The organism is Egibacteraceae bacterium (assembly GCA_035540635.1).
Classification (GTDB): Bacteria; Actinomycetota; Nitriliruptoria; order Euzebyales; family Egibacteraceae; genus DATLGH01.
The window spans coordinates 1-43,557 of the sequence record DATLGH010000047.1 but is presented as its reverse complement, the minus strand read 5'-3'; the positions used below and the strand labels follow the sequence as shown (position 1 = coordinate 43,557).

Below are 43,557 nucleotides of genomic sequence, written 5' to 3'. Positions count from 1 at the left end.
AGGCCTTCTTCCCGCACGCGGCGTCGCTGCGTCAGGCTTTCGCCCATTGCGCAAGATTCCCCACTGCTGCCTCCCGTAGGAGTCTGGGCCGTGTCTCAGTCCCAGTGTGGCTGGTCGCGCTCTCACGCCAGCTACCCGTCGGAGCCTTGGTGGGCCGTTACCCCACCAACAAGCTGATAGGCCGCGAGGCCATCCCGTAGCGGCTGACCTTTGCTCCACAGTCCATGCGGTCCGTGGAGGTCATCCGGCATTAGCCACGGTTTCCCATGGTTATTCCGGACTACGGGGCAAGTTCCTCACGTGTTACTCACCCGTTCGCCGGTCTCCCCACACCCGAAGGTGTGGTTCTCCCTCGACTTGCATGTGTTAGGCGCGCCGCCAGCGTTCGTCCTGAGCCAGGATCAAACTCTCCATTGGAGATCTTCAAGCGTGATGCCGTCAGATCCGCGGATGAAGAGCTCACCGTGTGCAGGACCGCAAAGGACGGTAACCCTGCCTGGCCACGGTGAGAATCCGGTTCAAGAACAGCTGGTTTAAAGCTGCCCGGAACCAGTTCATACGTCCGTCTCATTTCCCGGCCCTACCGCTCCACAAGGGAACGGGGGCGGTCCCAAAGACGGGGTCATGTGCACTGGCTTTTGGCACACTGTGCAGTTTTCAAGGAGCGGCTGCGCTCCGTTCGAGGTCCGCCCGTTCCATACCGCTGTCGCGGTCGCTCGTGGGTCGGCTTTCGAACTACGGGTCGCGTGCGGGGCCTCTCGGCCCCCTCGGTCGGGTGCCTGCCGGCCGCAGACTGCGAGGACTCGTACGTCCGCCGCAGCGGGCCGCAAGGTATCTCCCGCCGGTGGGGGGTGTCAAACCCCCGCCGTGTTCCGAAGGAGAACTGTAGCCCTCGCGGTCGGGTCTTGCAACTCCGAGGCGGTGCCTTGTCCGACTGCCCCGGGACGGGAGATAGTACCCCATGCGGGTCGATCGGCAACCTCCTCGCGGCGAAATCTTCGGGCGGACCTGCCCCGTCCCCCGAACCGCCCCGACGGGGGGCCGGCGGCCCGGGGCTACGATGCGGCGATGACCGGGACCGATGCCGGCGTGCGCCCGTCGACCCCGCGCGACGTCCCCCACGCCGCCGCGCACCAACGTGTCCGGCCGACGGCTGCCCTGCTCGTCGCGCTGGCGCTCCTGGCCGTGCACCAGGCCTTCCGGTTCTCCGCCCTTGCCCCCGACGGCCTGCGCGCCGACCTCGGCATCCAGTACCACCTCGCCCAGCTCACCGCCGGCGGCGCCGTGCCGTTCATCGACTTCCAGCACGGCTGGAACGCGGGCAGCTTCTATCTCGGGGCAGCCCTCTACCTGCTCGTGGGGGGTAACGCCCCCGTCTGGATCTACCTGTTCGAGGTCGTCACGGCGACAGTCGTGGCGGGTGTGGCCCTGGCCGTCACCGCCTGGCGCCTGCGACTTCCCAGCAGCTGGCTGCTCGGACTCGTCGTGGCGTGGTTGTGGCTCACCCACGTGCCGAACGGCAAGTACGCGATCCCGATGCTCTGGCTCGCCTCCCTCGTGCCCACGGGAGGCGTGCGGCGCCGCCTCCCGGCCGTCGTCGTCCGGCTCGTGCTCGGCGCCGTGACGTTCTGGCTCCACGTCGAGCTCGCGGTGCTCCTGGCGGCCGGCGTCGCGCTCTACGACCTTTTCGGAGCGCGCGGGCTCGAGCCGCGCGACCGGCTTCTCCGCGCGGGCGCCGCCCCAGCCGCCATGGCCGTCGCCCTCGTGGTCCAGCTCGGCGTCTACCACCTGGCGGGGCTGCCGCCCGGCAAGCTCGTCGCGCTCATGATCGGTGAGCCGACCGCGGTCTTCGATGACGCGCACTTCGGCTATCCGCTGTTCAACCCCGGCAGCCTGCGCGCCCTCGTCTACCCCGTGAGCCTCGTCCTGCCGTTCGTCCCGGTCGTGTGGCGCCGCCTGTCAGCGCCGACCCGGCTCGCGGTGTGCCTGCACCTCAGCCAGGCGCTGACGGCCATCCGCCGCACCGACGAGGGCCACGTCGCAGCCGCGTCCACGCTGCTCGTCGTCGTCGTCGTGCTCGCGGCGCGGGACCTGCTCCTGGCCGCGCCGCCCCGGTTCGGCGACGTGCGGGGAGTCCGGCGCGCGCTGCTCGCGGCCGGCGGGGCGCTGTGGCTCGCGCTGGCCGTGGCGGCCGGCTTCCGCGTCCCGTCACTCGTCGCGATCGTCGGGCTGGCCGTCGTCTGCCTCCTCGGCGTCGCGGCGGCGGGGCGCGGGGATTTCCCCTGGGCCGGCGTCGGGGCCGTCGCTGCGGCGGGCCTCCTGCTCGTCGGCGGGCTCGCCGGGCGCACCCTCGTCGAGCTGCGCAGCGACCGCTCCGGTGAGCGTGCCGAGACCATCGCCGCCGCGGTCGGGGCCGCCGTGGAGCGGTGCGGCGACGGCTCCGGCCGCGCCTGGGTCGTCCCGGAGCCGCTCGGGCTGTACGGCGCGCTCGCGCTCACGAACCCCACCCCCCACTACGCCTTCTGGTACGACTTCGCCGCGAAGCACGACGAGGTGGTGGCCCAGATGGACGCCGGGGAGATACCCCTCATCATCCAGCCGTACGGCTGGCCGGACTCCATGTCCGGCATGGTCGACGACATCGAGGCGCGCTACGAGGTGTGTGATGAGATCTTCGTCGGGGAGGGCCGGCCGCTCGTCACCGTGTGGTCGTCGCGGGAGTAGCGGGCCTCAGGAGCGCACGAGGCGCACGAACCGGCGCCTGCCCGCCTGCAGGACGTGCCCGTCGAGGGCGGACGCCGGCAGCTCGGCGGTGGCGTCCCGGAGCGGCTCGCCGTCGAGGCGGACCGCTCCCTGGGACACGAGGCGGCGGGCCTCCGAGCCGCTGGCCGCCAGACCAGCCGCCTGCAGCAGGCTCGGCAGGAACCACGGGTCGGTGGGGCCGAGGGGGAACTCGGGGACCTCGTCGGGCACGGCACGGTCCCGGAACTGGCGGTCGAAGCGCGCCTCGGCCGCCGCGGCGGCGTCCCCCCCGTGGTAGAGCCGGACGATCTCCCGGGCCAGGCGGCGCTTCGTCTCCCCGGGGTGCAGCGTGCCGTCGGCCAACCCGCGGGCGATGCGGTCGGCCTCGTCGGGATGGACGTCGGTGACGAGGCGCAGGTACTTCTCCGTCAGCGCGTCGGGGATCGACATCACCTTGCCGAACATGTCGGCGGGGTCGTCGTCGAGGTCGATGGTGTTGCCGGCCGTCTTCGACATCTTCGCCCGCCCGTCGGTGCCCTCGAGGAGCGGCAGCGTGAGGACGGTCTGTGGGTCCTGGCCGGCGGTCGCCTGAAGGTCCCGGCCGACGAGCAGGTTGAACGTCTGGTCGGTGCCGCCGAGCTCCACGTCGGCGCGGATGGCGACCGAGTCGTGCCCCTGCAGCAGCGGGTAGAGGAACTCGCTTACCGCGATCGGGCGGCCTTGCCGGTAGCGCGCCGCGAAGTCGGCGCGCTCGAGCATGCGGGCGACGGTCATCTGCGCGGTCAGGCCGAGCACGTCGGCCATGCCCATGGCCTCCAGCCAGTCGCTGTTGTCGACGACCTCGAGGTTGTCGAGTAGCAGCACCTTGCGCGCCTGCTCCAGGTAGGTTTCGGCGTGCGCGGCCACCTCCTTCGCCGACAGCCGCGGGCGCGTCGCCGTGCGTCCCGACGGGTCGCCCACCCGGGCGGTGAACCCGCCGATGAGCAGCACGGCGGTGTGGCCGAGGCGCTGGAAGTCACGGAGCCGGCGGAGCACGACCGTGTGACCGATGTGGATGTCGGGGCTCGTCGGGTCCATGCCGAACTTCACGCGCAGGGGCGCACGCGTCCCCGCCACGACCCCGTCGAGCTTGCGCTCGAGCTCGCCGGCGGGCAGGGCCTGCTCGACGGCGTCGAGGAGGATCTTCGCTTGCTCGGCGGCGGGCACCATGCCCCGCAGCCTATGCGAGCCGGCAGGTCCGCAACGGGCTCACGCCAGCCGGTGGCGCTTGTAGGGCGACGCCCACGCCGAGCCGTTGACGACGAAGCGCCACGGCAGGTCCGCGGCGGTCGCGACACCCGTGCGGGGGGTGGTCGTGCGCGCGGGACGGGCGCCGTCGTCGGCGAGGTGGAGCGGCCCGCCGTCGCACAGGTCCGCTCCGCTCCAGGTGCCGTCCAGGCCGTACGCCTGTGCGAGGCGGGCCGGGCCGCGCAGGAGCTCCCGGTCGGGGCGGCCCCCTCGGCGGGCGCGCATGACGTCGAGGCCCTCGAGCGGCTCGCACGCCCGGAGCAGGCAGCCCTGACCCTGTCCCTCGGCGCCGGTGGTGACGTTGAGGCACCAGTGCATGCCGTAGGTGAAGTAGACGTAGGCGTGCCCCGGGGGCCCGAACAACGGGGCGTTGCGCTCCGTCGGGCCGCGGTGCGCGTGGCAGGCGGGGTCGGACTGCAGGTACGCCTCGGCCTCGACGATGCGGGCGACGAGGCCGTCGTCGCTGCGCACGAGGAGCTTGCCGAGCAGGTCCGGGGCGACCTCGGTGGCTTGCCGGGCGAAGAACCCCCGGGCCAGAGGCGTCGGCGTCATCCGCGCCCGCCCTGCCCCGAGCGCTTCGCCGCGACGAAGGCGAGCAGGCCGTGGAGATCCCGGCAGTTCAGCACGTCTCCTGGCGTCGCCCACCCCCGCTGGGCGGTCGCGACGCCGTAGCGCAGGCTCGTGAGGTCACCGACGGAGTGGGCGTCGCAGGAGATCGCGAGCTGCGCTCCTGCCTGCACCGCGCGGCGCACGAGGTCCCCCCCGAGGTCGAGCCGGCGGGGAGAGGCGTTGACCTCCAGCGCGGTGCCGGTCTCGACGGCGGCCCCGACGATCGCGTCGAAGTCGACCTCGTAGCCGGGCCGGACGCCGATCTTGCGGCCGGTCGGGTGGCCGATGACGTTGACCGCGGGGTTCTCCATGGCGGCCAGGATGCGGGCGGTCTGCTCGGCGGGTGGCCGGCGGAGCAGGCTGTGGACGCTCGCCACCGTGAAGTCGAACCCGAGCAGGAACTCCGGGTCGTAGTCGAGCCCGCCGTCGATGGCGATGTTCAGCTCGGCGCCGTGGAGGATGCGCATCGTCGGGTAGCGGTCGGCCAGCCGGGCGATCTCCGCGCGCTGGGCGAGCATGCGTTCCCGCGACAGCCCGTTGATGGACAGGTCCTCGGCGTGGTCGGTGACCGCCCAGTAGGCGTAGCCTCGGGCGGCCGCCGCGTCGAGCATCTCGACGAGGCTCGCCTTGCCGTCGCCCGACCAGTCACTGTGGCCGTGGAGGTCGCCACGGACGTCGGCGATGGTGACCACCCGCGGGAGCTCGCCGGCCACGGCGGCCTCCACCTCGCCGGTGTCCTCGCGCAGCGGCGGGGGCACCTCGACCATGCCGAGCGCCGCGTACACCTCCGCTTCGGACGACCCCGCGACCCGCTCCCCGGTCTCCCGGTCGAACACGCCGTACTCGTTCACCGTGAGGCCACGCCGCACGGCCCGCTCGCGGATGCGCACGTTGTGCGCCTTCGACCCGGTGAAGTACACGAGCGCCGCACCCCACGCCGCCGGCTCGACGACGCGCAGGTCCGCCTGCAGTCCCCGGACGGTGAGCACGCTTGTCTTCTTCTCGCCGGCGGCGAGGACCTTCACGACGAGCGGCGAGTCGCGCAGGGTCGCGTGGACGGCGCCCGGATCCTCGCTCGCGGCGAGCACGTCGATGTCGCCGACGGTCTCGCGCATCCGCCGGAGGCTGCCGGCGTAGGCGGCGTCGGTGACGCCCGGCACCTCGCGGAGCCGCGCGACGAGCTCCTCCGCGACGGCGATGGCGTCGGCCGCCGGGACACGGTCGCTGTCCTTCACGCCCATGCGGGCAAGCGACTCGCGGAGGTTCTCCTCGGTCTTCGCGCCGAGTCCCGGGAGGTCGCGCAGCGCCTGGGCGTCCAGCGCGGCGCGCAGGCGCTCGACGGAGTCGATCCCGAGCTCGTCATGGAGGAGCCGGGCGGTCTTCGGACCGAGGCCCGGGACCCGGATGAGCTCGAGCAGCCCGGCGGGGATGTCACCGCGCAGCTCCTCGAGCATCCCGATCGTCCCTGTCCGCAGGTACTCGGTGATCTTCTTCGCGGTCGACGTCCCGATGCCCTTGAGGCGCGCGATCTCCGCCGGCTCGAGGGTCGAAAGATCGACGGCCGCCGCGCCGATCGTCGCCGCGGCACGCTCGTAGGCGCGGACGCGGAAGGGGTCGTCGCCGCGCAGGCGCAGCAGGGTGGCGATCTCGGCGAACCGCGCGGCCACGTCCTCGTTCGTCCAGCTCACGCGCTCGATGCTACGTCGCCCTCTCCCGACGCGGCCGGGCCCGGACGACCACGTAGCGCGCGGATGGCCCCCCCACTAGCATGCACGGACCATGAGCAGTGCGGACAGCGGCGGGCGTGAGCCCCTCCTGGGGTCGTGGGCCCGCGCCTCGGACGTGACGGGCGTCGTCGCGGCGCTGGCGACCGACACCGTCACGCTCTTCGACCCGGGCAACCGCCGGATGGCGGAGGTTTCCCGCGCCGACCTCACGCCGCTCGAGGCCGGTGCGGTGACGGTCGCCGTCCACGTCGACCTGCCGGTGCCCCACGGGCTGTCGCAGGAGGCGCTCCTGCGCTGGGTGGCGAGCCTCGCCGACACCGTCGTCCGTCAGCGCGCGCGGGAAGCCCTGACCGACGCCGGGCTCGACGACGCGGTGACGCTGCCCGACGTGCGCCTCGACGTGCAGGCGTCGACGACGGGTGGGGCCCTGTGCCTCTGCGGTGCCCGAACCCCCACCCCTGACGGCACGAGCGCGGTGTGCGGCGCCTGCGGGCGCCAGGCGGTGGCTCCGCCCGCACGGTCGGACGCCGGGGACGTTCTCGGCCTCTAGACGCCCGGCGCTACCGCTTCGCCGCTTGCCCCCCTCTAGCCCTGCAGACCTGGAGGCCCGGAGCCGGGGTGGGCCGGCACGGAAGGGCCCCCCGACAGGCCCTCGAAGTTCGCGCCCGGCGGTTCCGGGGGTGCCTGCGCGACGTGCCTCGGCAGGCGGTTCTCCAGGGCGCGCGCCCCGGGCAGCGCCATGATGACGAGCAACGCGACCGTACCCGCGACGCCTGCCCCGATGAGCACCTGCTCCGCGCCGTAGACCCGCCCGAGCGGTCCGGCGGCGGCGAAGCTCGCGAGGGCCAGCCCCACGGACGCCATCCAGTCGAGGCTCGACACCCGCCCGAGCATCCCCCGGGGCACGTGGCGCTGCATCGTCGTGTGCCAGATGATCTCGCTCAGCGCGAACATCGTGAAGATGACCAGGCCGGCGAGCATCGCGTGGGTTCTCGTGGTCATGAGCCCGAGGCCGACGATGCCGAGCACCCCCACGGTCTCGGCGACGTACAGCACGGTCATGAACCGCCGCGGCAGGCCGCGCTGGCCGATGACCACGGAGACGAGGATCGAACCGGCCCCGCCGGCGGCGAGGATCAGGCTCATCGCCGTCGCCATCTGTCCGTCGTTCATCCCGAGGTCGTTCTTGAACCGGTACGGGACGAGCACGTCGAAGGGTCCGTGGAAGGCAAGCGTGCTGATCGCGGCGGCGAGCAGCCACAGCCCCGCCCACGACTCCCGGCGCACGAACCGCAGCCCCTCGCCGATGTCGCGCAGGGTCTGCCCGAAGCCACCCGGGGTGATCTCCCCCCGTATCCGGACGCTGATCGCGGCGAGCAGCGGCGCGGAGACGAGGAAGGTCACCGCGTCCAGAAGGAACGCCGCCCCCGGTTCGGTGGCGCTGACGACGAAGCCGCCGGCGAGCGGCCCGAGGATCCACAGCATCCCCGGCCGGGCGACGCCGAGGAAGGCGTTGGCCTGGGGCAGGTCGTCGTCGGGCAGGAGGTCGGGCACGAGGGAGGTCGCGGCCGGGTTGAAGAAGCCGTTGCCGGCGCCGAAGGCCGCGCCGAGCACGTACATGTGCCACAGCGCGAGGTCGCCCGTGACGCTGAGCACGCCGATCGCGCCCACGGCGGCGGCCCGCCACAGGTCGGCGCAGATCATCACCCGCCGGCGTTCGAAGCGGTCGCTCGCCCACCCGCCGGCGGGCAGGGCGAGCACCTGGGCCCCGGCCCAGGCGACGGCCACCATAGCCAGCGCCCGGGGGTCGTTCTCGATGGCGTACACCTGCACCGCGATGGCTACGCGGAACAAGCCGTCGCCGAGCAGGGACGTGAGCGAGGCGACGGCCAGCAGCCGGAAGTTCCGGCGGCGCAGTGGCGCGAGGACGCCGACGCGGGGCCAGCTCACGCGGGTCCCGGGGGTCGGCCCTGGCACAGCGTGTGCACGGCCAGTGGTTTCCTTTCAGCCTGTCGCCACGCGGCTGCCATCGGCAACGCTTCCGTAACCTACGAGCATACCGGGAGGCGGAACATCCCTACTGCCCCCGTCCGGGGGAACTTCCGTTCACGCCAGTCGCGCGCGCAAGAGCCTCGCCTGCTCACGGACCCGCTGCGGGGCGGGGCCGAGGCTCGCCGCGCGCCGAGCCACGGCCGCCCGGGGGTCGGTGAGGTCCGGCGGGGCGTCACCGAGCGCCGGGAGGGCGGCGGCGAGCTCCTCGTGGCCGAGGTCGGCCACGTCGACGCCACGCCGCTCGCACGCGGCGACGAGGCGCCCGACCTGCTCGTGCGCGGCGCGGAACGGGACGCCCCGGCGGACGAGCTCCTCGGCGAGGTCGGTGGCCAGGGCGAACCCGCCGGCCGCCGTGGCGGCCAGGCGGTCGCGGTCGAACACGAGCGAGGCCACGGTTCCGGCCATGGCCGGCAGGGCGACGTCGAGCGTGTCGACCGCGTCGAACAGAGGCTCCTTGTCCTCCTGGAGGTCGCGGTTGTAGGCGAGCGGCAGCCCCTTCAGGGTGACCAGGAGGCTGACGAGGTCACCGACGAGCCGGCCGGTCTTGCCGCGGACGAGCTCGGCGACATCGGGGTTGCGCTTCTGCGGCATGATCGAGCTGCCGGTCGAGAAGGCGTCACCGACGCGGGCCCAGCCGAACTCCGCGGAGCTCCACAGCACGACCTCCTCCCCCAGGCGCGACAGGTGGACGCCGAGCAGGGCGAACGCGGCGAGGAGCTCGACGACGAAGTCGCGGTCGGCCACGGCGTCCATCGAGTTGGCCGCCGACCGGGAGAAGCCGAGCGCCACCGCGTACCGCGCCGGGTCCAGCCCGAGCGTCACCCCGGCGAGGGCGCCCGCGCCCAGCGTCGACGCGTCGGCGCGGGCAAGGGCGTCGGCCACCCGTCCCGCGTCGCGGTCGAGCGCCCAGGCATGGGCGAGCAGGTGGTGCGCGAGCGTGACCGGCTGTGCGCGCTGCAGGTGCGTGAACCCCGGCGCGAGCCAGTCGAGCACCCCGTCCGCCCGGTCGACGAGGGTGGTCTGCAGCCCGCGGATGCCCGCGACCACGCCCGCCCCCGCGTCACGGCAGTACAGGCGAAGGTCGCTCGCGATCTGGTCGTTGCGGCTGCGACCGGCGCGCAGGCGGCCCCCGGCCTCGCCGGTCAGCTCGACGAGGCGCCGCTCGATCGCGCCGTGCAGGTCCTCGTCGCCGTCGAGGAAGGCGAACGCCCCGCCCGCGAACTCGGCGGCGACGGTGTCGAGCGCCGTACGGACTGCGGCGTGATCGTCCTCCCCGAGGAGCCCGAGGCGCCGCAGCTCGTCGGCGTGCGCACGCGACCCGGCGAGGTCGTAGGGCCACAGGCGCGCGTCGAAGTGGACCGACCGGCCGAGCCGCCACGCCGCCGCATCCGGCTCCTCACCGAACCGCCCACCCCACAGCCGCCCCTCAGCCATGGCACGACCGGCGCTTGCGGTCACGGCGGCGGAAGCGGTCGCGGCTCGGCGCAGGACCCTGGAGGGTGGGCGGGTGAGTGGTCCGGAGCCGGGTCGTGACCGCCGCGGCGGGTCCAGCGGCGAGCCGCGACCGCCACAGCACGAGCACGACGGTCACAGGGAGCCCTGCCGCCGCGCCCACACCTTGGTCGGCAGGCCCCAGAGCTTCACGAACCCCTCCGCCTGGGTGTGGTCGAAGCGGTCGCTCGCGTCGTAGGTGGCAAGGTCGTGGTCGTAGAGGCCGATGTCGCTGCGGCGCCCCGCGACCGACGCGGAGCCCTTGTGCAGGCGCATGCGGACGTCGCCGGCGACGTAGCGCTGGCTGACGGCCACGAACGCGTCCATGGCGCGCTTGAGGGGCGTGAACCACAGGCCGTTGTAGACGAGCTGGGCGTAGCGCCCCTCGAGGCCCCGCTTCTCCTGCGCGAGCTCCTGCTCCAGGCAGAGGTCCTCGAGGTCGCGGTGGGCCGTGAGGATCGTCACCGCCCCGGGGCACTCGTAGATCTCACGGCTCTTGATGCCGACGAGGCGGTCCTCGACCATGTCGATCCGCCCGACGCCGTGGGCGCCGGCCCGCGCGTCGACCTCGGCGATGAGGGCGGCGAGGTCGAGCTCCTTGCCGTCGACGGCAACCGGCAGGCCGTCACGGAACGTGAGGACGAGCTCCTCGGGCTCGGCGGGGGCGTCGGCCAGCGCCGCCGAGCGCTCGTAGACCTCTTCGGGCGGGGACTCCCACGGGTCCTCGAGGACGCCGCACTCGGCGGTGCGGCCCCACAGGTTCTCGTCGATCGAGTAGGGCGACTCGTGCTTCACCGGGATGGGGATGCCGCGCTCGCCCGCCCACCGGATCGCCTCCTCGCGCGACAGCCCCCACTCGCGGATCGGGGCCTCGACGGTGATGTCGGGGGCGATCGCCATCGCGGTGACCTCGAAGCGCACCTGGTCGTTGCCCTTGCCGGTGCATCCGTGCCCGATCGCGCTCGCGCCCGTCTCCCGGGCAACGCGCACGAGGTGGTCGGTGATGAGCGGGCGCGACAGCGCGGACACGAGGGGGTACTTGCCCATGTAGAGGGCGTTCGCCGCGATCGCCGGGGCGACGTAGCGCTCAGCGAACTCGGTGCGGGCGTCGACGACGACGGACTCGACCGCCCCGCAGTCGAGACCCCGCTGGCGGACGCGCTCCATCTCGCCGTCGGCGGCCTGGCCGACGTCGATCGCGCAGGCCACGACGTCGTAGCCCCTCTCCTCGGCGAGCCAGCGGATCGCCACGGAGGTGTCGAGGCCGCCGGAGTACGCGAGCACGAGGCGGGGCGCCGACCGGGGCTCTGCCGACACCGGTTGGTCGTCTTGCGGATGGCGGGTCATGCTCGGCTCTCCTTGATCGCGGTCAAGCGGTCGGCGACGGTTCTCCCGCTCGTGCCCTCTGCCGCGACGACGAGCAGGGTGTCGTCGCCCTGGACGGTGGCGAGCACGCCGGGCAGCGCCGCCCCGTCGATGGCGCTCGCCACCGCGCTCGCCGCGCCCGGCGGGGTGCGGACCACGGCGAGGTTGCCGCTCGCGTCCACGGAGGCGACGAACTGCCGGAGGATCTGGGCGAGCCCGCCGGGTTCCGGCAGGGCGTAGGCGACCCTGCCGTCGGCGCCGCGCACCTTGCCGATGCCGAGCTCGTCGAGGTCGCGGCTGACGGTTGCCTGGGTGGCGTCGACCCCCTGCTCGGCGAGCAGCGCGACGAGCGCGCTCTGGGAGCCGATCTCGTAGCGGGACACGAGCTCGCGGATGAGCTGGCGGCGCCGCTCGCGGGCCGTCACCGGCTGCTCCCGACGAGGAGGGCGAGCAGGGCCTTCTGGGTGTGCAGACGGTTCTCCGCCTGGTCCCACACGGCGCTCTGCGGGCCGTCGAGGACCTCCGCGGTGATCTCCTCGCCGCGATGCGCGGGCAGGCAGTGAAGGACGATGGCGTCGGGGTCGGCGACCTCCATCACGTGCCGGCTCACCTGGAACGGGTGGAACATGAGCCGGCGGGCGTCCCGTTCGGCCTCCTGGCCCATCGAGGCCCACACGTCGGTGTAGACGGCGTCGGCGCCGTCGGCGGCCGCGAGCGGGTCGGCCGTCACGACGATCTCCCCGCCGCTCTCCGCGGCGAGGGTCTGTGCCGCGGTGACGACCTGGGGGATCGGCGCGTAGCCGGGGGGGCACCCCATCGCGACCCGCATCCCCGTCATGGCGCCGGCGAGCAGCAGCGAGTTCGCGACGTTGTTGCCGTCGCCGAGGTAGGCGAGGCGCACCCCCGCGAGGCGGCCCTTGCGTTCCCGGATGGTCTGCAGGTCGGCGAGCGCCTGGCAGGGGTGGGAGAAGTCCGACAGGGCGTTGACGACGGGGATGGAGCCACTCGCCGCGAGGGCCTCCAGGCGGGACTGGGCGAACGTGCGGACGACGAGCGCGTGGAGGTAGCGCGACAGCACCCGCGCGGTGTCCTCGACGGTCTCGCCGCGCCCGAGCTGGAGGTCGCCGCCACTCAGCACGACGGCATGGCCTCCGAGCTCGGTGACCGCCACCTCGAAGGACACCCGGCTCCGGGTGGACGGCTTCTCGAACAGCATGCCGACCGCCAGCCCCGCGAGGTCGCGGCGGTGCGCCCGCTGCGCCTTGAGCCGGTCGGCCTCGTCGAGCAGGCAGGTGAGCTCGGCGGGCGTCAGGGCATCGACGGTGAGGAAGTCGCGCTTCGTCACGAGGTCGCCCCCGGGCTGCTCGCGACCGCCCGGATCCGCTCGACGAGCAGGTCGATGTCGAACGGCTTGACGAACACGTTCGCCTTGCCGAGGCGTTCACGGGCGACGTCGGCCGCCTCGGCAGCGCCGGTGACCACGATGACGGGCGTCCCGGCGTGCTCGGCGGCCAGCTGGTCGAGGACCCGCAGGCCCCCGATGTCGGGCATCATGATGTCCAGGACGAGTGCCGCGGGGTCGAGCATGCGGACCTTGAGCAGTCCCTCGAGCCCGTCGCGGGCGGTGTGGACCTCGAAGCCCTCCCCGGACAGCACGATCTCGAGCAGCTCGCGCACCCCCTTGTCGTCCTCCACGACCAGCACGAGGGGCGGGTCCTCCCGGCGGGCGGGACCGCCGCGGTGCGGCGGCGCGTTCACCCCGTCTCCCGTGACACGTCGGCGAGCGCGGCGCCGAGCCGCGTCGCCATCTCGTCGACATCGGCCTCGTCGATCACGAACGGCGGGGCGAGGCGAACCGCGTCGGGGGCGACGCAGTTGACGACGAGGCGGCGGCGCAGCGCAGCCGCGGTGACCTCGGCCGCCACGGGGCGGTCGAGGACCAGCGCCTGGAGCAGGCCCCGCCCGCGCACCGCCGCTGCGAGGGGTGCGGTGTCGACGAGCGCGCTGAGCCGGCTCGCGAGCAACGCCCCGAGGGTGGCGGCGCGCGCGACGAGGCCTTCCCGTTCGATCGTGTCGAGGACGGCGAGGGCCGCTGCGCACACGACCGGTCCCCCACCGAAGGTGGTCGCATGCTCGCCGGGGCCGAGCGCCTTGGCCCCGTCGCCGCGCGCGATCATCGCGCCGATCGGAAGGCCGTTCGCGAGGGCCTTCGCGAGCGTGACGACGTCGGGCACGACGGGCAGCGGCTCCGCGTCCGGTGGCCCGTGCGCCGACGCCTCGGCCCTCGTGGTCTGCCAGCCGTACCAGGCGCCGAGCCGCCCGAGGCCGGTCTGGACCTCGTCGGCGACGAGTAGTGCGCCGACGCGGTCGCACGCCGAGCGGGCCGCCCGCCACACGGCGTCGGGAACGACCCGCACGCCGCCCTCTCCCTGGACCGCCTCGAGCAGCACGGCGCTCGTCCGCTCGCCGACGGCGGCGTCGAGCGCGTCGGGGTCGTCGTAGGGCACGTGCGTGACCCAGTCGCCCAGCGGGGCGAACGGTTCGTGCTTCGCAGGGCTCCCCGTCACCGCGAGGGTCGCGAGCGTGCGCCCGTGGAAGCTGCCCGACAGCGCGACCACCTCGACCTTGTCGGGATCCTGGTGCTTGCCGTGGCGCCGGGCGAGCTTCAGCGCCGCCTCGTTCGCCTCGGCGCCGGAGTTGGCGAAGAACGCCTTCGCGTCGACCCAGCCGAGCGTCGCGTGGAGGCGCTCGGCCAGGCGCACCTGCAGCTCGGTGTAGTAGAGGTTCGACGTGTGCACGAGCCGGCGCGCCTGGGCGGCGACCGCGTCGGCCACCGCGGGATGGGCGTGCCCGAGGGAGGTCACCGCGAGGCCGGACAGGAAGTCGAGGTAGCGAGCGCCGTCGGCGTCGGTCAGCCATGGACCCTGGCCTGCGACGAACTCCACGGGAAAGCGCCGGTAGGTGCCGATCAGGGCCGCCGCCTCGCGGGACTGCACGCTCGTCATGAGGCTTCCTTCGATACCTGGGTGCCGATGCCCTCGTCGGTGAAGATCTCGAGAAGCAGCGCGTGCTCGATGCGCCCGTCGAGCAGGTAGGCGCGGTCGACGCCCCCCTCGAGCGCGGCGAGCATGCTCTCGACCTTCGGCACCATGCCTGCGTGGAGCTCCCTCGTGTCGAGCATCTCGCGCAGCCTCGCGGGCTCGACCTCGCTGAGCAGCGCCTGGTCCCCGGTCCCGAAGTGCTCGTAGAGGCCGGGCACGTTCGTGAGGTAGATGAGCTTGTCGGCGCCGAGCGCCGCCGCGACCGCGCCTGCCGCCGTGTCGGCGTTGACGTTGCGCTCCTCCCCGCCCGGCCCGCGCCCGACCGTCGCGACGACGGGTACCGCACCGTTGTCGAGCAGGCCGTCGAGCACGGTCGTGTCGACCCGCTCGACCTCCCCGACGGCGCCGAGCGCCGGGTCGGCCGGCCGCACGCCGAGCAGGCCGGCGTCGGTTCCCGACACGCCGACGGCCGGCGCCCCCGCAGCGTTGATGAGGCCGACGAGGCGTGGGTTGACCTGGCCGAGCAGGACCATCCTCACCACCTCGAGCGTGGCCTCGTCGGTGACGCGGCGACCGTCGACGAACCGTGGCTCGAGGCCGAGACGCCGTGAGAGCGCCGAGATCTGCGGCCCTCCGCCGTGGACCACGACGACGCGCAGGCCGACACGCCGCAGCAGGGCGATGTCGGCGGCGAAGGCCGCGTCGACGGGTTGCCCGGCGTCCAGCTCACCGGTCACGTGCCCCCCGTACTTGACCACGACCGTGCTGCCGGCCCAGCGCGTCACCCATGGCAGCGCCTCCCTCAGGACGCGCGCCTTCTCCTGCGCGAGGCGGGTGCGGCTGCTCAGCTGGGCCGCCGGCGACCCGGCGGACGCCGGGTCGGGCTGGTGGCCGGACGTCCCGCGGCCGATCTCCTCCGCCGGCAGGCTCATGTCGTGTACTCCGCGTTGATGGTCACGTAGTCGTGGGTGAGGTCGCAGGTGAGCAGCGTGGCTTCGGCCGGCCCCAGCCCCAGGTCGACGGTGACGGTGACCTCGCGCCCGGACAACGCGCGTGACGCGAGCCCCCGGTCGAAGGACGCGACGACGCCGAACCGGCAAACGGTCACGTTGCCGAAGGTCACCGCCACCCGCGCCGGGTCGAACGGGACCGGCCCGGCGCCGGCGGCGGCGAGGATCCGGCCCCAGTTGGGGTCTGCCCCGGCGATGGCGGTCCGCACGAGGACGCTGCGCGCGATCGCCCTGGCGACGCCGACGGCGTCCGCCTCGCTGCGCGCTCCCGTCACGCGCAGGCGCACGAGCTTGCGCGCGCCTTCGCCGTCGCGCACGAGCGCCTCGGCCAGGCGGGCGCACACCGCCGTGAGCCCGTCCTTGAACGCCGAGAGCGACGGCGGGCGGGCGGCGCTGCCGGTCGCGAGGACGACCACCGCGTCGTTCGTCGACTGGCACGCGTCGACGCTCACGCGGCCGAACGTGTGGGCGACGACCTCCCGGACGCAGGAGCGCAGCACCGGTCCCTGGACGGGCGCGTCGGTCGTGACGACGGCGAGCATGGTCGCCATCGTCGGCTCGAGCATGCCGGCGCCCTTCGCCATCCCGCCGACGACGCACGTGCCGGTCCCGTCCTCGACCCGCACGGCGGCCTCCTTCGGGAACGTGTCGGTCGTCATGATGGCCTTCGCAGCCCGGCTGCCGCCGTCCCGCGAGCGCGCCGCGGCGGCGGCGGGGATGCCGGCGAGGAACGGCCCGCGTGGGATCGGGACCCCGATCACGCCGGTCGAGCAGACGAGGACGTCCGCCGGCTCGCACCCGAGCTCGCGCCCGACCGCGACGGTCGACTCCTCGGCGAGCGCCATGCCGTCCGGACCGGTGCAGACGTTGGCGCTGCCCGCGTTCAGCAGCACCGCCCGGGCCCGCCCGTTGGCCACGTGGCGGGAGGTGAGGAGCACCGGCGCGGCCTTGACCTGGTTCGTGGTCTGGACCGCCGCGGCGGCGACGACCCTGCCCGCGTCGACGATCGCGAGGTCGAGGCGGCCGCTCGGCTTCAGGCCGGCGGCGACCCCGGCCGCGGCGATCTCCGGCACGGCGCACACACCCCCGGGGAGGTCGACCGGCGACCGGCGGCCGCTCACGGGTAGACGCCGGCGGCGCTGAGACCGGCGGCCTCCGGCAGGCCGAGCACGATGTTGGCGTTCTGGATGGCCTGACCGGCGGCACCCTTGCCGAGGTTGTCGATCGCGCACGAGGCCGTGACCCGCCCGGTGCGGGGGTCCACCGCCACGCCGACATGGGCGGCGTTGCCCCCCGACACGTAGGCGGTGGCCGGCCATGCGCCCTCGGGGAGCACCGTCACGAACGGCTCGCCGGCGTAGGCGTCGGCGTAGGCGCCGCGCACCGCAGCGGGGTCCACCCCGTCGGTGAGCGCGGCGCAGACCGTGGCGAGCAGGCCCCGCGCCATAGGCACGAGGTGGGGGGTGAAGCTCACCGGCGCGGGCTCGGGCAGCCGTGCCGCGCGGGCCCATCCGGCTTCGATCTCGGGGGTGTGGCGGTGTCGGGGCGCGGCGTACGGGCTCACGTTCGCCACCGCGTGGCTGACGTGGAGGTCCTCGCGCAGGCCCTTGCCGGCGCCTGACGTGCCCGACAGGCCGGCGACGACGACCGTCGCCGGGTCGACGAGCCCGGCGAGCGGCCAGAGCGCGAGCAGGGCCGCGGTGGGATAGCAGCCCGGGTTGGCCACGAGCCGGGCGCCGTCGAGGTCGCCGCGCGACGTCTCCGGCAGGCCGTAGGCGGCCGGGGCGAGGTCGGGAGCGGCGTGCGCGAGCCCGTACCAGTCGCTGAAGGTCGCGGCATCGAGCCGGAACGCCCCCGACAGGTCGACCACGGCCGCGCCCTGGTCGAGCAGGGCGGGCGCCAGGGCCATGCTCGCCTCGTGGGGCGTGGCGAGGAACACGACGTCGCATCCGGCGACCGCGTCGGGCTCGGACGGGGCGAGCCGCCCGCTCATGCCGAGATGCGGGAAGACCTCCGCGAGGTCGCGGCCCGCGCTCGTGCGCGCCGCCACCGTGCGGACCTTCAGGGTCGGGTGGCTGCCGAGCAGGCGAAGCAGCTCGGCGCCCCCGTACCCCGACCCTCCGATGATCCCCACGTCCATGCCGTCCTCCTCCATGCATGCAGATGCATAACCATACGCCCCGTGGCCCGCATTGCAAGGCCCGGGGCCGCCTGGGCCGTGTCCGCACGGTGCGGCGACCATGGCGACCCGGCTCCCCGCCGGCCGGCTACCGGCGGAGGGTGCCGCCGACGGCGTCGCCGACCGCGCGCGCGATGGCGTCGATGGCCTGCGCCTCGTCGGTGTCGGTGAGCTGGCGCTCGGGGTCGTCGAGAAGCACGGTGTAGGCGAGGCTCTTGCGGCCCTCACCGAGCTGCGCGCCGCGGTAGACGTCGAACAATGTCACCGCGGTCACCCGCGCGCCGGCGCCCGCGCGCACCGCGGCCTCGACCGCCGCCGCGGAGGTGTCCTCGTCGACGACGACGGCGACGTCGAAGCGCAGCCCCGGCAGCGGTGACGGGACGACGGCGTGGCGGGGCCGGACCCCGCCGGCGAGGATCGGCGCGAGGTCGAGCTCCGCCACGAGCGTGCGGGGCGGCACCTCGAACGCCGCCGCCACCCGCGGGTGGAGCTCGCCGGCGACACCGACGTCGCGGCCGCCGACGCGCAGCCGCGCGGCACGCCCCGGGTGGAAGGGCGGCTCGGCGGTGCGCGTGGCGTCGAGTCCCGACCGGCCGAGGGTGCGCAGGACGAGCTCGACGGCGCCGAGCAGGTCGAACAGGTCCGCGTCCCGGGCCGGGCGGTCGTGGCGGGCCGGGACGAACGCGCCGCAGGCCGCGAGCCCGAGCATGATCGGCTCGGCGGGCAGCACCGTGCCGTCGGGTCCGCCGTCGGCTCCCGGCTGCTCCGGCGTCGGCTCGAGGAACACGTGGCCGACCTCGAAGACCGCCACGTCGGGCGTCTGCCGGTTGACGTTGTGGCGCACGACGCGCAGCAGCCCGGGCAGCAACGTCGTACGGAGCACCGACTCCTCCTTCGACAGCGGGTTGACGAGCGCGATCGTGCGCCGCCGGCGGTCGTCGGGGTCGAGTGCGAGGCTGTCGATGTCGGCGTCGGCGATGAACGGGAACGGCATGACCTCCGTCCATCCGCCGCCGGCAAGCGCGCCGCGCAGCGCGCGGCGCGCGTCGTGCTCGGGGGTGCGCCGGCCGACCTGGCCGGTGGACGGCACCCGCTCGGGTACGCGCCCGTACCCGTGGAGACGGGCGATCTCCTCGTAGAGGTCGGCTTCGAGGCGCAGGTCGGGCCGGTACGCGGGCGGCGTGACGTCGAGGTCGACGCCCGCCGGCGTGACCGCGCAGTCGATGGCCTCGAGCAGCGCCGCCTGGTCCGCTGCGGTGAGGTCCACCCCGAGGTGGGCGCAGGCCCGCGGGGGCCGCAGCCGGATGACGGGGCGCTCGGGCGGATTCGGGTAGTGGTCGGCCTGGGCGCCCACCCCGCCCCCGGCCGTGGCGGTGACGAGCTCGACGCAGCGGTCGGCGGCGACCGGCACGCTCTCGGGCGGCACGGTCTTCTCCCAGCGCCGCGACCCCTCCGTGTGGAGGCCGTGGCGCCGGGCGGTGCGCAGGACGCTGCACGCGTCGAAGTTCGCCACCTCGACGAGCACGTCACGGGTGGCCGGGTTGATCTCCGTCGCCTCGCCGCCCATCACGCCCGCGAGCGCGATCGGCCCGTCGGCGTCGCAGATGAGCAGGTCGTCGGCATCCAGGTCGCGGTCCACCCCGTCGAGGGTGCGCAGGCGCTCCCCCGCCCGCGCGGTGCGCACCTCGATCGCCGGGCCGGCGAGGAGCGCGAGGTCGTAGGCGTGCGTGGGGTTGCCGGTCTCGAGCATCACGGCGTTCGTCGCGTCGACGAGGTTGGACACCGGGCGCATGCCCGCCGCGGCGAGGCGGCGCTGCAGCCACGCCGGGGACGGTCCCGGTTCGACCCCCCCGATCGTGCGGGCGTCGAAGCGCCGGCAGCGGTCGGGGTCGGCGATCGTGACGGGGACGGGATGGGGCGGCGGGCCGGCGCCCGCCGGGCGCTCCGAGGGCAGTGCAGGAAGGTGCAGGTCCGCGCCGGTGAGTGCGGCGAGGTCGCGGGCCAGGCCGTGCAGCGACAGCGCGTAACCCCGGTCAGGGGTGACCTCGAGGACGAGGACGGCATCGTCGAGCCCCAGCCACTCGGCGACGTCCGCACCGAGCGGGGCGTCGCGCTCGAGGACCCAGATGCCGCGATGGTCGTCGCCGACGCCGAGCTCGCGGGGGCTCGCGAGCATGCCGTTGGAGGTCACCCCGAACAGCTGCCTGCGGCCGATCTCCACGCCCCCCGGCAGGGTCGCGCCGGGCTTGGCCCAGGCGACCCGGTCGCCCGGCCCGTAGTTCGCCGCGCCGCATACCACCTCGAGGGTGTCGGTGCCGTCGAAGGCCTCGACGAGGTGGAGCTTGTCGCTTCCCGCTACCTTCTCCACCGACCGCACCTCGGCGACCGCCACGCCACGCGCCCCGGCGCTGGGCCGCTCGATGGCCTCCACCTGCAGCCCCCCGACGGTGAGGGTCTCGGCAAGGTCCTCGGCGGACAGCGTGATGTCCACGAAGTCGGAGAGCCACGAAAGGGGTACGCGCACCGGTCGTCCTCCGCCTACACGCTCGCGAGGAACCGGAGGTCGTTCTCGACGAGCAGGCGCAGGTCGCTGATGCCGTGGCGGAGCATCGCCATACGGTCGACCCCCATGCCCCAGGCGAACCCCCGGAACTGCTCGGGGTCGAGGCCGCCGGCGCGCAGGACGTTCGGATGCACCATGCCCGCGCCGAGCACCTCCATCCACCGGTCGCCGTTCCAGGCGTCAAGCTCGCAGGACGGCTCGGTGAACGGGAAGTAGTGCGGGCGGAAGCGAAGACGCACGCCCTCGCCGAGCAGCGCCCGCGCCGCGACGACCAGGCTGCCCTTCAGGTCGGCGAAGGACAGGTCGGTGTCCACGGCCAGACCCTCGACCTGGTGGAACATCGGCAGGTGCGTGGCGTCGGCGGTGTCGGCGCGGTAGACCCGCCCCGGGATGGCGACGTAGATCGGCGGCTGCTCGGCGAGCATCGTCCGGATCTGCATCGGTGAGGTCTGCGGGCGCAGGAGCACACCGGTGATGCCGTCGGGGCGCGCCGTCCCGTCGAGACGCTCGACGTAGATGGTGTCCTGCAGCGAGCGGGCCGGGTGGTCCGGTGGGGCGTTGAGCGCGTCGAAGTTGTGCCACTCCGTTTCAACCTCGGGGCCCTCGGCGACCCGGTAGCCCAGACCCACGAGGATGTCGGTCAGCCGTTCCATCGTCTCGAAGACGGGGTGGAGGCCTCCCCGGGTCGGCACCCGCGGGGGCAGGGTCACGTCGATGCGCTCCGCGGCGAGGGTGACCCGGTCGCGCTCCGCCTCGAGCTCGGCGCGCCGGACCGCTTCCGCGTCGGTGAGCAGTGCGCGCGCGGCATTGACCTCCGCCCCGACCGTGCGCCGCTGGTCCGTGCCCATCGTCCCGAGGCTGCGCTGCACGGCAGTCAGCTCGCTGCGCTTGCCGAGGGCCGCGCTGCGGGCCGCGTCGAGCTCATCGAGGGTCCGCGCGGTGCGCAGCCGGGCGAGCCCCTCGTCGCGGATGCGGGCGATGTCGGTGGCGATGTCGGTCACGGTGAAAGGACCCTACCCCCGTGCCGCCTCACGTGCGGGTCTCCTCGACGCGGCGAGCCGCCCCCGGTACGGGCAGCCCGACAAGCCCCAGACCACCCCGCGGCAGCGTGAACGAGAAGCGTGAGCCCTGCCCCACCGCGCTCGTCGCCCACAGGCGCCCGCCGTGCGCCTCCACGATCCCCTTCGCGATGTAGAGGCCGAGGCCCGTGCCGGAGCGCCGCTCCCCCGACCGGCGGAAGAACTTCGTGAAGATCTCCTCGAGGTGCTCGGCGGCGATGCCGGGACCCTCGTCGCTCACGTTGATCTCCACCTCGTCGGTGCGCACGACCCCACGCACCTGCACGGGGCCGTCGCTGTACTTCAGCGCGTTCTCGACGAGGTTCGTGACGACCTGGTCGATCTTGTCGGGGTCGGCGTACAGCTGCGGCATCCCGTCGGGCAACGCGACGGCGACCCGGCCGCGCGGGTCGGCCACCGCGAAGCGGTCGACGACCCGGCCGACGACCGTTCCGATGTCGATGAGCTGGCGGCGCAGGCGCAGACGGCCCGCGTCGATCCTGCTCACGTCGAGCAGCTCGCCGAGCAGCCGCGTCACCCGGTCCGCGTCGTCGTTGACCGTCGCGAGCATCTGGCGCTTCTGGTCGTCGGTGAAGCGGTCCCACTTCGCGAGCAGGGTCTTCGTGAACCCCTTCACGCTCGTGAGCGGGGAGCGGATCTCGTGGCTGACCGTCGACACGAGGTCGCTGCGTGCGGCGTCGAGACGCCGGCGGCGCTCCGCCCGGCGCAGTGAGACGAGCAGGTGCACGGAACCGTCGTCGGCCTGGACGCGGGCCGCAACGAGCGTCACCGGGCGGGTGCGCTCCTCGTCGACCTGCAGCTCGAGATCGGTCTCCGGGATGCGGGGCGCGAGGCGCGGGTCGGCCTCGAGCGGCCGGGCGCAGGTCCACCAGTCCCGTCCGGCCTCGTCGGTGAGGGCGAGCACCTCGTCCGCGGGCTTGCCCGTCAGCTCGCTGCCCGCCAGCCGGTTCGCGAGGCGGTTGCACGCGACGATCCGACCGTCCGGGCCCACCACGACCGTCGGGTCGGGCAACCAGTCGAGCATCGCCGCGTCCGGCGCGGCGCTCATCGACATGGCCGGGCCTTTGCCGGCCGCCCGCGCTGGCGGGCCGCCTCGTACACGATCACGGCCGCCGCCGCGGCGAGGTTGAGGGACTCGGCGCGCCCGAGGATCGGCACGGAGGCGACGACGTCGGCGCCGGCCAGCGCCTCCCCGGGCAGACCGTGCGCCTCGTTGCCGAGCAGGAGCGCCGTCGGCGCGGTGAAGTCGACGGCGGTGTGGGGCACAGGCCCGCCGGCGTCGGCGGCGACCACCTGCAGCCCGTGCGCGCGGCAGGCCGCGAGCACGCCGCCGGGGTCGGCGTCGGTCACCACCGGCAGGTGAAAGAGCGAACCCGCCGAGGCCCGGACGGCCTTGGGGTTGCGCGGGTCGACGCTGCCCGCCGTGCAGACGAGCGCGTCGGCGCCCCCCGCGTCGGCCGTTCGCAGCACGGTCCCGAGGTTGCCGGGGTCGGCGACCCGCCAGCAAACGACGGCGAGACGGGCCCCCGCGAGCGCGTCGGCGAGGTCGAGCGCGGGGAGCTCGGCGACGCCGACGACGCCCTGTGGCGTGACGGTGTCCGCAAGGGCGGCCAGCACGCGGTCGCTGACCTGCGTGACCGCGACCCCTGCCTGGCGGGCGTGCACGGCCAGCTCCGCGCCGGGGTCGGTCACGAACAGCTGCGTGAGGTGGCCAAGCGCCTCGCGGACCGCCTGGGGGCCCTCGACGAGGAAGGCCCCGGCGGCGTCGCGGGCCGGCCGGCGGGCGAGCTTGCGCGCTGCCTTGACCGCGGCGTTGTCGACGCTCGTGACGACCGCCATGACGGCGTCAGTCCAGGGCGTTCTTCGCCACCGTGACGAGCTCGGAGAACGCCGCCGGGTCGCGCACGGCGAGGTCCGCGAGCACCTTGCGATCGACCTCGACCTCTGCGCGCTTCAGCCCGTTTATGAACCGGCTGTAGGACAGGCCCTCCATGCGAGCGGCGGCGTTGATGCGCTGGATCCACAGCTTGCGGAAGTCGCCCTTGCGGGCGCGACGGTCCCGGTAGGCGTAGCGGTCGGCGTGCATCACCGCCTCGTTGGCGACGCGGTACCGGCGGCTGCGGGCGCCGCGGAAGCCCTTCGCACGGTTCAGCACCGTGCGGCGCTGCTTGCGGCTGTGGACCCCACGCTTGATGCGGGCCATGACGGATGCTCCTTGAGGGGTGGGGGCGGACTAGCGCAGGAGCTTCTTGATCTGCTGCGCGTCACCGCCGGTGAGCTGGCCGTCGCGCGAGAGCCGGCGCTTGCGCCTGCTCGACTTCTTCTCGAGGATGTGGTTGCGGTTCATGCGCCGGTGCAGGACCTTTCCGGTCTTCGTCACCCGGAAGCGGTCCTTGGCACCGGAGTGCGTCTTCTGCTTCGGCATCGTGTGTCCTTGATCGTCGTGCGTCGGGTCCGCGGAACGCGAACGGCCGCTGCGCCAAGGGCAGCGGCCGGGAACGGGGGCAGCGCGACCTGCCCGCCTGTCGTACCCGGTCTGGGTCCTCGTCAGCTCCGGTGAACTCGGCACCAGCCGGGTTCAGCGCCGTCCGTCGAGGCCCGCCGGGTGGAAAGCCTGGCCGCTTCCACTTCGCACGTGCCCGCGAGTGTAGCAGCGTTCAGCGGGGCTCCCGCCCGGGGATCCAGAGCCGCTCGGTCATCGACTGCCCGCCCGGCTCCTTCCCCTGCGGCTGCGGTCCCTGGGGCTGCGGTCCCTGGGCCGGCGCACCCGCCGCCGCCGGGGGCGGCGTCGCGGCACCGCCACCTGCGGGGGCGCCCGCGCCCGACCGGCGCTCCGCCTGCACCTGCGCCGTCTGCAGCTGGACGACACCGTTGCGCATGCGTTCCACGAGGTCGCCGTCGAGGGCGCCCGCCGCCGACTCCGCCAGCGCCCCCATGGCGTCGATGAGCACGCGGGCGTCGGAGCGCCCGAGCTTCACCTCCGCCCCGGTGCCCAGCATGGTGTAGGCCTGCGCCACGATCTCGGCGGCGTCCGCCGCGCGCAGCTGCTCGAGATACGCCTGCAGCTCCTGCTCCGTGGGCTGGTCCGCGCGCTGGCTCCTCGGGTCCGACACCTGCTCGTCCTTTCACCGCCCTGGCTGCATGAGGCGTGCCCATCTTAGAGGCCGAGCATGCTCCGGTAACCGTCGATGAGCGGTCCGCCGACGAGCACGGTGACGAGAGCGCCCGCCGCGAGGTAGGGCCCGAACGGGATGACGTCCTTGCGGCCGCGGGCGCGGACGACGATCAGCGCGATCGCAACGACGCCGCCGAACAGGAACCCCGCGAACACCCCGAGCACCACGTGGCCCCAGCCGAGGTAGCCGAGACCGATGCCGATGAACGCCGCGAGCTTCACGTCGCCCATACCCATGCCACGCGGGTTGGCCAGCGCCATCGCGAGCAGCACGAGGAACGCCGCGACTCCCCCGAGCACGGCACGCAGGGCCCAGCCTGGCTGACCGTGCAGGAGGGCCGCGGACACGATGAGCGCCAGCAGCACCGGGGTGAGCGGGTAGGTGAGGCGGTTGGGGATCTTGCGCGTGTGCGCGTCGATGACTGCGAGAACGAAAAGCGTCCACGCGAACAGCAGGAATCCCGGCAACGCCCAGTCGAGCCCGAACCGCGCGCCGACGCCCGCGAACAGCAGGCCGGTGGCGAGCTCGACGAGCGGGTAGCGCGCGCTGATCGGCTCACCGCAGTGCCGGCACCTGCCCCGCAGCAGCAGCCAGGACACGATCGGGATGTTGTCCCGCCACTGCAGCGGTGTCGCGCACTTCGGGCACTCGCTCGGGGGCTTGACCAGCGACTCGTCCCGTGGCACGCGGTGGATCACGACGTTCGCGAACGACCCGAACGCGAGCCCGAACACGAAGCAGAGCCCCACCACGACGAGATCCATGGCCGCGCGTCCCCGCCTACTTCAGGTCCGCGAGCAGGCGAGCGGTCTCGATGGCGGCCTGGGCGGCGTCCCAGCCCTTGTTGCCGAGCTTGCCCCCGGACCGCTCGGCCGCCTGGTCGGAGTCCTCGGTGGTGAGAACCCCGAAGGTGACCGGAACGCCGGTCTCCGCGGCCACCCGGCCGACCAGGGCGGCCTCGCCGGCGACGTAGTCGAAGTGCGGCGTCCGGCCGCGGATCACACAGCCGAGGGCCACGAGGGCATCGAACCGGCCCGTCCCGGCCATCCGCCGGACCACGGCCGGCAGCTCGTAGGCCCCCGGCGTCCAGGCGAGCTCGATGTCGTCCTCCGACGCGCCGTGGCGGCGCAGGCAGTCCACCGCCCCGTCGACGAGCCGGCGGACCACCGTCTCGTTGAAACGCGCGGCCACGAGCCCGATGCGCAGTCCGGACGCGTCCAGCGATCCCTCGTGCACCTTCATCGGTCTCCCTCCACACCACCGTGGCCGTTGGTCATTCCCCCACCTGCTCGATCGTGGCCTCGAGCGCTGCGAGCTCATGGCCGAGCTTGTCGCGCTTCGTCTGCAGGTACCGCAGGTTCTCGTCGGTCGGCGTCGTCTCGAGCGGCACCCGCTCGACGATGCGCAACCCGTAGCCCTCCAGCCCGGCGCGCTTGGCCGGGTTGTTCGACAGCAACCGCAGCGTCGACAGCCCGAGGTCTACCAGGATCTGCGCCCCCGTCCCGTAGTCCCGCGAGTCGGCGGGGAAACCGAGCTCGATGTTCGCCTCCACGGTATCGGCACCGCCGTCCTGCAGCTTGTAGGCGTGCAGCTTGTGCATGATGCCGATCCCCCGGCCCTCGTGGCCGCGGATGTAGACGACGACGCCCTCACCCTCCTCGGCGATCTTGCGCATCGCGTCGCGCAGCTGCGTCCCGCAGTCGCACCGCAGGCTGCCGAAGACGTCGCCGGTGAGGCACTCCGAGTGCATCCGGACAAGCACGTTCCCCTTGCCCTGCGGCTCGCCGCGCAGCAGTGCGACGTGCTGGTAGCCGTCCATCTCCGACTCGTAGCCGACCGCGGTGAACGGCCCGAACGGCGTCGGGATCGCCGCCTCCACCACCCGGTGCACGAGCTGCTCGTGCCGCCTGCGGTGGGCGATGAGGTCGGCGATCGACACGACCAGCAGGCCGTGACGATCGGCGAACCGCCGGAGGTCCGGCAGCCTCGCCATCGTCCCGTCGTCGTTGACCACCTCGCACAGCACCCCGGCGGGGCTGTGCCCGGCGAGGCGCGCGAGGTCCACCGCCGCCTCGGTGTGCCCCGCCCGCCTCAAAACCCCGCCCGGCTGGTAGCGCAGGGGGAAGATGTGCCCGGGCCGCGCCAGGTCGTCGGGGCGCGTCGCCGGATCGACGAGCGCGCGGATGGTCGCCGCCCGGTCCGCGGCCGAGATGCCCGTCGACGTCCCCTGCCGCGCGTCGACCGACACGGTGAACGCGGTCCCCTTCTTGTCGGTGTTCGTGCGCACCATGAGCGGGATCTCGAGCTCGTCGAGGCGCTCGCCGGTCATCGCGAGGCAGATGACCCCTGAGGTGTGCCGGACGAAGAAGGCGATGTCGGCGGCGGTGACCGCGTCGGCGGACATGACGAGGTCGCCCTCGTTCTCGCGGTCGGCGTCGTCGACGACCACGACCATCTCACCGCGCGCGACCGCGGCGACGGCGTCCTCGATGGGGGCGAACATCTCCGAGATCCCTCCGGGATGGGCTACGAGCCTTCGGCGCGTTGCGCATAGGGGGTTGCCATGCCGGCCTGGAGCAGGCGCTCGACGTACTTCGCGACGACGTCGGCCTCGAGGTTCACCCGGTCGCCCGGCAGCCGCCGGCCGAGGACCGTCACCGCAAGCGTGTGCGGTATGAGGCCGACGGCGAAGGAGCGCTCCTGCAGCGCCGTGACCGTGAGCGACGCGCCGTCCACGGTGATCGAGCCCTTCTCGACGACGTAGGGCGCGACGGCGGGCGGCAGGCCGATCCGCATGAGCGTCCACGGGCTGGCCCCGGGGTCGCCGTCGCGCTCCTCGACGGCGAGCACCTCCGCGACCGCGTCGACGTGGCCCTGCACGAGGTGGCCGCCGAGACGGGCGCCGGCCGCGAGCGCCCGCTCGAGGTTGACGGGTGCGCCGGCGTCGAGGTCGCCGAGGGCGCTGCGCGTCCGCGTCTCGCCCATGACGTCGGCGGAGAAGCCGTCGCGGTCCACCCGCGTGGCGGTGAGGCAGACGCCGTTCACGCTCACCGAGTCGCCGGTACGCAGCCCCTCGAGCACGTCGCGGCAAGCGATCGCCAACCGACCCGCACCTACGGCGCGGACCGTGCCGAGCTCCTCGACGATGCCGGTGAACATCGCGCTACGCCTCGCCGGGGTAGTAGGTCAGGATCACGTCGTCGCCGGCGTGATCGACGTCGGCGAGGGTCCAGCGGGAGGCCTCGGTGAGCGTGGAAGGGCCGGACTCGACGAGCGGGCGTGCCCGGGAACCGAGCATCAGCGGCGCGAGGTGGACGACGAGCTTGTCGACGAGCCCCGCGTCGAGGAAGGCCGCCGCCACCTGTGCGCCCCCCTCGACGAGGACGCTGCGTACGTCGCGGTCCCACAGCGCCTTGCAGGTCCCCGCGGGATCGGTGTCGAGCACGAGCGACGGGGCGGTGCCGTCGAGAACGCGCGCGACCGCGGGCACCCGGCCCCTGCGGTCGAGGACGACCCGCAGCGGCTGGGGGCCGTCGTGGCCGGGCAGGCGGACGGTGAGCAGCGGATCGTCGGCGAGGACCGTGCCCGAGCCGACGAGGACGGCGTCGACCTCGGCGCGCAGGGCGTGGGCACGCGCGCGTGCCGCCTCTCCCGTGAGCCACTGCGAGGTGCCGTCGGGCGCGGCGATGCGCCCGTCGATGCTCATCGCCGCCTTGAGGATCACGAAGGGCCGGGCGTGCGCGAGGCCGTGGAGGAACACCTCGTTCTGCCGGGCCGCCGCGTCCGCGCAGACGCCGACCTCCACGTCCACGCCCCGGGCGCGCAGCCGGTCGGCGCCGCCGCCGGCCTGCGGGTGCGGGTCGGCGATGGCGGCGACGACACGGCTCACACCGGCGTCGAGCAGCGCCTGCGAGCACGGGCCCGTGCGCCCGTGGTGGTCGCACGGTTCGAGCGTGACGTAGGCGGTCGCCCCCGCGGCGAGCTCCCCGGCGGTGTCGAGCGCCTCCACCTCGGCGTGCGGTCCGCCCGCGACGGCGTGGAACCCCTCGCCGACAACGGTGCGCTCCCGCACGAGCACGCACCCCGCGAGCGGGTTAGGCGACGTGGTGCCCCGCCCGCGCTCGGCCAGGGCGAGGGCCCGGCGCATCCAGCGCTCGTCGTCACCGGCCATGCCGCCTGCCTGCCTCCTCGCTTGTGCCGTCGGGTCACCCGGGCGTCGCTCGGAGCATGCGAGGCCGGCCGTTCAGTCATCTCGCGGCTGAGCGACCGCGCGCCTTCTTCCATCCGGACTGTCACCGTCGGCTCCGGAATCACACCGGATCTGCCCCGGGGGGCTCGCGGGCTCTACCGCCGGTCGGGGATTGCACCCTGCCCCGAAAGCGCCGGTGCCAGCCTACCAGCGCAGCCGCCGCCCACCGCGTGGCGGCCCCGGGCGTCAGGACCGGCGGGTGAAGGCCGCGACGTACATGCCGTCGACGCCGTCGGCGTCGGGGGTGAGCTGCACCCCGGGGTCGCCGGCCTGGGCCGGGGCGCCGAGCACGGCGGACAGGTCCGCGGGCGCGAACCGGTCGCCGTGGGCGGCGAGGAACGCGGTGGTGACCTCGACGGTCTCGGCCGCCGGCCACGTGCAGGCGCTGTAGACGAGGCGCCCGCCGGGCCCCACGAGCGTCGACGCGGACTCGAGCAGCCGCAGCTGGAGCTCCCCGAGCCGCCGCGGGTCTCCGGGAGCCCGCCGCCAGCGCAGCTCCGGGCGCCGCCGCACGACGCCGAGGCCGGTGCACGGCGCGTCGACGAGCACCGCCTCGAACGACCCGGGCCGCCACGGGGGGACGGCGGCGTCCGCCACGGCGACCCGGACCCGCTCGGCGAGGGCGAGGTGCCGCGCCGCCTTCGCGACGAGCGCCGCCCGGGTGGGCCGCAGGTCGGTCGCGATGACGTGCGCGCCGAGCTGCGCGAGGTGGGTGCTCTTGCCTCCGGGGGCGGCGCACGCGTCGAGCACCGTCCAGTCGGCAGGTACCCGCTCGCCCGCGTCGAGGACGGTCTCGACGAGCGCGCGAACGACGAGCATCGAGGCCTCGTCCTGGGGGGTCGCACGGCCCTCGGCGACGGCGGCGACGGCGCCCGGGTCCGCGCCGGGCACCCGCACCGCTTCCGGCGCGCGCCCGCCGGGCTGCGCGTCGTACCCGGCCGCTCGCAGCTCGGCGACGAGCGCGTCGCGGTCGCCGACCGCGCGCAGCGTAAGGCCGGGCGCGGCGTTGCCCGCTTCGAGCACCGCCTCGGCACGGCTGCCGAAGCGCCGGCGTGCCTCGGCGACGGCCCACGCGGGATAGGCCAGTCGCAGGGCGAGCCCCTCGTCGCCCGCGGGCCATGGCAGCGCCGGGGCCTTGCGTGCCAGGGCTCGCAGCACCCCGTTGACGAACCCGGTCGCCCGCGCGCCGACCTCGGCACGGGCCAGCTCCACCGACGTGCCGACCGCCGCCCGGTCGGGGACGTTGCCTTGCAGCAGCTGCCAGGCGCCGACACGCAGCACGTCGAGCACCTCGGGCTCGATGTCGGCGAGCGGCCGGCGCACGACGTGGGAGAGCGCCCAGTCGAGCGTGCCCTCCCAGCGCAGGGTCGAGTAGGCGAGGTTCGCGGCGAAGGCGCGGTCGCGGTCACCGAGCCGGCCGCTGCGCAGCGCCGCGGCGACCGCCGGCGGCGACCAGGCCCCCTCGGCGTGAACCCGGCGCACCGCCCGCCACGCCGCCCGCCGCGAGGCGAGCCCGATCCCGCCCCCGGCCGCGTCCGGCGTGTCGGGGGCCGGCGTGGCGTCAGCCAAGTCGCTGCCCGCCCGGACGGTAGCCGTTGGCGAAGTCCGCCCCGCTCATCCGCGGCCTGCCCGCCGGCTGCACCTCGTCAAGGCGCAGCGCGCCCGACGCACAGGCCACGACCGGCCCCTCGCCGGTCACGGTGACGACCCCTGGGTCGCCGGAGCCCTCCACGGGGATCGCACGGTGCACCTTCAGGCGCTCGCCGGCGAAGGTGGTGTGCGCCCCGGGGACGGGGTTGAACGCCCGGACGGCGTTGTGGAGCGCGACGGCGTCCCCCCGCCAGTCCAGCCGGGCGTCGTCGGGGTTGATCTTCGGCGCGTACGTCGCCCGGTCGTGGTCCTGCGGCATCGGGTCGATCGACCTGTCGACGAGCCCGCGCACCGCGGCGACGAGCAGGGGCGCGCCGATGCGCGCCAGTCGTGCGGTCAGCTCACCGGCGGTCTCCCCCTCGTGGATCGCCGTGCGTTCGGCGAGCAGGACCGGCCCGGTGTCCATGCCCGCCTCGAGCACGAAGCAGGTCACCCCCGTCTCCGTGTCGCCGTGCAGGATCGCGTGGGCGACGGGCGCCGCGCCCCTCCACGCGGGCAGCAGCGAGAAGTGGAGGTTGACGAAGCCCGCCCCTCCGGCGGCGAGCACGTCCTCGGGCAGCAGCGCGCCGTAGGCAACGACGGCACAGGCGTCGACGTCGAGCCGCCGAAGGTCGTCGCGCACCTCACGCGCCTTGACCGGCTGCCACACGGGGATGCCGGCATCCTGGGCGGCGGTCTTCACCGGTGAGGGTGTGAGCTTGTAGCCGCGGCCGGCGGGGCGGTCGGGGTTGGTCACCACGGCGGCGACCTCGACGGCGGGGTCGTCGACGAACGCCGTGAGCGCGGGCACGGCGGGCGCCGGGGTGCCGAAGAAGGCTATCCGCACCGGCCCGCCGCTCACGAGCCGAGGCGTGGTCGGTCCACGCCTAGACCGCCGGCCGGTCAGAGGCCGCCGCACGGGCAGCCGCACCGGGGTCGTCGAGCTCGCCCGAACGTATGCGGCGCATCGCGTCCTTGCGGTCGTGGCGGGCGAGATGGTCGATGAAGAGGATGCCGTTGAGGTGGTCGATCTCGTGGAGGAACATGCGCGCGACGATGCCCTCACCTGTTCGTTCGAGCGCCTCGCCGTGGACGTCACGGGCCGTGATCCGCGCCCACAGCGGGCGCTTGGTGGGGTAGAACAGCCCGGGGAAGGACAGGCAGCCCTCCTCGCCCTCCTGGACCTCCTCGGAGGTCTCGAGGACCTCCGGGTTGACGTAGACGCCCCGGTCGACCGCGGACTCCTCGTGGTGCAGCTCGAAGGCGAACAGCCGCTTCAGCACCCCGACCTGGTTGCCCGCTATCGCCGCTCCGGCGGCGGCACGCAGCGTGTCGAGCATGTCGTCGGCCAACCGCGCGAGCGCCTCGTCGAACCGGGTCACCTCCGCGGCGCGCTCGCGGAGGATCGGGTCACCGAAGATGCGGATCGGCAGAACGGCCATGGGTGGCTTTCCCTCTCCTCAGGTGCTCACGGGGTCGACGTCGATGCGGACCCGTCGCCCCGCCTTAGCCCAGGCGTGGCGGAGCGGCTTCAAAGCGTCAAGCGTGCCACGCAGCGACGGGGTCTTCACGAGCAGGACGCCCTGGAGGTCCGGGCCGAGCACCTCCGCCCCGTCCGGCAGGCCCGTCCGCAGCTCCTCGGCGACCGCCGGAGCGTCGCCCGCAGCGGTGACGCGCACGAGTGAGGTGTGCGGTGGGTAGCGCAGCGCCCGGCGGCGCTCGGACTCGCCCACCCAGTAGCCCTCGGGGTCCCACCGCACGAGCCCCTGCACCGCGGGATGCGTGGGCTCGCGGGTCTGCACGACGATGCGCCGCGTCCACCGCCCGACTGCGAGCCACAGCCGCAGGGCGTCCTCACCCGCGTCGAGGCTCGCCCGGTTCACCATCGCGTCGGCGTCGGGCAGCACGACCACGTCGGCCGCCAGGCCGGCGAGCCAGGCGGGGTGCGCGACGACGCTGCCCCGGGTCATCACCGCGATCGCCGGGCGGGTGCGGGGCCCCGGCGCGTCGAACCCCTCCATGCGCACCACCTCGGCGTCGGGGTGACTGCGGGCGAGCTCCGCGGCGAAGCGCCCGGCGCCCGCCGCCAGCGGCGCGCTGCGGCGGTCACCGCAGTCGGGGCACGGGAAGGCGGGGCCCGCCCAGCCGCACGTCGCGCACTCCCAGGAGCCGGCGGACTCCTCGCCGCGGGCCACCCGCAGGGCGCTCTCGCAGACGGGGCAGCCGAGCCGGCGGCGGCAGCCGCGGCAGGCCAGGGCCGCCCCCTGCCCCCCGCGGGCCGCCAGCACGACGGCCGCGCCGCCGCTGCGGACCGTGTCGGTGAGGGCGCGCGCCGCACGCGCGGAGAAGCGGGCACGCCGGGAGCCCGGTCGCGGGTCGGCGAGGTCGACGACGTCGACGCGGGGCGCGCGCGCACGCTCGGTGCCCCGGTCGGCGGTGAGGAGGGTGACATGACGGGCCTCGAGGAGGCGCACGAGCGGGGCGCTCGCCAGGTCGGTGAGCAGCACACAGGTCGCGCCGGCCAGGCGCGCGCGGGCCAGGGCGACCTCGCGGGCGTGGTGGCGGGGGCTGCGCCGCTCCTTGTAGGCGGGGTTGGCCTCGTCGTCCACGATGACGAGGCCGAGGTCCCGGACAGGGGCGAAGACCGCCGAGCGCTCCCCGACCGCCACGCGCGCGTGGCCGCTGCGGGCTCGCAGGAAGGCGCGGAAGCGGCTCCGCTCGTCGCCGCCGCGCCAGTCCGCGCCGGCCTCCGCCGCCACCTCCAGCGCCGCGCTCGGCAGCGGGCTGGAGGGGTCGGGGCCGAGGACGACCGCCGCCCGCCCGGCGGCGAGGCAGCGGGCGACGAGGTCAGCGGCCATCGCGGCGCGGTCGTCACCGGGCAGCACGCGCCATGCGAACGCGGAGGGGTCGCGGCGGGGCAGCGCCGCGCTCGCCGCCCGGAGCAGGGCCGACGCGCCGTAGACGCGCCAGGCCGGTCCGGGGCACGGTGGCCGCGCCGCCGCGGGCGCGGGCTGCGCCTCCGGCCAGCGCAGCGCCTCCGCCTCGACGGCGGCGACGCGGGCCGGCAGCGCATGACGGAGCACGTCGGCGAGCGTGCCGGCATAACGGTCGGCGACCCACCGGTAGAGCCGGAGGTCGTCGGCGTCGAACCAGGTGACCTCGCCGACCACCGCGTCGAGCTCGCGGACGTTGTCGGCCTCGGTCCGGTCGACGACGTCGAGGACCCAGCCGGCGCGGCGCCGCCCAGCGAACGTGACGCGGACGCGCCGGCCCGGGACGACACGCATGCCGTCGGGGATCCGGTAGTCGAAGGGCCGGTCGAGGTGCGCCGGGGCGACGTCGACGATCACCCGCGCATACCGCGGGCCGGTCATGATCCCGGCTACGCGCCGGCGGCGGAGCGCAGGTCCTCGGCGCGGTCGGTGCGCTCCCAGCTGAACCCGTCGCGGCCGAAGTGCCCGTAGGTCGCAGTCGCGCGGAAGATCGGGCGGCGCAGATCGAGGTCGCGGATGATCGCGGCGGGCCGCAGGTCGAAGACCTCCTTCACGCCCGCGAGGATCTTGTCGGCGTCATGGGTCTCGGTGCCGAAGGTCTCGAGCGACATCGACACGGGGCGGGCGACGCCGATGGCGTAGGCGAGCTGGAGCTCGGCCCGCTCGGCGAGCCCCGCCGCGACGATGGTCTTGGCCACCCACCGGGCGGCGTACGCGGCGGAGCGGTCGACCTTGGTGGAGTCCTTGCCGCTGAACGCGCCCCCACCGTGGCGGGCCATGCCGCCGTAGGTGTCGACGATGATCTTGCGGCCGGTCACCCCCGCGTCGGCCTGCGGGCCCCCGAGCTCGAACTTGCCCGAGGGGTTCACGAGTGCCTCAGCCGGGTCCCAGTCGAGGCCGGGGGGGATCATCGGCTCGACGACGTGCTCGAGGAGGTCCGGCCGCAGAAGCGTGTCGGTGTCGACGTCGGGCTGGTGCTGGGTGGAGATGAGGATGCGTGAGATCCGCACGGGCCGCAGCCCCTCGTACTCGACGGTCACCTGCGTCTTGCCGTCGGGGCGCAGGTAGGGAACGACGCCACCCTTGCGGACCGCCGCGAGCCGTTCCGCGAGCCGGTGCGCGAGGTGGATCGGCAGGGGCATGAACGCGTCGGTCTCGGTGCACGCGAAGCCGAACATCATGCCCTGGTCGCCCGCGCCGAGCGCGTCGAGGTCGTCGCGCAGGTCCGCGTGCCGGGCCTCGTAGGAGGAGTCGACCCCCCCGGCGATGTCCGGCGACTGCTCGTCGATGGCGACCATGACGCCGCACGTGTCGCCGTCGAAGCCCGCCCCCGCGCGGTCGTAGCCGATCCCCTTGACGGTGTCGCGCGCGACGCGGGCGATGTCGACGTAGGTCTCGGTGCTGATCTCCCCCGCGACGACGACCATCCCCGTGGTCACGAGCGTCTCGCAGGCGACCCGGGCGGCGTCGGGGTTGGGGTCGCCCTCGAGGACCGCGTCGAGGACCGCGTCGGAGATCTGGTCGGCGACCTTGTCGGGGTGGCCCTCGGTGACCGACTCGGACGTGAACAGCCAGCGACGACTCATGGGTGGCGACAGTCCCTTCGTGCGACCACGACGGCTCAGGGCAGGAGTGTAGACGGCGGCCGGCCCGCTAGTCCGACCGTCCGGCGAGCAGCGCCTGGACCCGGTCGCAGATGAGCGCCGCAAGCTGCGCCTTCGTCGTGAGCGGCACCTCGGTGCGCTCGCCGTCGGCGGACAGCAGCAGCGCCCGGTTGGTGTCGACGTCGAAACCGGCGTCGGAGGCGTCGACCCGGTTGACGACGATGAGGTCGAGGCCCTTGCGGTGCAGCTTCTCCCGGCCGTGCTCCTCCGCGAGGGCCGTCTCCGCGGCGAAGCCCACGAGCACCTTGCCGCTCCCCTCCCGCCCGAGCTCGGCCAGGATGTCGGGCGTGCGCTCCAGGCGGACGGTGAGCAGCCGCTCCGACTCCTTCTTGACCTTCTCGGCCGCGCGCGTCACCGGCCGGAAGTCGGCGACGGCGGCGGCTTTGAGCACGACATCGGCCTTGTCGACGAGGCGGAGCACCGCCTCGCGCATCTCCTCGGCCGTCTCGACGTGGTGGACCGTGACGCCGGGAGGGTCGGCGAGCGCCGTCGGGCCGGCGACGAGGTCCACGACGGCGCCACGGCGGGCGGCCTCCTCCGCCAGGCGGTAGCCCATCTTGCCGCTCGAGCGGTTGCCGATGAACCGCACGGGGTCGAGGGGCTCGCGGGTCCCCCCGGCGGTCACGAGCACGCCGCGTCCGGACAGGGGCCCGGCGGGCGGGCGGAGCGCGGCGACCACGGCCGCGAGGATGTCGTCGACGTCGGCGAGCCGCCCCGGCCCGCTGTCCCCCCCGGCGAGCTCCCCCTCGGCGGGTCCGACGAGCCGGGCGCCGCGGACCCGCAGCACCTCCGCGTTCGCCTGCGTCGCGGGGTGCAGCCACATCTCCGTGTGCATGGCCGGTGCGACGACGACCGGGCACGTCAGGCACGCGAAGACCGACGAGACGAGGTCGTCGGCCAGCCCGAGGCTGAACTTGGCCAGGAGGTTGGCCGTCGCCGGGGCGAACACCGCCACGTCGGCCTCGCGGGCGAGGCGGACGTGGAGGATGCGGTGCGCGTCGGTGAAGACCCCGGTGTACGCCGGTCGTCCGGTCAGCCCCTCGAAGGTCGCGGGCCCGACGAACTCGGCGGCCCCCGCGGTGAGCACCGGCTGCACGGTCGCCCCCGCGCGGACGAGCGCGCGGGCCAGGGCCGCGGCCTTGTACGCGGCGATCCCGCCGGACACGCCGAGCAGGACGTGGCGACCCGCGAGCACCCCCTGCCGGCCGTCCGCGTCCATGCCCTGTCCGGTCACCTCGAGGCGGCCGAGCCGCGTCGGCCGCGAGCGCTGCCCAGGCGCGAGTCGCTCGCGCCGCCGTCAGCGATCCTCGTCCTCGCCCTCGGTGTCGAGGGAAAGGATCTGGGCCTCGCCCGCCTCCGCGCCGCCGAGCAGCTCCTCCGCGGTCTGCCGGGCGTCGCCCACCATCTGGACGACGATCTTGCCGGCGGCGATCTCCTCCAGGGCGATCGACAGCGGCTTGTTCGAGTCGACCTGCTCCACGAGCGGGGGCGTGTACTGCCCGAGGCCCTCGCCGAGGGAGTGGTAGTAGTTGTTGATCTCCCGAGCGCGGCGCGCGGCGAGGTGGACGAGCGTGTACTTGCTGTCCACCTTGTCGAGCAGATCGTCGATTCTGGCGATGACGGGCCCTCCTCTGCTAAGGACCTCCAAGTATACGAGCGATGGTGTCGGCTGCCGTGTCGACGTCGTCGTTGACGACGACGTGGTCGAACCAGCGGGCTTCGCCGAGCTCCGCACGCGCCGTGTGAAGTCGTGCGGCGATCGCGTCGGGGCTCTCGGTCCCACGGCTCTCCAAGCGCCGCCGCAGCGTCGCGAGGTCGGGGGGTGCGAGGAAGACGAGGGTCGCGTCGGGCAACCGGTCGCGGATCTGACGGGCGCCCTGGACGTCGATCTCGAGCACGACCGTGCGCCCTGCCCCCAGGGCGTCGCGCACCGGCCCGGCGGGGGTCCCGTAGCGCCAGCCGGAGAACTCCGCCCACTCGAGCAGGCCACCGTCGGCGACGAGCGTGTCGAAGGCTCCCGGCGACAGGAAGCGGTAGTGCACCCCGTCGACCTCGCCCGGCCGCCGCGGCCGGGTCGTCGCCGACACGGACAGGTCGAGGTCGGGAAGGCGTCGGCGCAGGGCGCGCACGACCGTGCCCTTGCCCACGCCGCTCGGACCGCTGATGACGCAGACGCGCCCGGCGCTCATGGAAGGGTCAGAGCGCGTCTTCCCGTCCGGATTCGAACTCGGTGAGCAGCCGCTCACGCTGGTTGCCGCCGAGCCCCCGCAGCCGGCGGGACGGGGAGATGTCGAGCCGCTCCATGAGCTTGCGGGCGCGCACCTTGCCGAGGCGGGGCATGGCCTCGAGCACCGCTGCGACCTTCGTCTTGCCCACCACCTCGTCGGCGTCGGCGCGCCGGAGGACCTCCCGGAAGTCGATCTCCCCGGACTTCAGCTGGTGCTTCAGCTCGGCGCGGACCTTGCGCGCCTCGGCGGCCTTCTCGAGGGCCTGGCGGCGGGCCTCGTCATCCAACTCGGGCAGCGGCATGCGGCCTCCGGTTACTGCGGCTGTCGGGACTCTCGAGTGCGACGGCGGCTCCGTGTCGGCACCAGCGGGGGATGGAAGGCCCGCATCCTATCTGCACGACCACGGCGGTCAACGTGCAGCCCCTGTGCGGCCCCGCGCGGTGCGCCCGCGCCGCCAGGGCGGGGTCAGCCACGAAGGTCCTCCAGGACCGCGCGGGCCACGCCGCCCGGGTCGTCGGACTGCGTGAGGGCCCTGCCGACGACGAGATGGCTCGCCCCCGCCTCGCGGGCCTGCCGGGGGGTTGCGACGCGGGCCTGGTCGTGGTGGTCGCTTCCGGGCAGGCGGATGCCGGGCGTGACCACGAGTGCGGCCGCGCCGACCACCCGACGCACCGCGGCTGCCTCCACCGGAGCGCACACGATGCCGGCCGCGCCGGCCGCGCGCGCCATGGCGGCCAGGCGCGGCACCTGCTCCGCTGCCGGGGGCTGGCCGACCGCTGCGAGGGCGGCGTCGTCGAGGCTCGTGAGCACCGTCACGGCGAGCACGCGGACCCCCGGCGCGGCGTCCACGGCGGCGCCGACCATCGCGGGCCCGCCGGACGCGTGCACGGTCAGCAGGTCGATGCCCAGGCCAGCCGCGGCGGCCGCCGCCCGCGCCACCGTCGTCGGGATGTCGTGGAGCTTCAGGTCGAGGAACACCGGCGCGTGGGCCGCCGCGGCGGCCACCGCGGCGGGACCGTGGGCCGTGTAGGCCTCGAGGCCGACCTTGAGGTGGCCGACGTGCGGGCCGATCGTCGCCGCGAGCTTGCCGAGCAGGTCGAGGTCGGCGGTGTCGAGCGCCGCGATGAGCGGGTTCATGCCCCTCCCTCCACCGCGGCGACGCGGATGCCACCGAGCTGGAGCGCCCCGGTGAGGTCCGCGACGCTTGCGTAGCCGCGGGCGGCCATCCAGCGGGGCAGCTCGTCGAGCAGCTCCTGGCCGATGAGGGGGTTGGCGAAGTTGGCCGTGCCGAGGGCAACGGCGCTCGCCCCCGCGAGGAGGAACTCGACGACGTCGGGCACCGTCATGACCCCGCCCATGCCGATGATCGGCAGGTGGGGGTGGGCGCGGTGGATCTGGTGCACCGCACGGATCGCGACCGGCTTGATCGCCGGGCCGCTCAGGCCTCCGGTCACCGCGCCGAGCCGGGGCCGGGCGGTCTCCACGTCGATGGCCATGCCGAGCAGGGTGTTGATGACGCTCACCCCCGCTGCTCCCGCGGACTGCGCGGCCGCCGCGATCTCGGTGATGTCCGTGACGTCGGGCGTGAGCTTTGCGAACACCGGTACGTTCGACGCCCGGACCACCTGGGCGACCGCGTCGCGGGTGGCATCCGCCTTGCAGGCGAAGACGGTGTTGCGGTCCTCCACGTTCGGGCAGGAGATGTTCGCCTCTACGGCGATCACACCCGGCGCCCCGCGGAGGCGCTCGGCGACATGGCGGTACTCGGCCGTCGTCCTGCCGGCGATCGACACGATCGTCGGCACACCGTGGGCCTCCAGCCACGGAAGGTCCTCGGCGAGCCACCGGTCGATGCCGGGGTTCTGCAGCCCGATGGCGTTGAGCATGCCGCTCGGGGTCTCCGCCATGCGCGGCGTCGGCAGACCGAGGCGCGGCTCGAGGGTGAGCGACTTCACGACCACCGCGCCGAGCCGGGCCACGTCGTAGAAGCGGTGCATCTCCTGGCCGCTCGCGAAGCAGCCGCTCGCCGTGACGAGCGGGTTGGCCAGGACGAGGGGTCCGAGCGCGCAGGACAGGTCGACCTGGTCGGGCCGCAGGGGCGGCTGTGGGTCCACCGCCGCCGTCACGGGGCACGCACCGCGTCGGGTGACGCACCGCTGGGCCGGCCGACGCGGTCCCACCCGATGCGCGCGGCGTTGAAGACGGGTCCGTCGATGCAGGCCCGCAGGTTGTCCCAGCCGCCCTTGCGCCGATAGGGCAGCACGCAGGTCCAGCAGACCCCGACGCCGCAGGCCATGGCCTCCTCGACCGCCACCTGGCAGGGCACCTGCCGGCGGCGGGCGAGCCTGGCCACGGCGGCGAGCATCGCCATGGGGCCGCACGCGTAGATCACCTCGGCGCTCGAGCTGTCGAGAAGCTCGTCGAGCACGTCGGTGACGACGCCGCGGGTGCCGAGGGAGCCGTCCTCGGTGGTGAAGCGCGCGCTGGCGGACAGCCGCTTGGCCTCGATGGCGTTGAACACCCGCTCGGAGGTGGCGGCGCCGATGACCATGTCCGTCCGCAGACCCTGCTGCTGGAGACGCTGGGCGAGGTAGAGCAGGGGCGCCGCCCCGTAGCCGCCGCCGACGAGCAGGCAGCCGACGGGCTTCTGCGGGAGGGGGAAGGGCCGACCGAGCGGTCCGACGAGGTCGACGACGTCGTGCTTCGAGCGCTCTGCGAGCCACCGGGTCCCGACCCCGACGACGTCGAAGACGATCTCGACCGTTCCGGCCCACGGGCCGTGCTTGCTCACCGCGAACACCGAGAAGGGACGCCGCAGCAGCGCGCCGCTCGCGCCGACGGCCACGGAGACGAACTGGCCCGGCTCCGTGCGCTCGGCGATCTCCGGCGCGACGAAGGTGAGCGAGTGGTAGGCGCCGATGCGGCGGTACGCGAGGACCTCGCACATGCCACGCACCGGCCCCTCGCCCCGACCCTGGATGGAGGACGTCGTGCCGCGGCTGACGATGCTGCTGAAGCTCACGGGCCCTCCCCTCCGCCGGCGCCGGGCGCCGCCTCGGTGTGGCGCGTCACTCTAGTCCCGCCGCGCGGTTGCCCGCAGGTCCGCATCACGGTCTCCCGCCGGCCTGTCCGACCGTGTCACGGTGGTAGTCCTGCAGGCTCCGCACCCCGATCGCTCCCGCGCGCAGCGCCTCTATCCCCTGGATGGCGGCGAGGATGCCGGACAGGGTCGTCACGCACGGCACCCCGTGGCTGACGGCCGCGGTCCGGATCTCGTAGCCGTCCGCGCGCGGGCCCGAACCGGCCGGGGTGTTGAGCACGAGGTCGACCTGCCCGGCCTCGATGCGGTCGACGACGTTCGGGCTTCCCTCGCTGTACTTGCGCACGACCTCGGCCTGCACGCCGGCGCGCCGCAGGGTCTCCGCGGTCCCCTCGGTCGCGAGGACGGTGAACCCGAGCTCGGCGAGCCGCTTGATCGGGAAGATCATCGCCCGCTTGTCCCGGCTTGCGATCGACGCGAACACCGTGCCCTTGACGGGCAGCACCATCGCGCCGGTGCCCGCCTGGCTCTTGGCGAACGCGACGCCGAAGTCCGCGTCGATGCCCATGACCTCGCCGGTGGAGCGCATCTCCGGTCCGAGACGGGTGTCGACGCCGGGGAAGCGGTTGAACGGCAGCACCGCCTCCTTCACGGCGACGTGGCGCGGCAGCGGGCCGGTCACCATGTCGTGCTCGGGCAGCAGCCCCTCGCCGCGCAGCTCGGCGATCGTCGCGCCGACCATGACCCGGGCCGCCGCCTTCGCCAGCGGCACACCGGTGGCCTTCGACACGAACGGCACCGTGCGGCTCGCGCGCGGGTTCGCCTCGAGCACGAAGATCGCGTCGTCGCGGATGGCGAACTGGATGTTCAGCGGGCCGCGGGTCTGCAGCGCCCGCGCGATGGCCTCGGTGTACTCGCGCAGCTGGCGAAGCTGGCCCCGGCCGAGGGTGTAGGGCGGCAGGACGCAGGCGGAGTCCCCCGAGTGCACCCCCGCCTCCTCGATGTGCTCCATCACGCCCCCGACGAAGAGCTCCTCGCCGTCGAACACCGCGTCCACGTCGACCTCGACCGCACCCTCGAGGAAGCGGTCGACGAGGATGGTGCCCTCCGCCGCGTTGTCCCGCAGCCAGGCGTCGAGCTGCTCGTCGGTGTAGACGATCGCCATCGCCCGCCCGCCGAGGACGTACGAAGGCCGCACGAGCACGGGGTAGCCGATCCGGGCCGCCACCGCGCGCGCCTCCTCGAGCGTGCCCGCGACCCCGCCGTCGGGCTGGGGGATGGCGAGCTCGTCGAGCACCGCGTTGAACCGGCCCCGGTCCTCGGCGAGGTCGATCGCCTCGGGCAGGGTGCCGAGGATGCGCACGCCGGCCGCCTCGAGCGCGCGCGCGAGCTTCAGGGGCGTCTGGCCGCCGAGCTGGACGAGCACGCCCAGCTTGTCCCGGTCCCCGCCGACCGCGGCGAGCTCTGCGTCGTGCACGGCGAGGACGTCCTCGAGAGTGAGCGGCTCGAAGTAGAGGCGGTCTGCGGTGTCGTAGTCGGTGGACACCGTCTCGGGGTTGCAGTTCACCATGACGGTCTCGTAGCCGGCCGCCCGCAGGGCGAACACCGCGTGCACGCAGCAGTAGTCGAACTCGATGCCCTGCCCGATGCGGTTCGGCCCCGCGCCGAGGATGAGGATCCGGGAGGCGTCACTCGCCGCGACCTCCGTCTCCTCCTCATACGTCGAGTAGTGGTAGGGCGTGGCGGCGGGGAACTCGGCGGCGCAGGTGTCGACGGTCTTGTATACCGGCACGATCCCGAGGCTGCGGCGGCGCTGGCGCACCTCCGACTCGCTGCGGTCGCTCAGGGCGGCGATCGTCGCGTCGGAGATGCCGGCGCGCTTGGCGCGCCGCAGCATCCGCGGGTCGAGCCCCCTGGCGCGCAGCTCGGCGCGGAGCTCGACGATCTGCGCGAGCTGGTCGACGAACCAGGGGTCGTAGCCGGACAGCGCGGCTACCTCGGCGGGGTCCCAACCGCGCTCCAGGGCCGCGTCGACCTGATGGATCCGCTCGGCGGTGGGCGTTGCGAGCCCCTCGCGGGTGGGCTCGGCGCGACCGTCGAGCCCGGCGCCGCCGTCTTCGAGCGACCGCAGTGCCTTGCCGAGCGACTCCTTGAACGTCCGGCCTATGGCCATGACCTCCCCGACGCTCTTCATCCTTGTCGTGAGGACGGGATCGGCGTCGGGGAACTTCTCGAAGTTGAACCGTGGGATCTTCGTCACGACGTAGTCGATCGACGGCTCGAATGCGGCGAGCGTCTCGGCGGTGATGTCGTTGGGAATCTCGTCGAGGGTGTAGCCGACGGCGAGCAGCGCCGCGATCTTCGCGATCGGGAACCCGGTCGCCTTCGACGCGAGCGCCGACGAGCGGCTCACCCGCGGGTTCATCTCCACCACGGTCATGCGGCCGTCGACGGGGTTGACGGCGAACTGGACGTTCGACCCGCCGGTGGCCACGCCGACGCGGCGCATCACCGCGAACGCGGCGTTGCGCATCACCTGGTACTCCGCGTCGGACAGGGTCTGCGCGGGCGCCACAGTGATGGAGTCGCCGGTGTGCACGCCCATCGCGTCGACGTTCTCGATCGGACAGACGACCACCTGGTTGTCCGCGGCGTCGCGCATGACCTCCAGCTCGTACTCCTTCCAGCCGATGAGCGACTCGTCGATCTGGACCTGCCCGATCGGGCTCGCCTCGAGCCCCTCGGCCACGAGCCGGACGAAGTCGTCCTGGTCGCGGGCCATGCCGCTGCCCGCGCCGCCGAGGGTGAACGAGGCGCGCACGAGGACGGGAAAACCGAACCGGTCGGCGAGCTCCTGCGCCTCCGCCAGGCTCGTGGCCTGCCCGGACGCGGCGACGTCGAGGCCGATCTCACCCATCGCCGCCGAGAACGCACGACGGTCCTCGGCCACCCGGATCGCCTCCACCCCCGCGCCGATGAGCTCCATCCCGGCCGCGTCGAGCACGCCGGTCTCCGCGAGCCGCACCGCCACGTTGAGGCCCGTCTGGCCGCCGAGCGTCGGCAGGAGCGCGTCGGGGCGCTCGACCTCGATGACCTTGGTCACGAACTCCGGGGTGAGCGGCTCGACGTACGTCGCGTCGGCGAACTCCGGGTCGGTCATGATCGTCGCGGGGTTCGAGTTGACGAGCACGACGCGGTAGCCCTCCCGCCGGAGCACCTTGCACGCCTGCGCGCCGGAGTAGTCGAACTCGCTCGCCTGCCCGATGACGATCGGCCCCGAGCCGAGGACGAGGATCGTGTGGAGGTCGTCGCGGCGCGGCATCAGGTGTCGCCTCCATCGTCCCGGCTCTGGACGACTCGGGCCTCCTCGGGAGGGGGGCGTGTGCCCTGCTTCGGTCGCCTTACCCGCCCACCCTCCCGAGGAGGCCCGAGT

40 protein-coding genes, 1 rRNA gene and 1 riboswitch are annotated in these 43,557 nt (G+C 74.1%); of the genes, 2 read left to right on the top strand and 39 right to left on the bottom strand.

Features of this window, described 5'->3' with window-relative positions:
* Window positions 1-417: ribosomal RNA gene (locus VM324_08445) — 16S ribosomal RNA — on the bottom strand; the annotation flags it as partial.
* 651 nt (window positions 418-1,068) lie between these two features.
* Here VM324_08445 and VM324_08440 point away from each other — a divergent pair.
* Window positions 1,069-2,724, top strand: coding sequence for a hypothetical protein (locus tag VM324_08440; protein HVL99305.1), 1,656 nt, complete (start codon window positions 1,069-1,071; stop codon window positions 2,722-2,724).
* 6 nt (window positions 2,725-2,730) lie between these two features.
* Here the strand turns inward: VM324_08440 and tyrS are convergent, their stop codons facing one another.
* Genes tyrS through polX form a run of 3 tightly spaced genes read right to left on the bottom strand, consistent with a single transcriptional unit; the run spans window position 2,731 to window position 6,326 of the window.
* Entirely contained in the window at window positions 2,731-3,951 is a 1,221-nt protein-coding gene (gene tyrS, locus VM324_08435) for a tyrosine--tRNA ligase (protein ID HVL99304.1), read from the bottom strand.
* Between the two features lie 39 nt (window positions 3,952-3,990).
* The gene (locus tag VM324_08430; GenBank protein ID HVL99303.1) at window positions 3,991-4,581 is read right to left on the bottom strand and encodes a DNA-3-methyladenine glycosylase; all 591 of its coding nucleotides are present in this window, start codon (window positions 4,579-4,581) and stop codon (window positions 3,991-3,993) included.
* The gene (gene polX, locus VM324_08425) at window positions 4,578-6,326 is read right to left on the bottom strand and encodes a DNA polymerase/3'-5' exonuclease PolX (protein ID HVL99302.1); all 1,749 of its coding nucleotides are present in this window, start codon (window positions 6,324-6,326) and stop codon (window positions 4,578-4,580) included. Before polX ends, VM324_08430 begins: the two co-directional genes overlap by 4 nt.
* A gap of 91 nt (window positions 6,327-6,417) precedes the next feature.
* Between polX and VM324_08420 the strand changes: the two genes are divergently transcribed.
* Entirely contained in the window at window positions 6,418-6,915 is a 498-nt protein-coding gene (locus VM324_08420) for a hypothetical protein (GenBank protein HVL99301.1), read from the top strand.
* Between the two features lie 35 nt (window positions 6,916-6,950).
* Here the strand turns inward: VM324_08420 and VM324_08415 are convergent, their stop codons facing one another.
* From VM324_08415 to carB, 35 genes are all read right to left on the bottom strand, one after another.
* Window positions 6,951-8,315 (bottom strand): MFS transporter, encoded by a 1,365-nt coding sequence (locus VM324_08415; protein HVL99300.1) that lies wholly within the window; start codon window positions 8,313-8,315, stop codon window positions 6,951-6,953.
* Between the two features lie 156 nt (window positions 8,316-8,471).
* Window positions 8,472-9,851: an argininosuccinate lyase gene (gene argH / locus VM324_08410; protein ID HVL99299.1), complete on the bottom strand. Its 1,380-nt coding sequence runs from the start codon at window positions 9,849-9,851 to the stop codon at window positions 8,472-8,474.
* Between the two features lie 153 nt (window positions 9,852-10,004).
* Window positions 10,005-11,255, bottom strand: coding sequence for an argininosuccinate synthase (locus tag VM324_08405; GenBank protein ID HVL99298.1), 1,251 nt, complete (start codon window positions 11,253-11,255; stop codon window positions 10,005-10,007).
* Entirely contained in the window at window positions 11,252-11,698 is a 447-nt protein-coding gene (gene argR / locus VM324_08400) for an arginine repressor (protein HVL99297.1), read from the bottom strand. Before argR ends, VM324_08405 begins: the two co-directional genes overlap by 4 nt.
* Complete coding sequence (gene argF, locus VM324_08395; protein ID HVL99296.1) at window positions 11,695-12,618, bottom strand: ornithine carbamoyltransferase; 924 nt, start codon at window positions 12,616-12,618, stop codon at window positions 11,695-11,697. Before argF ends, argR begins: the two co-directional genes overlap by 4 nt.
* Entirely contained in the window at window positions 12,615-13,031 is a 417-nt protein-coding gene (locus VM324_08390; GenBank protein HVL99295.1) for a response regulator, read from the bottom strand. Before VM324_08390 ends, argF begins: the two co-directional genes overlap by 4 nt.
* Window positions 13,028-14,278 (bottom strand): acetylornithine transaminase, encoded by a 1,251-nt coding sequence (locus VM324_08385; GenBank protein ID HVL99294.1) that lies wholly within the window; start codon window positions 14,276-14,278, stop codon window positions 13,028-13,030. Before VM324_08385 ends, VM324_08390 begins: the two co-directional genes overlap by 4 nt.
* A complete protein-coding gene (argB, locus tag VM324_08380; protein ID HVL99293.1) occupies window positions 14,275-15,246 on the bottom strand; it encodes an acetylglutamate kinase in 972 nt (323 codons plus the stop codon). The genes VM324_08385 and argB overlap by 4 nt, the downstream gene beginning before the upstream one ends.
* The gene (gene argJ, locus VM324_08375; protein HVL99292.1) at window positions 15,243-16,445 is read right to left on the bottom strand and encodes a bifunctional glutamate N-acetyltransferase/amino-acid acetyltransferase ArgJ; all 1,203 of its coding nucleotides are present in this window, start codon (window positions 16,443-16,445) and stop codon (window positions 15,243-15,245) included. Before argJ ends, argB begins: the two co-directional genes overlap by 4 nt.
* Window positions 16,442-17,464: an N-acetyl-gamma-glutamyl-phosphate reductase gene (gene argC / locus VM324_08370; GenBank protein ID HVL99291.1), complete on the bottom strand. Its 1,023-nt coding sequence runs from the start codon at window positions 17,462-17,464 to the stop codon at window positions 16,442-16,444. Before argC ends, argJ begins: the two co-directional genes overlap by 4 nt.
* A gap of 127 nt (window positions 17,465-17,591) precedes the next feature.
* Window positions 17,592-20,027: a phenylalanine--tRNA ligase subunit beta gene (gene pheT, locus VM324_08365; GenBank protein HVL99290.1), complete on the bottom strand. Its 2,436-nt coding sequence runs from the start codon at window positions 20,025-20,027 to the stop codon at window positions 17,592-17,594.
* A gap of 14 nt (window positions 20,028-20,041) precedes the next feature.
* Window positions 20,042-21,067 carry a phenylalanine--tRNA ligase subunit alpha gene (gene pheS / locus VM324_08360; GenBank protein ID HVL99289.1) on the bottom strand — a complete coding sequence of 342 codons (1,026 nt, stop codon included), beginning with the start codon at window positions 21,065-21,067 and terminating at the stop codon, window positions 20,042-20,044.
* 28 nt (window positions 21,068-21,095) lie between these two features.
* Complete coding sequence (locus VM324_08355; GenBank protein HVL99288.1) at window positions 21,096-22,193, bottom strand: ATP-binding protein; 1,098 nt, start codon at window positions 22,191-22,193, stop codon at window positions 21,096-21,098.
* Window positions 22,190-22,984 carry an RNA methyltransferase gene (locus tag VM324_08350; GenBank protein ID HVL99287.1) on the bottom strand — a complete coding sequence of 265 codons (795 nt, stop codon included), beginning with the start codon at window positions 22,982-22,984 and terminating at the stop codon, window positions 22,190-22,192. Before VM324_08350 ends, VM324_08355 begins: the two co-directional genes overlap by 4 nt.
* A gap of 7 nt (window positions 22,985-22,991) precedes the next feature.
* A complete protein-coding gene (rplT, locus tag VM324_08345; protein ID HVL99286.1) occupies window positions 22,992-23,348 on the bottom strand; it encodes a 50S ribosomal protein L20 in 357 nt (118 codons plus the stop codon).
* Between the two features lie 30 nt (window positions 23,349-23,378).
* Complete coding sequence (rpmI, locus tag VM324_08340; GenBank protein HVL99285.1) at window positions 23,379-23,570, bottom strand: 50S ribosomal protein L35; 192 nt, start codon at window positions 23,568-23,570, stop codon at window positions 23,379-23,381.
* A gap of 232 nt (window positions 23,571-23,802) precedes the next feature.
* Entirely contained in the window at window positions 23,803-24,258 is a 456-nt protein-coding gene (locus VM324_08335) for a hypothetical protein (GenBank protein ID HVL99284.1), read from the bottom strand.
* A gap of 44 nt (window positions 24,259-24,302) precedes the next feature.
* Window positions 24,303-25,085 (bottom strand): prepilin peptidase, encoded by a 783-nt coding sequence (locus VM324_08330; GenBank protein HVL99283.1) that lies wholly within the window; start codon window positions 25,083-25,085, stop codon window positions 24,303-24,305.
* A gap of 16 nt (window positions 25,086-25,101) precedes the next feature.
* The gene (gene ribH / locus VM324_08325; GenBank protein HVL99282.1) at window positions 25,102-25,563 is read right to left on the bottom strand and encodes a 6,7-dimethyl-8-ribityllumazine synthase; all 462 of its coding nucleotides are present in this window, start codon (window positions 25,561-25,563) and stop codon (window positions 25,102-25,104) included.
* A 31-nt stretch (window positions 25,564-25,594) separates the two neighbouring features.
* Entirely contained in the window at window positions 25,595-26,824 is a 1,230-nt protein-coding gene (locus VM324_08320) for a bifunctional 3,4-dihydroxy-2-butanone-4-phosphate synthase/GTP cyclohydrolase II (GenBank protein ID HVL99281.1), read from the bottom strand.
* Window positions 26,825-26,847: 23 nt separating this feature from the next.
* Window positions 26,848-27,480, bottom strand: a complete 633-nt coding sequence (locus VM324_08315) for a riboflavin synthase (GenBank protein HVL99280.1) — start codon at window positions 27,478-27,480, stop codon at window positions 26,848-26,850.
* A 4-nt stretch (window positions 27,481-27,484) separates the two neighbouring features.
* Complete coding sequence (gene ribD, locus VM324_08310) at window positions 27,485-28,492, bottom strand: bifunctional diaminohydroxyphosphoribosylaminopyrimidine deaminase/5-amino-6-(5-phosphoribosylamino)uracil reductase RibD (protein ID HVL99279.1); 1,008 nt, start codon at window positions 28,490-28,492, stop codon at window positions 27,485-27,487.
* A gap of 97 nt (window positions 28,493-28,589) precedes the next feature.
* Window positions 28,590-28,706, bottom strand: a riboswitch (FMN riboswitch).
* A gap of 50 nt (window positions 28,707-28,756) precedes the next feature.
* The gene (locus VM324_08305) at window positions 28,757-30,139 is read right to left on the bottom strand and encodes a transcription antitermination factor NusB (protein HVL99278.1); all 1,383 of its coding nucleotides are present in this window, start codon (window positions 30,137-30,139) and stop codon (window positions 28,757-28,759) included.
* Window positions 30,132-31,061 (bottom strand): methionyl-tRNA formyltransferase, encoded by a 930-nt coding sequence (gene fmt, locus VM324_08300; GenBank protein HVL99277.1) that lies wholly within the window; start codon window positions 31,059-31,061, stop codon window positions 30,132-30,134. Before fmt ends, VM324_08305 begins: the two co-directional genes overlap by 8 nt.
* A 25-nt stretch (window positions 31,062-31,086) precedes the next feature.
* On the bottom strand, window positions 31,087-31,641 hold the full coding sequence (gene def / locus VM324_08295; protein ID HVL99276.1) for a peptide deformylase: 555 nt from the start codon (window positions 31,639-31,641) through the stop codon (window positions 31,087-31,089).
* An 18-nt stretch (window positions 31,642-31,659) separates the two neighbouring features.
* Window positions 31,660-33,573: a hypothetical protein gene (locus VM324_08290; protein ID HVL99275.1), complete on the bottom strand. Its 1,914-nt coding sequence runs from the start codon at window positions 33,571-33,573 to the stop codon at window positions 31,660-31,662.
* An 8-nt stretch (window positions 33,574-33,581) separates the two neighbouring features.
* A complete protein-coding gene (gene metK / locus VM324_08285) occupies window positions 33,582-34,778 on the bottom strand; it encodes a methionine adenosyltransferase (GenBank protein HVL99274.1) in 1,197 nt (398 codons plus the stop codon).
* A 67-nt stretch (window positions 34,779-34,845) separates the two neighbouring features.
* Window positions 34,846-36,075: a bifunctional phosphopantothenoylcysteine decarboxylase/phosphopantothenate--cysteine ligase CoaBC gene (coaBC, locus tag VM324_08280; protein ID HVL99273.1), complete on the bottom strand. Its 1,230-nt coding sequence runs from the start codon at window positions 36,073-36,075 to the stop codon at window positions 34,846-34,848.
* A 78-nt stretch (window positions 36,076-36,153) separates the two neighbouring features.
* Window positions 36,154-36,591 (bottom strand): DNA-directed RNA polymerase subunit omega, encoded by a 438-nt coding sequence (gene rpoZ, locus VM324_08275; GenBank protein ID HVL99272.1) that lies wholly within the window; start codon window positions 36,589-36,591, stop codon window positions 36,154-36,156.
* Window positions 36,491-37,045, bottom strand: coding sequence for a guanylate kinase (gmk, locus tag VM324_08270; GenBank protein HVL99271.1), 555 nt, complete (start codon window positions 37,043-37,045; stop codon window positions 36,491-36,493). Before gmk ends, rpoZ begins: the two co-directional genes overlap by 101 nt.
* A gap of 7 nt (window positions 37,046-37,052) precedes the next feature.
* A complete protein-coding gene (gene mihF / locus VM324_08265; protein HVL99270.1) occupies window positions 37,053-37,385 on the bottom strand; it encodes an integration host factor, actinobacterial type in 333 nt (110 codons plus the stop codon).
* 164 nt (window positions 37,386-37,549) lie between these two features.
* On the bottom strand, window positions 37,550-38,221 hold the full coding sequence (gene pyrF, locus VM324_08260; GenBank protein HVL99269.1) for an orotidine-5'-phosphate decarboxylase: 672 nt from the start codon (window positions 38,219-38,221) through the stop codon (window positions 37,550-37,552).
* A complete protein-coding gene (locus tag VM324_08255; protein HVL99268.1) occupies window positions 38,218-39,210 on the bottom strand; it encodes a dihydroorotate dehydrogenase in 993 nt (330 codons plus the stop codon). Before VM324_08255 ends, pyrF begins: the two co-directional genes overlap by 4 nt.
* On the bottom strand, window positions 39,207-40,106 hold the full coding sequence (locus VM324_08250) for a dihydroorotate dehydrogenase electron transfer subunit (protein HVL99267.1): 900 nt from the start codon (window positions 40,104-40,106) through the stop codon (window positions 39,207-39,209). Before VM324_08250 ends, VM324_08255 begins: the two co-directional genes overlap by 4 nt.
* A gap of 85 nt (window positions 40,107-40,191) precedes the next feature.
* Window positions 40,192-43,446, bottom strand: a complete 3,255-nt coding sequence (carB, locus tag VM324_08245) for a carbamoyl-phosphate synthase large subunit (protein HVL99266.1) — start codon at window positions 43,444-43,446, stop codon at window positions 40,192-40,194.
* Window positions 43,447-43,557 lie beyond the last annotated feature (111 nt).

Coding starts and splice junctions, on each gene's coding strand:
- tyrS (HVL99304.1), bottom strand. CDS start 3,951: ATGGTGCCCGCCGCCGAGCAAGCGAAGATCCTCCTCGACGCCGTCGAG.
- VM324_08385 (HVL99294.1), bottom strand. CDS start 14,278: ATGACGAGCGTGCAGTCCCGCGAGGCGGCGGCCCTGATCGGCACCTAC.
- pyrF (HVL99269.1), bottom strand. CDS start 38,221: ATGAACCCGCTCATCGCGGCGCTCGACACCGCCGACCTCGACCTGCTC.
- VM324_08355 (HVL99288.1), bottom strand. CDS start 22,193: ATGAGCGCCGCGCCGGACGCGGCGATGCTCGACTGGTTGCCCGACCCG.
- def (HVL99276.1), bottom strand. CDS start 31,641: ATGGCCGTTCTGCCGATCCGCATCTTCGGTGACCCGATCCTCCGCGAG.
- VM324_08430 (HVL99303.1), bottom strand. CDS start 4,581: ATGACGCCGACGCCTCTGGCCCGGGGGTTCTTCGCCCGGCAAGCCACC.
- VM324_08330 (HVL99283.1), bottom strand. CDS start 25,085: ATGGATCTCGTCGTGGTGGGGCTCTGCTTCGTGTTCGGGCTCGCGTTC.
- gmk (HVL99271.1), bottom strand. CDS start 37,045: ATGAGCGCCGGGCGCGTCTGCGTCATCAGCGGTCCGAGCGGCGTGGGC.
- VM324_08405 (HVL99298.1), bottom strand. CDS start 11,255: ATGACCCGCCATCCGCAAGACGACCAACCGGTGTCGGCAGAGCCCCGG.
- VM324_08440 (HVL99305.1), top strand. CDS start 1,069: ATGACCGGGACCGATGCCGGCGTGCGCCCGTCGACCCCGCGCGACGTC.
- mihF (HVL99270.1), bottom strand. CDS start 37,385: ATGCCGCTGCCCGAGTTGGATGACGAGGCCCGCCGCCAGGCCCTCGAG.
- argC (HVL99291.1), bottom strand. CDS start 17,464: ATGGACGTGGGGATCATCGGAGGGTCGGGGTACGGGGGCGCCGAGCTG.
- VM324_08350 (HVL99287.1), bottom strand. CDS start 22,984: ATGGCGGTCGTCACGAGCGTCGACAACGCCGCGGTCAAGGCAGCGCGC.
- ribH (HVL99282.1), bottom strand. CDS start 25,563: ATGAAGGTGCACGAGGGATCGCTGGACGCGTCCGGACTGCGCATCGGG.
- VM324_08315 (HVL99280.1), bottom strand. CDS start 27,480: ATGTTCACCGGCATCGTCGAGGAGCTCGGCACGGTCCGCGCCGTAGGT.
- argB (HVL99293.1), bottom strand. CDS start 15,246: ATGAGCCTGCCGGCGGAGGAGATCGGCCGCGGGACGTCCGGCCACCAG.
- metK (HVL99274.1), bottom strand. CDS start 34,778: ATGAGTCGTCGCTGGCTGTTCACGTCCGAGTCGGTCACCGAGGGCCAC.
- coaBC (HVL99273.1), bottom strand. CDS start 36,075: ATGGACGCGGACGGCCGGCAGGGGGTGCTCGCGGGTCGCCACGTCCTG.
- rplT (HVL99286.1), bottom strand. CDS start 23,348: ATGGCCCGCATCAAGCGTGGGGTCCACAGCCGCAAGCAGCGCCGCACG.
- carB (HVL99266.1), bottom strand. CDS start 43,446: ATGCCGCGCCGCGACGACCTCCACACGATCCTCGTCCTCGGCTCGGGG.
- argH (HVL99299.1), bottom strand. CDS start 9,851: ATGGCTGAGGGGCGGCTGTGGGGTGGGCGGTTCGGTGAGGAGCCGGAT.
- rpmI (HVL99285.1), bottom strand. CDS start 23,570: ATGCCGAAGCAGAAGACGCACTCCGGTGCCAAGGACCGCTTCCGGGTG.
- VM324_08320 (HVL99281.1), bottom strand. CDS start 26,824: ATGTTCGCCCCCATCGAGGACGCCGTCGCCGCGGTCGCGCGCGGTGAG.
- VM324_08420 (HVL99301.1), top strand. CDS start 6,418: ATGAGCAGTGCGGACAGCGGCGGGCGTGAGCCCCTCCTGGGGTCGTGG.
- ribD (HVL99279.1), bottom strand. CDS start 28,492: ATGGCCGGTGACGACGAGCGCTGGATGCGCCGGGCCCTCGCCCTGGCC.
- VM324_08290 (HVL99275.1), bottom strand. CDS start 33,573: ATGACCGGCCCGCGGTATGCGCGGGTGATCGTCGACGTCGCCCCGGCG.